This window comes from Phenylobacterium sp., from assembly GCF_044358365.1.
Classification (GTDB): domain Bacteria; phylum Pseudomonadota; class Alphaproteobacteria; order Caulobacterales; family Caulobacteraceae; genus Phenylobacterium.
Map to the genome: position 1 here is coordinate 1 of NZ_JBIKNZ010000020.1, position 51490 is coordinate 51490.

Annotated in this window: 55 protein-coding genes, 1 tRNA gene and 3 pseudogenes; 31 read left to right on the forward strand and 28 right to left on the reverse strand. The window is 63.9% G+C overall.

All coding sequences use genetic code 11. The features are described 5' to 3' along the window. Together ACIQ3B_RS07685 and ACIQ3B_RS07690 are read left to right on the forward strand one after the other, a co-directional pair. Window positions 1-750 (forward strand): zinc-binding dehydrogenase (locus ACIQ3B_RS07685; protein ID WP_397401248.1); only part of this gene is annotated, 750 nt, incomplete at its 5' end. Further along, window positions 747-2183 (forward strand): alpha/beta fold hydrolase, encoded by a 1437-nt coding sequence (locus ACIQ3B_RS07690; protein ID WP_397401250.1) that lies wholly within the window; start codon window positions 747-749, stop codon window positions 2181-2183. The genes ACIQ3B_RS07685 and ACIQ3B_RS07690, both read left to right, overlap by 4 nt. A gap of 3 nt (window positions 2184-2186) precedes the next feature. Here ACIQ3B_RS07690 and ACIQ3B_RS07695 read toward each other — a convergent pair whose 3' ends face one another. Beyond that, window positions 2187-3443 carry an MFS transporter gene (locus ACIQ3B_RS07695; RefSeq protein WP_397401252.1) on the reverse strand — a complete coding sequence of 419 codons (1257 nt, stop codon included), beginning with the start codon at window positions 3441-3443 and terminating at the stop codon, window positions 2187-2189. A 70-nt stretch (window positions 3444-3513) separates the two neighbouring features. Here ACIQ3B_RS07695 and ACIQ3B_RS07700 point away from each other — a divergent pair, with 70 nt between their 5' ends. The 12 genes from ACIQ3B_RS07700 (at window position 3514) to phnN (ending at window position 12905) form a co-directional block, all read left to right on the forward strand. Next, window positions 3514-3897: a YciI family protein gene (locus tag ACIQ3B_RS07700; RefSeq protein WP_397401254.1), complete on the forward strand. Its 384-nt coding sequence runs from the start codon at window positions 3514-3516 to the stop codon at window positions 3895-3897. After that, the gene (locus ACIQ3B_RS07705; protein WP_397401256.1) at window positions 3897-4352 is read left to right on the forward strand and encodes a hypothetical protein; all 456 of its coding nucleotides are present in this window, start codon (window positions 3897-3899) and stop codon (window positions 4350-4352) included. The genes ACIQ3B_RS07700 and ACIQ3B_RS07705 overlap by 1 nt, the downstream gene beginning before the upstream one ends. Before the next feature lie 123 nt (window positions 4353-4475). Further along, complete coding sequence (locus ACIQ3B_RS07710) at window positions 4476-5198, forward strand: hypothetical protein (RefSeq protein ID WP_397401258.1); 723 nt, start codon at window positions 4476-4478, stop codon at window positions 5196-5198. A gap of 95 nt (window positions 5199-5293) precedes the next feature. After that, the gene (locus ACIQ3B_RS07715) at window positions 5294-6199 is read left to right on the forward strand and encodes a DUF1611 domain-containing protein (protein WP_397401260.1); all 906 of its coding nucleotides are present in this window, start codon (window positions 5294-5296) and stop codon (window positions 6197-6199) included. Next, window positions 6193-7134, forward strand: a complete 942-nt coding sequence (locus ACIQ3B_RS07720) for a dipeptide epimerase (RefSeq protein ID WP_397401262.1) — start codon at window positions 6193-6195, stop codon at window positions 7132-7134. Before ACIQ3B_RS07715 ends, ACIQ3B_RS07720 begins: the two co-directional genes overlap by 7 nt. A gap of 143 nt (window positions 7135-7277) precedes the next feature. Further along, window positions 7278-8231 carry a phosphate/phosphite/phosphonate ABC transporter substrate-binding protein gene (gene phnD, locus ACIQ3B_RS07725; RefSeq protein WP_397401264.1) on the forward strand — a complete coding sequence of 318 codons (954 nt, stop codon included), beginning with the start codon at window positions 7278-7280 and terminating at the stop codon, window positions 8229-8231. Continuing rightward, complete coding sequence (locus tag ACIQ3B_RS07730) at window positions 8228-9079, forward strand: PhnD/SsuA/transferrin family substrate-binding protein (RefSeq protein WP_397401265.1); 852 nt, start codon at window positions 8228-8230, stop codon at window positions 9077-9079. Before phnD ends, ACIQ3B_RS07730 begins: the two co-directional genes overlap by 4 nt. After that, the gene (gene phnE, locus ACIQ3B_RS07735) at window positions 9076-9966 is read left to right on the forward strand and encodes a phosphonate ABC transporter, permease protein PhnE (protein WP_397401267.1); all 891 of its coding nucleotides are present in this window, start codon (window positions 9076-9078) and stop codon (window positions 9964-9966) included. Before ACIQ3B_RS07730 ends, phnE (ACIQ3B_RS07735) begins: the two co-directional genes overlap by 4 nt. After that, entirely contained in the window at window positions 9963-10784 is an 822-nt protein-coding gene (gene phnE, locus ACIQ3B_RS07740; RefSeq protein WP_397401269.1) for a phosphonate ABC transporter, permease protein PhnE, read from the forward strand. The genes phnE (ACIQ3B_RS07735) and phnE (ACIQ3B_RS07740) overlap by 4 nt, the downstream gene beginning before the upstream one ends. A gap of 114 nt (window positions 10785-10898) precedes the next feature. After that, the gene (phnC, locus tag ACIQ3B_RS07745) at window positions 10899-11675 is read left to right on the forward strand and encodes a phosphonate ABC transporter ATP-binding protein (protein ID WP_397401271.1); all 777 of its coding nucleotides are present in this window, start codon (window positions 10899-10901) and stop codon (window positions 11673-11675) included. After that, complete coding sequence (locus ACIQ3B_RS07750) at window positions 11675-12364, forward strand: hypothetical protein (protein ID WP_397401273.1); 690 nt, start codon at window positions 11675-11677, stop codon at window positions 12362-12364. The genes phnC and ACIQ3B_RS07750 overlap by 1 nt, the downstream gene beginning before the upstream one ends. Before the next feature lie 7 nt (window positions 12365-12371). After that, the gene (phnN, locus tag ACIQ3B_RS07755) at window positions 12372-12905 is read left to right on the forward strand and encodes a phosphonate metabolism protein/1,5-bisphosphokinase (PRPP-forming) PhnN (protein WP_397401275.1); all 534 of its coding nucleotides are present in this window, start codon (window positions 12372-12374) and stop codon (window positions 12903-12905) included. Here the strand turns inward: phnN and ACIQ3B_RS07760 are convergent. The 8 genes from ACIQ3B_RS07760 to phnG are packed head-to-tail and all read right to left on the reverse strand — an operon-like array spanning window position 12902 to window position 19376. Next, window positions 12902-13606: a DUF1045 domain-containing protein gene (locus ACIQ3B_RS07760; RefSeq protein ID WP_397401277.1), complete on the reverse strand. Its 705-nt coding sequence runs from the start codon at window positions 13604-13606 to the stop codon at window positions 12902-12904. The genes phnN and ACIQ3B_RS07760 overlap by 4 nt on opposite strands. Further along, window positions 13603-14742 (reverse strand): alpha-D-ribose 1-methylphosphonate 5-triphosphate diphosphatase, encoded by a 1140-nt coding sequence (locus ACIQ3B_RS07765; protein ID WP_397401279.1) that lies wholly within the window; start codon window positions 14740-14742, stop codon window positions 13603-13605. Before ACIQ3B_RS07765 ends, ACIQ3B_RS07760 begins: the two co-directional genes overlap by 4 nt. Window positions 14743-14746: 4 nt before the next feature. Continuing rightward, window positions 14747-15451 carry a phosphonate C-P lyase system protein PhnL gene (phnL, locus tag ACIQ3B_RS07770; RefSeq protein WP_397401281.1) on the reverse strand — a complete coding sequence of 235 codons (705 nt, stop codon included), beginning with the start codon at window positions 15449-15451 and terminating at the stop codon, window positions 14747-14749. Window positions 15452-15457: 6 nt separating this feature from the next. Beyond that, window positions 15458-16279: a phosphonate C-P lyase system protein PhnK gene (gene phnK, locus ACIQ3B_RS07775; protein WP_397401283.1), complete on the reverse strand. Its 822-nt coding sequence runs from the start codon at window positions 16277-16279 to the stop codon at window positions 15458-15460. 2 nt (window positions 16280-16281) lie between these two features. Next, window positions 16282-17190, reverse strand: a complete 909-nt coding sequence (locus ACIQ3B_RS07780) for an alpha-D-ribose 1-methylphosphonate 5-phosphate C-P-lyase PhnJ (protein ID WP_397401285.1) — start codon at window positions 17188-17190, stop codon at window positions 16282-16284. Next, window positions 17187-18293 carry a carbon-phosphorus lyase complex subunit PhnI gene (locus tag ACIQ3B_RS07785; RefSeq protein ID WP_397401287.1) on the reverse strand — a complete coding sequence of 369 codons (1107 nt, stop codon included), beginning with the start codon at window positions 18291-18293 and terminating at the stop codon, window positions 17187-17189. Before ACIQ3B_RS07785 ends, ACIQ3B_RS07780 begins: the two co-directional genes overlap by 4 nt. A 10-nt stretch (window positions 18294-18303) precedes the next feature. Then, a complete protein-coding gene (phnH, locus tag ACIQ3B_RS07790) occupies window positions 18304-18906 on the reverse strand; it encodes a phosphonate C-P lyase system protein PhnH (RefSeq protein ID WP_397401288.1) in 603 nt (200 codons plus the stop codon). Continuing rightward, window positions 18906-19376 carry a phosphonate C-P lyase system protein PhnG gene (gene phnG / locus ACIQ3B_RS07795; protein WP_397401290.1) on the reverse strand — a complete coding sequence of 157 codons (471 nt, stop codon included), beginning with the start codon at window positions 19374-19376 and terminating at the stop codon, window positions 18906-18908. The genes phnH and phnG overlap by 1 nt, the downstream gene beginning before the upstream one ends. Window positions 19377-19543: 167 nt before the next feature. Between phnG and phnF the strand changes: the two genes are divergently transcribed. The 3 genes from phnF to ACIQ3B_RS07810 are packed head-to-tail and all read left to right on the forward strand — an operon-like array spanning window position 19544 to window position 22175. Beyond that, window positions 19544-20251 carry a phosphonate metabolism transcriptional regulator PhnF gene (gene phnF / locus ACIQ3B_RS07800; RefSeq protein WP_397401292.1) on the forward strand — a complete coding sequence of 236 codons (708 nt, stop codon included), beginning with the start codon at window positions 19544-19546 and terminating at the stop codon, window positions 20249-20251. 26 nt (window positions 20252-20277) lie between these two features. Continuing rightward, on the forward strand, window positions 20278-21411 hold the full coding sequence (locus ACIQ3B_RS07805) for an alpha-D-ribose 1-methylphosphonate 5-triphosphate diphosphatase (RefSeq protein ID WP_397401294.1): 1134 nt from the start codon (window positions 20278-20280) through the stop codon (window positions 21409-21411). Window positions 21412-21425: 14 nt separating this feature from the next. Next, complete coding sequence (locus tag ACIQ3B_RS07810; RefSeq protein WP_397401296.1) at window positions 21426-22175, forward strand: endonuclease/exonuclease/phosphatase family protein; 750 nt, start codon at window positions 21426-21428, stop codon at window positions 22173-22175. On the opposite strand, the gene ACIQ3B_RS07815 is transcribed toward ACIQ3B_RS07810, so the two are convergent. The 4 genes from ACIQ3B_RS07815 to ACIQ3B_RS07830 all read right to left on the reverse strand — a co-directional run bounded on the left by ACIQ3B_RS07815 (window position 22169) and on the right by ACIQ3B_RS07830 (window position 27853). Next, window positions 22169-23227 carry a tyrosine-protein phosphatase gene (locus ACIQ3B_RS07815; protein WP_397401298.1) on the reverse strand — a complete coding sequence of 353 codons (1059 nt, stop codon included), beginning with the start codon at window positions 23225-23227 and terminating at the stop codon, window positions 22169-22171. The genes ACIQ3B_RS07810 and ACIQ3B_RS07815 overlap by 7 nt on opposite strands. 42 nt (window positions 23228-23269) lie before the next feature. Then, the gene (locus ACIQ3B_RS07820) at window positions 23270-25552 is read right to left on the reverse strand and encodes a TonB-dependent receptor (RefSeq protein WP_397401300.1); all 2283 of its coding nucleotides are present in this window, start codon (window positions 25550-25552) and stop codon (window positions 23270-23272) included. Between the two features lie 215 nt (window positions 25553-25767). After that, entirely contained in the window at window positions 25768-27258 is a 1491-nt protein-coding gene (locus ACIQ3B_RS07825; protein WP_397401302.1) for a flavin-containing monooxygenase, read from the reverse strand. 28 nt (window positions 27259-27286) lie between these two features. After that, complete coding sequence (locus ACIQ3B_RS07830; RefSeq protein ID WP_397401304.1) at window positions 27287-27853, reverse strand: ATP-binding protein; 567 nt, start codon at window positions 27851-27853, stop codon at window positions 27287-27289. 403 nt (window positions 27854-28256) lie between these two features. Here ACIQ3B_RS07830 and ACIQ3B_RS07835 point away from each other — a divergent pair, with 403 nt between their 5' ends. The 7 genes and pseudogenes from ACIQ3B_RS07835 to ACIQ3B_RS07865 all read left to right on the forward strand — a co-directional run bounded on the left by ACIQ3B_RS07835 (window position 28257) and on the right by ACIQ3B_RS07865 (window position 34250). Then, complete coding sequence (locus ACIQ3B_RS07835) at window positions 28257-29885, forward strand: ABC-F family ATP-binding cassette domain-containing protein (RefSeq protein WP_397401306.1); 1629 nt, start codon at window positions 28257-28259, stop codon at window positions 29883-29885. A gap of 320 nt (window positions 29886-30205) precedes the next feature. Continuing rightward, the gene (locus tag ACIQ3B_RS07840) at window positions 30206-30724 is read left to right on the forward strand and encodes a response regulator (protein WP_397401308.1); all 519 of its coding nucleotides are present in this window, start codon (window positions 30206-30208) and stop codon (window positions 30722-30724) included. Between the two features lie 64 nt (window positions 30725-30788). Further along, window positions 30789-31376, forward strand: a pseudogene (locus tag ACIQ3B_RS07845) (integrase core domain-containing protein). A 288-nt stretch (window positions 31377-31664) separates the two neighbouring features. Beyond that, window positions 31665-32276 (forward strand): TetR/AcrR family transcriptional regulator, encoded by a 612-nt coding sequence (locus ACIQ3B_RS07850; protein ID WP_397401310.1) that lies wholly within the window; start codon window positions 31665-31667, stop codon window positions 32274-32276. A 213-nt stretch (window positions 32277-32489) separates the two neighbouring features. Then, window positions 32490-32906, forward strand: a complete 417-nt coding sequence (locus tag ACIQ3B_RS07855) for a BLUF domain-containing protein (RefSeq protein ID WP_397401312.1) — start codon at window positions 32490-32492, stop codon at window positions 32904-32906. 252 nt (window positions 32907-33158) lie between these two features. After that, window positions 33159-33503, forward strand: coding sequence for an AAA family ATPase (locus ACIQ3B_RS07860; protein WP_397401314.1), 345 nt, complete (start codon window positions 33159-33161; stop codon window positions 33501-33503). A gap of 48 nt (window positions 33504-33551) precedes the next feature. After that, window positions 33552-34250 (forward strand): annotated as a pseudogene (locus ACIQ3B_RS07865) (IS6 family transposase). Window positions 34251-34436: 186 nt separating this feature from the next. Here the strand turns inward: ACIQ3B_RS07865 and ACIQ3B_RS07870 are convergent. Both ACIQ3B_RS07870 and ACIQ3B_RS07875 read right to left on the reverse strand, forming a co-directional pair. Continuing rightward, complete coding sequence (locus ACIQ3B_RS07870; protein WP_397401316.1) at window positions 34437-34757, reverse strand: HigA family addiction module antitoxin; 321 nt, start codon at window positions 34755-34757, stop codon at window positions 34437-34439. A 35-nt stretch (window positions 34758-34792) separates the two neighbouring features. Next, window positions 34793-35074 carry a type II toxin-antitoxin system RelE/ParE family toxin gene (locus tag ACIQ3B_RS07875; RefSeq protein ID WP_397401318.1) on the reverse strand — a complete coding sequence of 94 codons (282 nt, stop codon included), beginning with the start codon at window positions 35072-35074 and terminating at the stop codon, window positions 34793-34795. A 274-nt stretch (window positions 35075-35348) separates the two neighbouring features. On the opposite strand from ACIQ3B_RS07875, the gene ACIQ3B_RS07880 reads away from it, so the two are divergent. The 3 genes and pseudogenes from ACIQ3B_RS07880 to ACIQ3B_RS07890 all read left to right on the forward strand — a co-directional run bounded on the left by ACIQ3B_RS07880 (window position 35349) and on the right by ACIQ3B_RS07890 (window position 38081). After that, window positions 35349-36626, forward strand: a complete 1278-nt coding sequence (locus ACIQ3B_RS07880; RefSeq protein WP_397401319.1) for a hypothetical protein — start codon at window positions 35349-35351, stop codon at window positions 36624-36626. Further along, window positions 36595-37260 carry a hypothetical protein gene (locus ACIQ3B_RS07885; protein ID WP_397401321.1) on the forward strand — a complete coding sequence of 222 codons (666 nt, stop codon included), beginning with the start codon at window positions 36595-36597 and terminating at the stop codon, window positions 37258-37260. The genes ACIQ3B_RS07880 and ACIQ3B_RS07885 overlap by 32 nt, the downstream gene beginning before the upstream one ends. A gap of 123 nt (window positions 37261-37383) precedes the next feature. Further along, window positions 37384-38081 (forward strand): annotated as a pseudogene (locus ACIQ3B_RS07890) (IS6 family transposase). A gap of 690 nt (window positions 38082-38771) precedes the next feature. Here ACIQ3B_RS07890 and ACIQ3B_RS07895 read toward each other — a convergent pair. The 9 genes from ACIQ3B_RS07895 to ACIQ3B_RS07935 form a co-directional block, all read right to left on the reverse strand. Further along, entirely contained in the window at window positions 38772-39707 is a 936-nt protein-coding gene (locus ACIQ3B_RS07895) for an SRPBCC family protein (protein WP_397401322.1), read from the reverse strand. A 41-nt stretch (window positions 39708-39748) separates the two neighbouring features. Further along, window positions 39749-40150, reverse strand: a complete 402-nt coding sequence (locus ACIQ3B_RS07900; RefSeq protein WP_397401324.1) for a thiol-disulfide oxidoreductase DCC family protein — start codon at window positions 40148-40150, stop codon at window positions 39749-39751. Next, entirely contained in the window at window positions 40143-40676 is a 534-nt protein-coding gene (locus ACIQ3B_RS07905; protein WP_397401326.1) for a DUF4166 domain-containing protein, read from the reverse strand. The genes ACIQ3B_RS07900 and ACIQ3B_RS07905 overlap by 8 nt, the downstream gene beginning before the upstream one ends. Further along, complete coding sequence (locus tag ACIQ3B_RS07910; protein WP_397401328.1) at window positions 40673-41146, reverse strand: DUF2269 family protein; 474 nt, start codon at window positions 41144-41146, stop codon at window positions 40673-40675. The genes ACIQ3B_RS07905 and ACIQ3B_RS07910 overlap by 4 nt, the downstream gene beginning before the upstream one ends. Continuing rightward, entirely contained in the window at window positions 41139-42359 is a 1221-nt protein-coding gene (locus ACIQ3B_RS07915) for an SDR family oxidoreductase (protein WP_397401330.1), read from the reverse strand. The genes ACIQ3B_RS07910 and ACIQ3B_RS07915 overlap by 8 nt, the downstream gene beginning before the upstream one ends. A gap of 10 nt (window positions 42360-42369) precedes the next feature. Beyond that, window positions 42370-42696: a hypothetical protein gene (locus tag ACIQ3B_RS07920; protein WP_184248514.1), complete on the reverse strand. Its 327-nt coding sequence runs from the start codon at window positions 42694-42696 to the stop codon at window positions 42370-42372. A 613-nt stretch (window positions 42697-43309) separates the two neighbouring features. Then, window positions 43310-43399: transfer RNA gene (locus ACIQ3B_RS07925), tRNA-Ser, on the reverse strand. A 48-nt stretch (window positions 43400-43447) separates the two neighbouring features. Beyond that, window positions 43448-44413 (reverse strand): hypothetical protein, encoded by a 966-nt coding sequence (locus ACIQ3B_RS07930; protein WP_397401332.1) that lies wholly within the window; start codon window positions 44411-44413, stop codon window positions 43448-43450. After that, a complete protein-coding gene (locus tag ACIQ3B_RS07935) occupies window positions 44380-45306 on the reverse strand; it encodes a tetratricopeptide repeat protein (RefSeq protein ID WP_397401334.1) in 927 nt (308 codons plus the stop codon). Before ACIQ3B_RS07935 ends, ACIQ3B_RS07930 begins: the two co-directional genes overlap by 34 nt. A gap of 131 nt (window positions 45307-45437) precedes the next feature. Between ACIQ3B_RS07935 and msrA the strand changes: the two genes are divergently transcribed. Further along, window positions 45438-46088 carry a peptide-methionine (S)-S-oxide reductase MsrA gene (gene msrA, locus ACIQ3B_RS07940; protein ID WP_397401336.1) on the forward strand — a complete coding sequence of 217 codons (651 nt, stop codon included), beginning with the start codon at window positions 45438-45440 and terminating at the stop codon, window positions 46086-46088. After that, window positions 46085-46420, forward strand: coding sequence for an MmcQ/YjbR family DNA-binding protein (locus ACIQ3B_RS07945; RefSeq protein ID WP_397401338.1), 336 nt, complete (start codon window positions 46085-46087; stop codon window positions 46418-46420). The genes msrA and ACIQ3B_RS07945 overlap by 4 nt, the downstream gene beginning before the upstream one ends. Window positions 46421-46432: 12 nt before the next feature. Here ACIQ3B_RS07945 and ACIQ3B_RS07950 read toward each other — a convergent pair whose 3' ends face one another. The 3 genes from ACIQ3B_RS07950 to ACIQ3B_RS07960 all read right to left on the reverse strand — a co-directional run bounded on the left by ACIQ3B_RS07950 (window position 46433) and on the right by ACIQ3B_RS07960 (window position 48422). Then, the gene (locus ACIQ3B_RS07950) at window positions 46433-47767 is read right to left on the reverse strand and encodes an MFS transporter (protein WP_397401340.1); all 1335 of its coding nucleotides are present in this window, start codon (window positions 47765-47767) and stop codon (window positions 46433-46435) included. Between the two features lie 87 nt (window positions 47768-47854). Further along, window positions 47855-48250 carry a DUF983 domain-containing protein gene (locus ACIQ3B_RS07955; protein ID WP_397401342.1) on the reverse strand — a complete coding sequence of 132 codons (396 nt, stop codon included), beginning with the start codon at window positions 48248-48250 and terminating at the stop codon, window positions 47855-47857. A gap of 46 nt (window positions 48251-48296) precedes the next feature. Next, window positions 48297-48422 carry an entericidin A/B family lipoprotein gene (locus tag ACIQ3B_RS07960; RefSeq protein ID WP_397401344.1) on the reverse strand — a complete coding sequence of 42 codons (126 nt, stop codon included), beginning with the start codon at window positions 48420-48422 and terminating at the stop codon, window positions 48297-48299. Window positions 48423-48595: 173 nt separating this feature from the next. Between ACIQ3B_RS07960 and ACIQ3B_RS07965 the strand changes: the two genes are divergently transcribed. Next, complete coding sequence (locus ACIQ3B_RS07965) at window positions 48596-48796, forward strand: hypothetical protein (RefSeq protein WP_397401346.1); 201 nt, start codon at window positions 48596-48598, stop codon at window positions 48794-48796. 13 nt (window positions 48797-48809) lie between these two features. On the opposite strand, the gene lepA is transcribed toward ACIQ3B_RS07965, so the two are convergent. Continuing rightward, the gene (lepA, locus tag ACIQ3B_RS07970; RefSeq protein WP_397401348.1) at window positions 48810-50615 is read right to left on the reverse strand and encodes a translation elongation factor 4; all 1806 of its coding nucleotides are present in this window, start codon (window positions 50613-50615) and stop codon (window positions 48810-48812) included. Window positions 50616-50753: 138 nt separating this feature from the next. On the opposite strand from lepA, the gene ACIQ3B_RS07975 reads away from it, so the two are divergent. After that, entirely contained in the window at window positions 50754-51368 is a 615-nt protein-coding gene (locus ACIQ3B_RS07975) for a DUF1134 domain-containing protein (protein ID WP_397401350.1), read from the forward strand. The last annotated feature ends 122 nt before the right edge of the window (window positions 51369-51490 follow it).

Consider the following 51490-nt stretch of genomic DNA (forward strand, 5'->3'; position numbering starts at 1 on the left):
TTTGCGGTCGGCGACCGGGTGGTGGGCGAGATGGGCTGGACCGAGATGGGTGTCATGGCCGCCCCAGAGACCCGCCGGGTCTCGCGGGATCTGCCGGCGGCGGCGCATCTGGGGGTGCTGGGCATGCCGGGTCTGACGGCCTGGGCGGGCGTGACGCAGCTGGCGAAGGTGGGGGCCGGAGACATCTTCAGCGTCGACGCGGCGGCTGGGCCGGTGGGCGGCACAGCTGGACAGATCGCCCGCAACCTCGGCGCGCGCACTGTGGGCCTGGCCGGTGGTGCAGAAAAATGCGCGCTGCTGACCGACGTCTACGGCTTCGATGCGGCGATCGACTACCGCCGGGCGGACTGGACCGAAGCCTTTGCAACGGCGACGGCGCCGGGGCCCACAGCACACTTCGAGAATGTCGGGCTGTCGATCCTTATGCCGGCGATGCAGCGGCTACAGACCTATGGCCGGGTGGTGCTGTGCGGGATGGCCGAGCACTACCACGCCGATGCGCCCCCGGCGCAGATGCCTGTGGGTATGGTCATCGGCAAGCGCGCAGCCATGCTGGGCCTGGTGGTCTATGACTTCTATCCGCGCTGGTCGGAGTGGGTGGAGTTGGCGCGGCCCTGGATTGCCGAGGGCAAGCTGGTGTCGGTGGATGACGTCAGCGAGGGCGTGGCGAGCGCGCCGGAGCAGTTCGCCCGGCTGATGCGCGGCGAAAATCGCGGCAAGGCGCTGGTACGGATGTCGGAAGCAGGATGAGCGGGTCTCGCCATTTCGCGGTCGTCGAAGGGCGAGAAGTTCTCTATCGCCGTTTCGGCGAGGGCCCGGCGGTGTTCGTGCTGCATGGATCGCCCCAGGCGTCCCGGGCGGTGATCGCCGTGGCCGAGGCCTGCGCCGCGCGGGGCCTGTGCGCCATCGCGCCGGATACGCCTGGCGCCGGGATGTCCGATCCCTTGCCGGGTGAGCGCCCGACGAGCGCCGACTATGGGCGACATCTTCGCGGGCTCGCCGATGTGCTGGGCCTGAAGCGTGTGGGCCTCTACGGGTTCCACACCGGCGCGGCGACGGCGTGCGCGTTCGCAGGCCTCTTTCCCGACCGCACGGCGGCGGTGGCGCTGGAGGGCCTGCCGGCCTGGACCGAGGACGAGCGCGCCGACTTCACCGCCAACTATCTACCCAGCTTTCAACCGTCCTGGGACGGGTCGCACATGGCCTGGCTGTGGGCGCGGATGGAGGAGCAGGTGCTGTTCTTCCCCTGGAGTTCGCCAACGCCCGGCGCGCGGATGCGCTATCCGGTAACGCCGAAGGAGGGCGTCCACGCCAACTGCATGGACCTGCTGGACGCCGGCGACGCCTATCGGGCGGTCTATCAGGCGGCGTTCGATTTTCGACTGGCGGACTGGCTGCCGCGGCTGGTAGCGCCGGCGTTGATCGCCACGACAGAGTTCGATGTGCTGCGTGCGCATCTGGATCGGCCTGAGATGGAGGGTCTGGGACGGGCGTTCGCGGGACTGCCCGAGATCCAGGCCGCCTGTGCCGACCATCTGGCGGCGCATCCTGGCGCGGCGGCATCCCCGGCGCCGGTTCTGACGGATCGAGGTTTCGTGGCCGTGGGCGCCGAGGCGCTGGCCTGGCGGGCTTCAGGGGCCCCCGGTCAGCCGGTGCTTCGGCTGCACGCAGCGGGCGACCTGTCGACGCCGCCGACCCCGGACGAGGGGCCGGTGATCACACTTGACCTGCCGGGACATGGGCTCTCCGCCGAAGGCTGGAAGGCGCCGCCGACTGGGCTGGAGGGCTGGACGGACGCTGTCGCCGCTGCCCTCGACGGGCTGGGCCTCCGTGAGCTGACGGCGGAAGGGGAGGGAATTGGTGGACGGATCGCGCTCGCACTCCATCGCCGCAATCGCGTGATGGCGGCGCGGGCGACAGGCCCGGGGGGCGGACCGCCACCGGAAGCAGACTTCGGTTCCGTGTCGCTGACGCCGGAGTGGGACGGCGCCCACCTGGTGCGCGCCTGTCGTATCGCCCGCTGGGAGCGGCTTTACGCCCCCTGGCATGATCGCACGCCGGCGCGGGCCAGGGCGCCGTTCGACACTCTGGATCCAGTGAGCATTCACGCGCGGGCCGTCAGCCTGCTGAAGGCGCATGACCGTTGGCTGGCGGCGGCGCGGATAGAGGCCCAGACGGACTGAACGTCAATCTGCGGGCGTCGCGTTGAACACCCGGTATCGGCCCAGAAGAAGCAACAAGGCCGCCCCTAGCACCAGCAGGCCTGCCGACAGCATCAGCGGGCTGTCGTAGTTGCCGTTGGCGTCGAAGGCCCGGCCAAACACGACGGGCCCGATCCCGGCGCCGAGCGCGAAGAAGCCGTACAGGCTGCCGTAAATTGCGCCATAGCTCTTCAGGCCGAAGTAGCGCGCGACCAGGAAGGCCATCAGGTCGTACTCCACGCCTGCGGCGAAGCCGATCAGGAAGATCGAACCGGCCGCCGTGGCGTAGGTGAGGTCGCCGTGGGCGAACATCCAGCAAGCCAGGGCGGGCGCCGCCAGCATTACAAACGCGATTCCCGGGGCCCAGAACCGGTCTATCAGCCAGCCGCCGACCACGCGGCCGACGATCACCGACAGGCCGATCAGCGACACCAGGCTCACCACCTCGGATCCGGAAAAGCCGGCGGTCTTGACGATGTTTTCCATGTTGGGGATCGGTCCGCCGACGGCAAAACTGATCGGCACAAAGGCGACGGCCAGCACCCAGAAGCGCCAGGTCTTCAGCGTCTCTGGAAAGGTCAGGCCGGGCGTTGCTGCGGCGCGTAGAGCGGCGTTATCGCGGCGTTCGACGGCGGTCTGGCGACGGTCGCCGACGTCATGAAAGGCGAACCAGGCCACCGGCAGGGCCAGTACAAGCGGCAGGGCGCCGACCGCGATATAGGCGGCGCGCCAGCCGTAGGCGTCGATCATGAAGGCGGTGAAAGGCTTCACCAGAAATCCGAAGACACCGGTGCCCAGCAGCGACAGACCGAGCGCGAAGCCCTTTCGCGTCTCGAACCGGTTGTTCACCGCCCGGGTCCAGGTGATCGGCAGGGTGCCGGCGCCGAGCACGGCCATGATCGCCCAGTTGGCGTAGAAGAAGCGGATATCGCCCGGGTTGGCGGCGAACGCCATGAAGCTGAAGGCAAAGAGGATCAACGAGATCAGGGCGATGGGGCGCACGCCCACGCGGTCGGCGAGAAACCCCACTGCCGGGCTTGCCAGCAACACCGCGAAGGTCATGATCGGCAGACCGGCCATGATATCGCCGAACGCCCAGCCGAACTCGCGGGCCAGCTCCGGCGCCAGCATGCCGATGGTGTAGAAGGGCACGGGAGACAGACCCAGCCCGATGCCGAGCATCGAGGCGAGCACGACCGGCCAGCCGGTCCTGAACTCCGAATAGCCCTTGCCCTCTGCCACGTCGCTGCCCCTTAATGGTATAGAATTAGATCATTTGCGCTCGCTTCTGCGGCGCTGGCAAGAGGCGCCCATGACCGTTGATGACGAACCCCCTACGGTCGAACGCCATGACAGTCCGCTCTACCTGATCATCTGCCGCGATGGTCCCGGAGCACGGTTGGCGCGGGCGGAGAAACTGGATGGGCACCTGCGTCATGTGGAGGTGAACTGGCGGCGCTATGTGCTGGCTGGACCGCTGCGACAGCCGGGGTCACAGCCGCTGATCGGGTCGTACTTCCTGGTGCGCGCCACCGACGCGGACGATGCCAGGGCGCTGATGTCGGGCGACCCTTATGTCTCCAGCGGGATGTACGCGACGATGGAGGTGCTGGAGGCTACGGCGTCCATTGGCCTCTATCTTGGCGGCAAGATCTGGGAGAGCGCCGACGCTATCCGCGACAAGGCTGCGGGCTGATGGGCAACCGGGCCGCGCTGGCGGCGGTGTTCCCGTCCATCCTGCGTCATGAGGGGCGCTGGACCGGGACTTATACGCACCTGGATGAGAACGCTGCTCAGATCGACCGGCACGGCAGCGAGGTGGTCTTTGCGTTTCCGGACACGGGGCCGTTCGCCTACATCCAGCAGAACCGGTTCGTCTGGCCCGATGGCCGGGAGGTTTCAGCAAAGCTGGAAGGCGAACTGCGCGGCGACCGGCTCTGGTGGGACGCCGCCACGTTCTGCGGCTGGGCCTGGGAGACGAAAGAGGGGCTGATCCTGCTGGATCTCGAACGCAAGGATGAGCCGGGCGCGCGGTTCTACGAGATCATCGTGACCGCGCCGGATGGTAGAAGCCGGGCGCGAACCTGGCACTGGATCCGGGACGGTCGCCTCTTCAAGCGCACGCTCTGCGATGAGGTGAAGCGAGACTGACCTGACTGGACGTGGCGGCTCACGGGGACGGGAGCGGTCAGCGATCCGGCAGCGTCCCCAGTCCTGACTTGCGAGAGCGGCCACTTTGCGATTTGTTCGGACAAATTTCTGAAAGGCCAGGGCGTGCTGCACAGATCCATTCGCGGGACCATTGTCTACACCTCGAAGAAGCCGGAGATGCTGAACCAGCGTCGCGGCTTCGAGGACTTCCGCTTCACCCACCATACCGACGGCAAGACCACCCTGCGCGCCCACTGCTGCATCGAGGAGCCGGACCCGGCGGTGATGCGCGACATCGTCTATTCGCTGGACGAACACGGTAAGCCCATGGACTGCCATGTCCGGCTGACGGTGGGCGACCGGTTCATGGGTTCGGGCTGGTTCCGGTTCGGTCCGGGTTTCGTGGAATGTGAGTCCTACGGCCCCTCCATCGGCCGCCTGTCGCAGCGGGTGGAACTTGACGGGCCGATCGACGGGATGGGCACGCACCCGGTCGTGGCCGACGGATATCTGCTGGCCAAACTGGGCCTGGAAGCCACGCCCGGCCAGGCACGCACGGTCCGGGTCAAGGTACCGTCGCCAGACCATCGCGGCGCCAGCCCGCCGATGATCGCCGAGGTCAACATCGGGGTGGTGTTCCTCAAGCGCGAAACCATCACGGTGGCGGCGGGCACATTCGCCGCCCGGCATTTCCAGTTCGTCGACGACGGAGCCAGTGGCATGGCGGGAACCCATCCGCCCTATGACGTATGGATCACCGACGACGCCGACGGCGTCATGCTGCAGGGCGGGGTCGGCGGCTATATGCAGACCTGGTACGAGCTTACGCAGCTTGAGCGGGGGTAGGGAGCCGGCCGGGGTCACGACTTGCTGTTGACCGGTGTTCCGGTCTTCTGGCTCCTGCGGCGTAACGTCGCGTTCGTCCCTGGCCCGAGGCTTCCGTGAGTTTCGCACTGCCCTATCTGATCTTCCTGGGCGACGCCCAGACCGACCTTGACGCCAAGACCGCCTTCGCCGCGGGCGCGCGCTCTCTGCTGATCGGGGTGGCGCCCGTGGGCGGCCATATCAATCCGAAGTGGATCCCGGCGCTGGTGCAGGCCCTGGAGGCGGGGCTCGATATCGTCAGCGGCATGCACACCCGTCTGGAGTCGGTACCGGAGATCGCCGAGGCTGCACGCCGGACCGGTCGCACCCTGCACAACGTGCGGCATGGTGAAACCGCGTTCCCGGTGGGGACCGGCCAGAAACGCCCGGGCAAGCGCCTGCTGGCCGTCGGCGCCGACTGCGCCCTGGGCAAGAAGTATACGACACTGGCGCTCGCCCGCGCCTTCCAGGCGGCTGGCCACAAGGCCACTTTCCGCGCCACCGGCCAGACGGGGATCATGATCAGCGGCGCCGGGGTGGCGATCGACGCCGTGGTGGCCGACTTCCTGGCGGGCGCGGCCGAGACCCTGTCGCCGGCCAATGACCCCGACCATTGGGACATCATCGAGGGGCAGGGCTCCCTGGTGCATCCGGGCTACGCCGGCGTTTCGCTGGGCCTGCTGCACGGCTCGCAGCCCGACGCCCTGGTGCTGTGCCATGACCCCTTCCGGACCGAGATCGACGAATATCCGGGGTTCATGATCCCGCCGCTGTCCACGGTGATCAACCTCAACGTCCAGATGGCGCGACGCACCAACCCGGCGGCGAAGTGCGTGGCGATCGCGCTGAACACCTCGTCCGTCAGCCGCGAGGAAGGCGCCGCGATCCTGCGCGATTGCGAACAGGCAGAGGGGCTTCCCTGCTTTGACCCGATGCGGTCTGATCTGGGGCCGATTGTCGCGGGCATTGTCGCGGCATGCTGAGGCTGGAGCTCTCGCGGGTCAGCTGGCCCATGCGTACGCCCTTCAGGATTTCGCGCATCACCGAGACGCAGACTGATTGCGTGCATGTGGTCCTCACCGACGCGCAGGGACATCGGGGCTGCGGCGAGGCCATCGGGGTGGACTATGCCGGCGAGACCCAGGCCACACTGATCGCCCAGCTCGAGGCTGTTCGCGACCAGATCGAGGCGGGGGTTTCCCGCGCGCAGGCGCAGTTGCTGCTGCCCTCCGGCGGCGCCCGAAACGCGCTGGACTGTGCGCTATGGGACCTGCAGGCCAAGCAGTCCGGCGTCCCGGCCTGGCGGGCCGCTGGCCTCGGCAGCTGCCGGCCGGTCGAGACGGCCTACACCTGCGGGATGATGGACGAGGCGGCGCTGCGACAGATGGCGCGGGACCGCAGTCTGGACCCTGTGCGGATCGTCCATGAGGAGCTGCCCCAATCGCGGCTGATTGTCGACCCGAACGAGGCCTGGGGCGAGGCGGAGCTACGCCGGTTCGCCGGTTCATTTCAGGCGCTGAATGTCGCCCTGCTGGAGCAGCCGGTGGCCGCCGGTGAGGATGACATCCTGCGCGGCCTGAACCTGCCTGTCCCGGTCGCGGCGGACGAGGCGTTTGATGACCGGGCGAACCTCGCGGCGCTGGCCGGAAAACACCAGGTGCTCAACATCAAGCTCGACAAGACCGGCGGGCTGACCGAGGCGCTCGCCTGCGCCCGCTCGGGTCTGGCTCAGGGATATCGGCTGATGATCGGCTGCATGGCCGGCAGCTCACTGTCCATGGCGCCGGCGGTGCTGGTGGCGCAGCTCTGTGACTTCGTCGACCTGGACGGCCCGCTGTTGCAGGCTGGCGATGTGGCGAACCCGATAGGGTACCTCGAGGGTCGGATCGGCGCGCCGACCCCGGTCCTCTGGGGATGAGCCTGCAAACCACCAGCCGCAATGCGCCAAGTTGGCTCTCCGAAGTCAGATCGTCATCTGAATGTCACGCCTGCGACATGGCCGGCAGTCAACGGTGAAGATCGACAAGGCTTCTGGCAGAAGAGGCTTGAGGCGACATACCCATGGGTCGATCACTCCTGATAGCTATGACCGGCGTCGCGGTGCTGGCTGTCGCCGCCTGTGGCAAACCCGCGCAGCCGGATGCCGGCGGTTGGCGCAGCGGTATCAAGGAAGTCCGCATGGCGGTCAGCGGCACCAATGACGACCCCATGCTGGTCAAGCGTCGCAGCGTCTATCGGGAGCATCTGACCGCCGCGCTCGGCCTTCCGGTCAAACTCTACGAATCCTCGGACTACAACGGGGTTATCCAGGCGCTCTCGTCGGGTCAGGTCGATCTTGCCCAGATCGCCGGTGGCGGCTACGCTAATGTCGACGCCCAGGTCGGCAGCCTGGTCGCCCCGATCCTGACACCGCGTCAGGCCGAGGGGGAGACAGGTTACTATTCCGCACTGGTCGTCCGGGCCGACAGCCCCATCAAGTCGCTGGCCGACATGAAAGGCAAGTCTCTCGGGTACGTGGATTTCAACTCTACGTCTGGCTACCTGGTGCCGAGGTCGAAGTTCCGCGAACAGGGTCTGGATCCGGACACCTACTTCGGCAAGACCTCCTTCGCAGGCGGGCACACACAGGCTGTAATGGCCCTGTCCAACGGCCAGTTCGACGCCGCGGTGCTTCAGGCCACCGGCGGGGATCCAGAGCACGGTTTCACGCGTGGCGCCCTTCACTCCATGGCCCGTCGGGGTTTCATCAACCTCAAGGACTTCAGGATCATCTGGACAGCGGGGCCGATCCCCAGCGACGCGGTCGTAGTCCGGACTGACCGGCCGCAGCCGATGATCGATCTGGCGCGTGGGGCCCTGGCTTCGCTCCCTTACGACGATCCGGAACTGTGGACCGATATCGGCCAGTTGGACGGCTCGACCTACACCTCGGTCAACCGGGATCACTACAAGGACATCATCGCCTTGAGAGCCGCAGACATCACCCAGCGTCGCAGTGCGGGCGGTCGGCCTTGAAGCGGCTCCGGGTCGCCCTTCTGGCCCTGGCGTGCCTGGCCGCCACAGGGGCCGGTGCGCCGTCGTCGACGCTCCGGGTCGCAGCCCTGACCGGGGCGTCCGGCGCCTGTGCGGCGCCTGCTGCGTCGCTCCCGGCGGGAGAACGCGCCTATTACGACCATCTCGCAAAGCGCCTCGATGTCACGGTTCTGCGGTGTCCGTTGACTGATGCGACGGCTGCGGCCAAGGCGCTTGCGGCGAATGAGATCGATCTTGCCGTGCTGGACCCCGCCGCTTTCGCACCGGTCCAGGCCACGACGCGGGCGATCCTGACGGTTCGATCCCAGGGCGGATTGAACAGGATCCCGGTGGTGCTGGGGGTAAAGGCGACAAGTCCGTTCAAGACGCTGGCAGACCTTCGCGGGAAATCCCTGGCGTTTGGCGGCAGCACGCCGGCTGCGATGAGCCTGCCGAAGCTGGCGCTGTCCCAGCGCGACGCCCCGTCTGCGTTCTGGGGCCGCGAGCTGGTCGCCGTGGACGGGGATGCGGCGGTTTCGGACCTGCGGGCAAACAAGGCTGACGCCATGGTGCTTCATGCTGCGGCCTGGCAACGACTTTGTTTTCAGAAGTCGCCCAAGGAGGCGGCGCCCTGCGCTGATCTTCGCATCATTACAAAGATCCGGCCCCAGGCCGACCGCGCCATTGTCGTGCGGCGAGATATCGCCGACGAGACCCGGTATCGCCTGATCGGCCTCCACATGCCCATGCATCTGGAGAATGCGGCAGCCTTCGCATGGGCGACCTCCTGGTCGCCGAAAGCAGCGGAGTTTCAACCCGCCGAACCCCTCGCGCTGGTGGCGACGCGTTGAGCGAGACCTCGTCCGCAGTAACGGCGTTCGAAGCGCTACGCCGGCAAACGCTGCGTCGTCAGCGACTGCAGACCCTGGCCGGGCTCCTGATCTTCTCGGCGATTCTCCTGATCTCGTTCCAGCGCAGCCAGTTCTTCTCCTCGGATATCGGCGACGATCCGCTGGGGCGGATCGGCGAGTTTCTCAATCGGATGATACCGGACCTGAAGGGCGAGGCCCTGCTGGCGGATCGTCGCACCGAAGGGTCATTGGCCTGGTGGTACTATGACCTGCCGCGCTGGCTGCGGCTGGGTTGGCAGACAGTGGAAATGGCCATCGTCGCCACGATCCTGGGCGCCATCGGCGGATTGCTGGCCTCCTTCCTGTGCGCGAGAAACCTGATGCCGATCGCGGCCGTGCGGTTCACGGTCCGTCGCACGCTTGAGGCCATTCGAACGCTGCCCGATCTTGTGCTGGCCCTGATCCTGGTGGCGGCCTTCGGCGCCGGCCCGCTCGCCGGCGTCATTACGCTGGCTGTGTCGACCATGGGCAGTCTCGGCAAGCTGTTCTCCGAGATCAACGAGGAGGTCGATCCGCGTCAGCTCGAAGGCATGAGAGCTTCTGGCGCCGGCTATGCCGCAATGATCCGCTACGGCGTCGTGCCGCAGGTGCTTCCCAACTACACCTCCTACGCCCTGATCCGGCTGGAAGGGAATCTGGCCGGTGCGGCCGCCCTGGGCATTGTTGGCGCCGGGGGGATCGGCATCGAACTGCAGCGGGCCATCACCTACACGGAGTTCGACACCTATCTGGCGATACTGCTGCTGATCGTCGGGATGATCTTCCTGATCGACATCGCGTCGGAAGCCATCCGGCATCGCCTCATCGGATTGGGGGAAAGCCGGTGAACCCGGGTCAGCTTGCCCGCGCGCGCCAGGTCGCACCCGATGCCTTGCAGCCCAACTGGCGTCGACGCTTGATCAACTGGGCTCTTGCGGTCGCCGCCGCCGCAGCGTTCGTGGCGATGTGTGTCGACCTGCAACTGGCGCCGGCGTCGGTGCTCTCGGGCTTTGGAAAACTCGCAGTTTTCCTTGCGAACTCGATGCCGCCCTCGGACGGCGGCGATCTGCCGCGAATTCTGACGGCCCTGGCCGAGACCTTCGCCATGGCGCTCGCGGGAACGGTGATCGCGACGCTTGTCGCCCTGCCGCTGGGTGTCATCGGCGCCAAGACTGTGGTGGGCCAGCCGGTGTTGCACTTCGTGTTTCGCCGGTCGCTCGACTGGTTTCGCGGCGTGCCGTCTCTGGTGTGGGCGCTGATCCTGGTTTCGGCCTTCGGACTGGGTCCGTTCGGCGGGGTGATTGCCCTGGCGCTGGCGGACATTCCCAGCCTGGCTAAGCTGTTTTCCGAGGCGATCGAGAATGCTGACGAAAAACCACTGGACGGGGTTCGCGCGGCCGGCGTTTCACCGCTGATGGCCCTGCGCTATGGGCTGGCGCCCCAGGTTGTTCCGGTGATGGCCAGTCAGGTGCTGTTCTTCCTGGAGAGCAACTTCCGCAACGCCGCCGTGCTCGGGATCGTGGGCGCAGGCGGCATCGGCTTCGAGCTTGAAGAGCGCATCCGCATCTTCGCCTTCGATCAGGTGGTTTTCATCATCGGCCTGTACATGATCTGTGTCGCTGCTCTGGACATGGTGTCGCAATCGCTGCGGCAGCGGCTGGCCTGAAGCAAGCCCGGTGCGACAAATCGGGCCAGGGTGCTGATCGTCGTCACGGGGGCGTCACGCTGAAGTCATGCGGCGGGACTACGGTTGGGGACGGACGAGAACCCCGGAGTCCCAATGCTTGAGCTGCATGGCGTCACCAAGAGATTCGGCGATACCCTCGCCGTCGACAATGTGAGTTTCAGCTGCCAGCGAGGCGAGCTGGTCGGGATCATCGGGCGCTCGGGCGCGGGGAAATCCACCCTGCTCAGGATGGTCAACCGGCTCACGGATCCGACGGATGGACACATCAGCTGGGACGGGCGCGACGTCAGCCGCCTGAACGGCGCGGCGCTCCGGCAATGGCGCCGGCGCTGCGCCATGATCTTCCAGCAATTCAATCTCTGCCCTCGCCTGGACGTGATCACCAATGTGCTGGTGGGGGTGGTGGCAGAACGTCCCCTGGCGAGTTCGCTGATGAAGTTCTTTCCGGCCGCTGACCGCGCGCGCGCCATCCTGGAACTGGACGCGCTGGACATGGCGCACGCGGCCTTGCAGCGGGCCGGGACGCTCTCGGGCGGTCAGCAGCAGCGTGTCGCCATTGCGCGCGCCATGCTGCAGGAACCGGAACTGGTTCTGGCAGACGAGCCGGTCGCCTCACTGGACCCCGTCAACGCCGAGGTGGTGATGGATGCGCTCCAGAAGATCTGCCGCGAGCGCAATGTTCCGGTGATCGTCAATCTCCACAGTCTGGAGATTGCACGGCGCTACTGCACCCGCATTGTGGCGATGTCCAAGGGCGCGATTGTGTTTGACGGACCGCCTGCTGGCTTGACCCAGACCGTGCTGGACCGGGTCTACGCTGGACGTATGACGCCCGAGACGGCGCCCTTCAGCATCGTTGAAGCTGCCTGATGGTCCTGCGCCTGGCGGATCGCCCCCTCGAACCCGGTGATCTCTACTTTGATCGCTATCTCCATGCCGGGCCTGAAGAAATCCGGGACGCAGCGTTCCCATCGGTGCACGCGGACGCTCAGGTCCACGACTCGGTCATGGGCCCCTGGACCCGCGTTGGCGCCCGCACCAGCCTGTCGGAAGTGGTGATCGGCGCCTACAGCTATATCGTAAACGACTCCTCGGCTGCCTACACCGAGATCGGCAAGTTCTGTTCGATCGCGCGGGACGTCCGGATCAATCCGGGCAACCATCCCACATGGCGGGCGGCGCAGCATCACTTCAGCTATCGCGCCCGGTCGTATGGTCTGGGTCCAACGGACGATGATGAGTTCTTCGAGTGGCGACGTTCCCATGCGGTGACCCTCGGTCACGACGTGTGGCTTGGTCACGGGGTGACGGTGCTGCCGGGCGTGTCCATCGGAACCGGATCGGTTGTCGGCGCGGGCGCGGTCGTCTCCAAGGATGTTCCCCCCTTCACCATCGTGGCCGGCGTACCGTCCAAGCCGATCCGGGAACGCTTCCCCAAAGCCGTCCAGGATGGTCTGCTGGCGATCAGTTGGTGGGACTGGAGCCATGACCGGCTGTCCGACGCCCTTGAGGACTTCAGAACCCTTGATGCTGACGCCTTCGTCGAAAAGCACAGCTGAGAGCGGCTTGCTGGTCCTGGTGGTGGGACCATCTGGGGTCGGCAAGGACACCCTGCTGGATGGCGCCCGGTCCGCGCTGGCCGACGATGATCGCTTTGTGTTCGTCCGCCGCGAGATCACCCGCCCGGCAGGAGCCGGCGGCGAGGATCATATCGCGCTCGATGACGCCAGTTTCTCGGAACGCGAGAGGTCAGGACACTACGCCCTCAGCTGGCGCGCCAACGGGCTGGCCTATGGCGTTTCCGCCGGTATTGCGGATGACCTGGCGCTCGGCCGAACAATAGTCGTGAACGGTTCCCGCGCCGTTGTCAGCGAAGCCCGGTCGCGCTTCACCGGTATTCGAGTGATCCTTGTCGATGCGGACCGCGATCTTCTGGCCCAGAGACTGGCAGAGCGCGGTCGCGAGACGGCGGCAGAGATTGCGGCGCGGCTTGAGCGCGCGCCTGATATCGACCTGTCGGGCGGAGACCTCGTGGTGGTCAGGAACGACGGAACCCCGGCGGAAGGGATTGCCCTCCTGGTCGCGGCGTTGCGAGGCTAGAACGAGGCCGTTCCCTCGCCGAAATCGAACCGGCCGAGGACGGTGAAAGGCGACGCGCGATCCGGTTGCCGGAAGATGGCCAGGTTATCGAACAGCGTGGGCCCGGTCTCTGCAACGAAGTGGTTCTGCAGGGCGGACAGCACCTTCATCCGGACCTGATCATCACGGATACGACCCGTGAGAGTCATGTGAAACCGGAAGTCCTCGTACACGTAGGGATATCCCCACTTGAGCATGTGCGCGTCCTGCTCGGGGCTCAGGCCAGCCTTCCGGCGACGCGCCAGATCGAAGTCCGTCATAGGCGCCCGGAAGGGATCCAGCGTGCAGACACAAAGGCTGTGCAGCGCATGCATTTCCGGTGACGGCCCCGGGATCTGGAACGCGAGAAAGGGGCCGAGTGGGGCAGGAGCAATGGGCGCTGTAAATGGCGCGATCCGGCCAGAAAGGCGGCTGGTCTCGGCCAGCAGATCATCTTCGGTGCAACCCGGCGCGAGCTCGAATGGCGCCTTCAGGGTGGCGTGGAAACCGTAGCCTCTGGGGTCAGCGGTCATTGCATCCAGATCGAGCCCCTCAAGCGCTGGCAGCATCGGTCTTTCGAGCGCCTGGCCGTCCTCCGCGTCGCGGCCGAGCCAGGCGGAGGCCTTCGACCACAGCGAGGTCGTGGGCCTGGGTGCGAAATAGATGCCGTAACGCGCCGTCATGCCACCCGAATGCCCTGCCGCCAGACTTCCGCCGGCACCGGCCAGCCGGCGGTGCGCCGGGCGACCCGCAACAGGTCTGCGCGCTGACCCGCAGCGATTTGGCCGCGGTCGTTCAGGCCCAGGCTACGCGCCGGCGTGGCAGCGACCGTAGCCAGCGCCCGCTCGGGCGCCCAGGCAAAATCGTCGATCAGCATGAAGGCGGAACGCAGCATCGAGAGCGGCACATAGTCAGAGGCCAGAATGTCGAGCACGCCATGCTGGGCGCATTCGCGCGCGGAGAGGTTGCCGGAATGGGAGCTGCCGCGCACGAAATTCGGGCCGCCCATGCAGATCGCCATACCATAGCTCCTGGACCGCAGCGCAGCGCTCAGAGTGACCGGGAACTCGGCGATCACGCAGCCGTCCTGATGGGCTTCGTCCACATGAGCGTCGGTCGCGTCATCGTGCGCACAGATCGGCACGCCATATTCGCGTGCAAAGGCCACGACGCTGCGGCGGTTGGCGTAGGCCAACTCGGGGGCACGGCCTTCGTGGCGTTCAGCCGTGATATCGGCGATTTCCGTCTCGCTGTGGCCAGCAGTCACAAGCCGACTGACGAGTCTGGCGACGTCGCTCGTTTGCCGCTGACCGGGGGTATGGTCCATCACCGACAGAAGTTTGAGCCGCGCATTGTCGGCATGGGGCTCCAGAAGGGACAGCAACTCAGGATTGGTCACCTCACAGCGCAGGTGAAGCAGATGTTCGGCGCGCAGCGCGCCATCCGCCTGGGCGCGATCCATGCCGGCGATCATCGGTCCAAGGGCTTCCTTGCGATCAAGGCCCTCCTTGCGTCCATGCAGACTCAGGGAATCCAGCACCGTGGTGATCCCGGCCGAGGCGCACTGTCCATCATGGGCCAGCGCGGCGCCATAGGCGTCCCAGAGCGCGCCCGGGCGCGGCTGATAGTGCTTTTCCAGATTGTCGGTGTGGATATCCACCAGACCAGGAACCAGCCAGTCGGCGCCCCAGTCGAGCGCCGACGTCGATGGCGCATTGCGCGCCTCGACGGCGAGAATGTTCTCGCCCTGCAGCACGACCTCACCGCGGATCAGGCCGGTTGGAGAGACGATGTTTTCCGAGTAGATGCGCCGTTCCATGGCCCTAAGCCGCCGCCTTGAATTCGGACACACCAAACAGCCGGGTGGCGACAGCGTCGCGCACGTCGCTGTCGTGGAAAATGCCGATCATCGCCGCGCCCCGGTCCAGGGCCTCGCGGATCAGGGTGACCACGATGGCGCGGTTCTCGGCGTCCAGCGATGCGGTCGGCTCATCCAGCAGCATGACCGGATAATTGCGGATGAAGCTGCGGGCGATGTTCACCCGCTGCTGCTCCCCGCCGGAGAAGGTGGCCGGGGGCAGGTCCCAGTGGGCGCGGGGCAGGCGCAGCGCTGACAACAGGGCCTCGGCGCGTTGCTGCGCCTCCACAGCATCGACGCCGTTTTCCAGCAGGGGCTCCATGGTCAGCTGAAGCGTCGAGATCCGGGGGATCACCCGCAGGAACTGACTGACATAACCCAGGGTGCGTCGCCGTACGTCCAGCACCTGGTGGGGCAGGGCGCGGGTGATGTCGACATAGGCGCCGTCATGCAGCACCCGGACCGAGCCCCGGGTGGGCAGATAGTTGCCAAAAATGGATCGCATCAGCGTCGACTTGCCGACGCCGGACTCACCGGCCAGCACCACGCATTCTCCGGGCGAGACCTCGAGGTCCAGCCGCTCGAACACGGGAATGGTCGCCGACTCGGCGTTGTGAAGCGTGAAGGTCTTGGCGAGATCCTCCACCACGATCAGGGGCTGGGCGCTCATGGTGACCTAGATCTGCAGGACGGAGGAAACGAGGAGTTGGCTGTAGGGGTGTTGGGGGTCGTCCAGGACCTGGTCCGTCAGACCTGTTTCCACCACATAGCCGCTCTTCATGACGATCAACCGGTCGGCCATCAGGCGGGCGACGGCCATGTCATGGGTGACGATAATCACAGCCAGGCCAAGGTCCCTGACCAGCTCGCGAAGCAGGTCCAGCAACCGCGCCTGCACGGAAACGTCCAGTCCGCCGGTGGGCTCGTCCATGAACACAAGGCGCGGCCCGTGGATCAGGTTTCGAGCCACCTGGATGCGCTGCTGCATGCCGCCGGAGAAGTTGCGCGGCTTGTCGTCGATCCGGCTGGTGTCCAGCTCCACCCGGTCCAGCCATTCCAGCGTAGCCTGGCGCATCTTGCCATAGTGGCGGTTGCCGAGGTTCATCAGCGGCTCGGCGACATTGGCGCCGCCGGACACTCGCATCCGCAGGCCGTCGCGCGGGTTCTGGTGCACAAAACCCCAGTCCTCTCGCTGCATCCGCCGGCGGTCAGGTTCGTTGAGGCCATAGATGTCGGTGAGGCCGAACCGCGAGGCGTCAAACTCGACAACCCCCGACGTCGGCGGGAGGCGACCGGAGATGACGTTCAGCAGCGTGGTCTTGCCAGAGCCGCTCTCGCCGACAATCCCGAGCACTTCGCCGGCCCGAAGTTCAAACGAAACGTCGCGGCAGCCGACCACGTGGCCATACCATTTTGACAGGTTGCTCACCCGCAGTAGCGGTGCTTCCTGACCCATCCCGGCGGCGGTCTGGGCCGGTGAGCGTTCAATCGTGGCCATCGTCATACGGGCGCCTTGTCGAGTGTCGCCAGCTGGTGGCCAGCCATTGATCCGGCATGTCCGGCAGCCCGACGATCCGAGCAGAAGTTACTGTCCGAGCAGACGAACATCCGCTCACCGGAATCATCGAGAACCACCTCGTCGAGATAGCTCTCGGTGGCGCCACACAGCGCGCAGTCTTCTTCCCAGGTCTGGGTCTCGAAGGGGTAGTCGTCGAAATCCAGGCTGCGGACCCGCGTATAGGGCGGCACGGCGTAGATGCGTTTCTCCCGCCCGGCGCCAAACAGCAGGATGGCCGGATTGTCGTCCAGCTTGGGATTGTCAAACTTCGGGATCGGCGAGGGGCTCATCAGGTAGCGCTCGTCGATCATGGTGGGATAGCCCACTGTCGAGGCGATCCGCCCATAGGTGGCGACGCTCTCGTAGAGCGAGACGTACTGAAGCCCGTACTCTTCATAGGCATGCATGGCCCGCGTCTCGGTCTCACGCGCCTCGAGCCCGCGCAGTGGCTCCGGCTGGGGGACCTGGAAGACCAGAACCTGGCCCTCGGTCAGGCCCTGTTCCGGGATCCTGTGCCGAGTCTGGATGATCGTCGCGGCGGCCGTGTCCTCGGTGGTGGCGACGTCGGCGACCTGGGCAAAGAACCTGCGGATGGAGACCGCGTTGGTGGTGTCGTCGGCGCCCTGGTCGATGCACTTGTAGACATCGTCGGGACCGATGATGGCGGCGGTCAGCTGGATGCCGCCCGTTCCCCAGCCGTAGGGCACCGGCATCTCGCGGGATCCGAACGGCGCCTGGTAGCCAGGTATGGCCAGAGCCTTGAGGATCGCGCGGCGGATCATCCGCTTGGTCTGCTCATCCAGGTAGGCGTAGTTGTAGTAGCGTTCAGGTTCGTTGGTGCGGGCGGTCATTCTGCCGCTTCCTTCATTGCGGCCTGCCGATCGGCGTGTTCCCTGCGCAGGCGGCGGATCAGCTGGAGATCGGCCTGGAAGTCCACATAGTGGGGCAGTTTCAAGTGCTGGACGAAGCCTGACGCCTCGACATTGTCGGAGTGGTAGAGCACGAACTCCTCGTCCTGCACCGGCGCCGAGGCCTCGCCCTGCGCCGCGTCGCGGAGCGCCCGGTCGACGATGGCCATGGACATCGCCTTGCGCTCGCAGTGGCCGAACGTCAGGCCGTAACCCCGCGTGAACTGTGGCGCTGTCTCGATCCCGCCAGCGCCCGTGGAAATCATCTGGCACTCTGTGAGCGTCAGTTCACCGATCTCGATGGCGAAGCCCAGCTCATCGGGCACGAACTCCACCGCGACCTCTCCCAGCCGGATCTCGGCGCAGAGCGGGTGGGTGGAGCCCCAGCCACGCTGCGACGAATAGGCCAGCGAGAGCAGGAAACCTTCATCACCGCGGGCAAGGGCCTGCAGGCGCTGATCCCGTCCCGCCGGGAAGGCCATCGGCTCCCGTGTCAGGTCGAAGGGCTCGGCTGCCGCCCCGGTTTGCGTGTCGGGCTCAAGCAGGTCCTCGTGAGCGAAAACCGAAGCGATTGTCGCCATGGGATAGGCCTGGGGCTCCTCAGCCTCCAGCGCGCCTTCCAGCGGGGTCTCGCCATTGGCGGCCAGGGTGAAATCCAGCAGGCGGTGGGTGTAGTCGAACGTCGGGCCAAGCACCTGACCGCCGGGAATGTCCTTGAACGCCGCCGAGATCCGCCGGCGCACAGCCATCTGGCCCGTCTCCAGCGGCAACGACGCACCGAACCTCGGCAATGTCGTGCGATAGGCCCGGGTCAGGAAGATCGCTTCCGGCAGATCGCCGCGCGCCTGCTTGACCGCGAGCGCCGCGAGATCACGATCATAGCAGGAGCCCTCGCTCATCACCCGATCAATGGAGAGGGAAAGCTGCTCGCGGATCTGATCGACCTCGATCTCGGGAATCGTCGGGTCGCCCCGACGGTCCTCGGCCAGCCAGCGGTGGGCGTTGGTTATCGCCCGCTCTCCGCCCTTTACAGCGACATAGGCCATCTCTGTCTCCTCAGACGATGCGGGTGGAACGGGGAAGGGCCGTCAGGCGATCCCCGGCGACGAAAATCAGATCGACGCCGAACTGGAACCGGGCGTGGTTCTCCTGAACCTCGCCCCAGAAACCCGGGCGCAGACCATCAAGAGCCAGGGTGGCTTCCGACTTGATCCCGGGGCCGGTCAGGGTGACGCGCTGTCCGCCTTCGAGCGAGGGCAGCTGGATCACCAGCGTGGTTGACCGGTCAGGATACTTGGCGTCGCCGGCATTGAAGTCCGCCAGGAGGGGCGCGGCGTGTAGATCCGCCACCAGAGCAAACGCGGCTTGCCGGGGCTCAGCCACGCGGGGCGCGCCACAGTGGAACTGCAGCCAGCCTTCGACGGCTTCGGTGTGCAGCCCCGGATCCAGCCAGATTGGGGTTTCGAAATCGAAGAGGGTGAGCGCGACAGCGCCCGCTGCCCTGTGCATGCCATGAGGCGGCTCAGGCGCCTGGGACAGATCATAGATCGTGCCGGGGCGCGCCATGGCGTCCATGAGTTTCCGGAAGACCTGCTGGCTCTCACGGGTCGGGTCCGAGAACCCGGCGGCCACGCGGGCCAGATCAAAGGCGATAGACATCAGGCGGGCCCTCGCGTGCGGACCATGGTGAAGAAATCGACCTTGGTGGCGGCTGCCTTGCGCGCCGCCGCATCGCGACGCGACTGCTGGGCCCCGGCCAGTCGGGCGACGACGGCGCCTTCCACCAAGGGCCGCAGGGCGGGCGACTGCATCATCGCGTCCACCGCAGCGGCGATCTCTGCGTGGCGACGATTTCGCCCCGACACATACCCGACCCCGGTTTCGCCCGTGTCCAGCCGGACGGCCGCGCGGGTGACGGTCATTTCACCCAGGTTGAAGGCGTCACCTGAACCGCCCATCCGCCCCCGCACCAGAACCATGCCGATTTCCGGGGCCCTGAGCGTGCCGTAGCCCGGCGGTTCGGCGATGGCCTCCCACGCGGCGAACACGTCTTTCGGGGCTGCCTTTGCCAGGACAGACAGCCAGGCTCGACGTTCAGGGCTGGGCCCGGCGGGGTGGCTGACCGTCATCATCGAACTCCGACAACTAACCATGTTGTTGTATTCATTGAGCTCGATTATTACGTTGTCCTAGAAAATGTCGCAATAACGGGTTGATGAACATTATCTGACAGTAGAAAAACTTGTCTAGATGACCGTCGCAGAACTGTTAAAGATTGTTGGTAAGAGCTTTTCCCATGGTTCTTTGGCGGGAAATCTCATGGTCTCTGGAGCGTCGCATCCAGGCGCGCGAGATCACGCCAGGCGACAAGCTGCCGACGGAGTTCGAGCTATCCCGGGAATTCATGGTCAACCGGCACACAGTGCGGCGCGCCCTGTCTGATCTCCAGGAAAAGGGCATCGTTGAGTCCACCCAGGGCCGTGGAAGCTACGTCAAACGTCCCTCATCGCTGATGCGCCTGCAGCGTCGGCCACGGTTTACCGAGGCGGTACAGCAGGACGGCCGCACGCCGCGCACCGAGATCATCAAGCTTCTGGTGCGGCCATCGGACGCCAAGGTCGCAGCTCAGCTGGGTCTGCGCGTTGGAGAGCCGGTCATTTACCTGGAGCGATGCCGGTTCGTGGACGATGAGCCGACGGGGCTCAGTCAGCATCACTTCAGTCAAGCGCGCCTGCCGGCCTTCATCGAGACCTACAAGACCCACGGCACAATCACCCAGACGCTGATTGCGTCGGGCATTCCCGACTATACCCGCCGCCGGACGGCCATATCGGCACGGCTGCCGACTGTTGACGAGGCCGCGCGGCTTCAGGTGCCGAGGCATGTCCCTTTGCTGGTTCATTGCTACCTGAACATCGACGGTCTTGGTCGTCCGCTGGAGTACGGAATCTCGCGCTCCACAACCGAAGTCGAGATCGAGTTTCCCGATCCCGTGCGGGACTGATCTGCAATCAGAACGAAGGATCTGTCGTGGAGTTGGCGTTCAGGAATGCGCGGGTAGTGACCGGCGACGACTGTTTTGTCGGATCGGTGCTGGTTCGCGACGGCAAGGTAGTCTCCGTCGATTCCGGGCTCAGTTGCGCGGGCGAGGACATGGAAGGCGATGTCCTCATGCCCGGCGTGATCGATCTTCATACGGACAATCTTGAAAAGCACTTCTTCCCCCGCCCCAATATCGGCTGGGATCCTGTTTCCGCCGCCGTCACCCACGATGGCTGCTGTCTCTCGGTAGGTGTGACGACCGTTTTCGACAGCCTCAGCATCGGGTCATTCAACTCCGCGGCCTCGCGCAATCACGGCAATCTCACCCGCCTGGCTGACGGGTTGGCGCAAGCCGAGGCGAGCGGTCTGTTGAAGGGGGACCACAAGGTCCACTGGCGGTGTGAAACGCCGGCCGACGACCTGCCTCAAGAGCTCGAGGGCTTTGCGAAGCATCCGATGACGGCGCTGTTCTCGCTCATGGATCACACACCCGGTCAGCGACAGTACCGGAACCTCGAGAAATATCTGGCCGCTTGGCGTGCCGACGGCATGACTGAAAGCGCGGTTGATCAACGCATGGCCGAGATCCGTGACCGGCAGGCGCGCAACGCCGATCGCCATCGCCGGCTGGTATCCGAGGTCGCAGCCGCCTACGGCGCGCCATTGGCCAGCCATGACGATGAGGACGTCGCCCACATTGATGCTGCGGCCGATCTTGGCGCCACGGTCGCGGAGTTCCCGGTTACGCTGGAGGCGGCGCGACAGGCGCGCGAGCGCGGGATGGTCATTGTGATGGGTGGCCCAAATCTCATTCGCGGGGGGTCCTACTCCGGGAACGTGCCAGCCTCGGAACTGGCGCGCGAAGGCCTGCTGGACGCCTTCGCCTCCGACTACGTTCCGCGCAGTCTGATCGAGTGCGCCTTCGCCCTGACCCGCCCTGAGTTCGACTGGAGCCTGCCGCGCGCAGTGGCCACGGTCACTTCTGGCCCGGCCCGCGCGGCCCGGCTTTCAGATCGTGGCGTGATCGCAGCCGGTCGGCGGGCGGACCTGTTGCGGGTGCGAACACGCGGCGACCTTCCGGTGGTTCAGGAGGTCTGGGTCGAGGGCCTTCGTCGCGCCTGACGGGGGCCCGGCCCTTGCGTATCGTCACCCTCAACACCTGGAAGAATGAAGGCGAATATCCCCGCCGCCTGGTCCAAATGGCCGAAGGGCTTGACGCTTTGCGCGCTGACGTCGTCTGCCTTCAGGAATGCTTTGCCGGGGGCGGCGTGAGTACGGTGGATAGGTTGGCGTCGGTCCTGGGGATGTTCCCGCACAAGGCCCCGTCCCGGCGAAAGCTGCGCCGGCACGGCCCGCTTCGCGTGATGAGTACGTCTGGCCTGGCCATCCTGACCCGCGACCCTTCGGCGCGAGCCAACCTGTGCGCACTGGTCAGCGACCCCAGGGATGGGCAGCGCATCGCCCAGCGGGTCGATCTGGTCGCGTCGGGTCATCCCCTGCGGATTCTGAACCTGCATCTCACGCATCTGGGCGGGGCCAAGGCCGAGGGCGTCCGCGCCGCCCAGCTCACAGCCGCGCTGATATGGGCCACGGCTGACCATGAAGGCGGACTTGTGCTGGCGGGTGACCTGAACGCCACTGCGGCGGACAGTGCGCTTGCGGCGCTCGAACTTCCCGCCACGCCTGCGACCCTTCACGGCCCTCGAGCGGGTACGTCGCCGTCGTCAGGGCTGGCGATCGACCATTGCGTTCTGCTGCAGCAAGGCGGCTGGCGCTCCACCGGAACAGGCCGCGCGCTGGACCAGCCTGATCAGGACGGCTGGTTCCCCAGCGACCACGCCGCCGTTGTACTGGATCTTCTCGCCGGCGACGCGGGGTCCTACTGAAGGTAGATCGCGCGCAACCGGGCCAGCTCAACCGGGCCGATGCCGACTTCCCTGGCCAGATATTTGTCGACGGAGCCCCACTTCGTCTCGACCTCATCAAGCGCCACCTCGAGGAAGGCGCGACGGTTGGTGTCGAACAGCGGGCTGGGCGCGGCGGCGGCCGGGTCTTTCTGGTCGTTGGCGAAGAAAGCCGCAACCGGATTGGCGGCCTGGGCCGCAGCGTCGAAGCGCGGCATTTCGTACTCTGGCCGCCGATAGGTCGTCGACAGGTGATAGTCCTTGAGGATCTCGTCGCGGGATACGCCCAGCGCGCTCAACACCATCGCCGTGGCGAAGCCGGTACGATCCTGTCCCGCCGAACAATTGTAGACAACCGCGCCCTGGTTCGCGAGCAGCCTGGCGAAAACGATCTTCAGGTGCGGCGCCAGCATCGCCGGGAAGTTGCGGTACGAACTGCCCATTGTCGACGTGGTCGTCGGGGTCAGGGAAGATATCCTCGTCATCGAATAGCCGACGGCCGAGTAGTTCACGCCCTCGACGCGCGTCGGCGCCAGCGACCGCTCCTCCGTTGACCTCAGATCGACCATCTCGCTGACCAGACCCTGTACGCGGCGGATATCGGCATTGGTCAGCATCGGGGTGCCGCCGGACCGATAGATCTTGCCCCAACGCACATGCTTGCCGCCCGCAGCCTGATAGCCACCGACATCCCGGAAGTTTGAGCCCTGCTCCAGTGGCACCAGACGTTCTGCGACGTGAACCGTTTCGCCGCTCAGCGTGTTGCGCAGGGTGAAATAGGGGCGTCCGCCAGCCGCCACATCCGCCTCGTGGCGGCCATCGCGATCTGCCGCAGACACCTTGGTGGCCTGAGCGAGCGAAGCGTCCGGGCGATCCGAAACATAGACATCAACCGGGTCTTTGCCGGTCCAGGCGATAACCACCTTGCCCGGTGAGGTCCGCTCGACGTGCGACGCCGTGATCGCCTCCGCAAGCGCGACCGGGCTGGTCGCGAGCAGGGCGGTGAAAACGGCTATTCCTGCGATCCTGCGCATCTTCAATATCCTCGAAAGAGCCATGAGCGTTGCAACGTAAGGTCAGTAGCGGATGGTCAGATCCAGACCGTAGGTTCTGGGCTCGTTGTAGATGCCCGACGTCCATCGCGTGGCAGTGTTGAAGCTCTTAAAGAACAGGTGAGATTCATTGAGAATATTTCGCGACCAGAGCGAAAACTCGAGCGTGGGACCGTTGCTGATCTGAAGGTTCGTGATCGCCAAACGGGCATTTACGATGAATGAGTCATCTGTCTGCGGTGATGTAACGACTGAGTTTCCAGAGTTGTATCCATCGGAAATATTGGCATCGACGTGCGCCAGGATCTCGAAGTTATCCATCGGGATAACGTAGTTCCCCGAGAAGCTGTATGAATTGCGCGGCGTGTAGACGATGTTGAGCGGTGTCACCACGTTGTTGAACGGGTTCACAGTCGCTGGAAGTTCGGCCTTGGTATAGGCATAGCTGGCCGTCAAGGTCAGGCCAGCGATTGGATTGACGGTCAGGTCTGCTTCATAACCCTGGATCTTGGCGGTACCTGGCGCATTGACCGTCTCGTTGACGGTCCGTGTGCCGCTGGCGATGATGGCGTTGCGATTGAAGTCGACCTGAATGTCCGTGTAGTTCGTCCGATAGGCCGCCAGGTTTAAGCGCGCGCGGCGATCCCAGAACTCTGACTTCACGCCGAGTTCGAACTGTTCCACTTCCTCAGGGCCAAATGACCGGAAGGTCAGGGACCGGGAATTGGCGCCGCCCGCCCGATAGGCGGTGCCCCACTTTCCATAGAGGTGGATGGTCTCGGTTGCGTCGAACGCTATGGAGACCGCCGGATCCAACCGGTTGGACGAGAAGTCGAAAGTCGAGCCGTCCGGCGCGCCGTTCACCTTGAGCAGGGTGCCGTTCTTGTCGTCCATGGTGTAGCGGGCGCCGACGGTCAGGTGCAGCCGGTCATCCAGAACAGGCGGGGTCCAGGTGGTTTGCCCGAAGAACGCCAGAGACTCAGCCACTGCATAGCTCTCGCGGTCCGGGAACCGGGTCGCGGCGCCGGCGTCAAAGTTTGGCAAGCGGGTGAACCCGGAGCCGGTAGCGTTCCACTGAAGCGTGTTGGGCGCCCAGGCGTTGTCGCCCCCGGTCTCGCGGAAGAAGTACGCGCCGACGACGTAGACCAGTTGCGGAAGCTTGCCGGCGAGCTGCACTTCCTGGCTGAACTGGTGCTGGTAGGAAGCGGCAAGGCTGTAGCGCGCAAACTGGCCATTGGGCGCGAACGGCACCGCGTGGGCTGTGCCGTTGTCGAACTGGGTCTGCTTCAGCTTGCGGTAGGACGTGATCGACTTGATCTCGGCGTCGGCCCAGGGCTCCCAGGTCAGGGCCAGGCTATGGCCCCAGATGTTGCCCTCGCTGACCTGCAGTGGGACGCCGACGTCCGAGACCTTGGCGCGGTCGGACTGGACCAGGGCCAGGGGCGCAAGTCGCGCGCCGCCCTCGCCGATGTTTACGAGTTGCACATAGTAGGGCGTGTTGCCGTCATAGGAGACGTCGAACTGGTAGTCCGCCGTGAATGTGTCTGACGGCGCCCACAGAGCGCGGGCGTGAAAGCCCCGGCGATCATAGCTGTTGTAGTCGAGTTCGCCATTGGCAGGGTTGTCGACGGTGCCGTCGCGCTTCGTCGCCAGGAAGTCGAGCTTCACGCTGACGTTGGCGACTTCCGGCAGGTCGAGGTGCGTTTCGGTCGAATAGCCTTCAAAGTTCCTGGCCCCGATGGTCTGGCGCAGCTGGAACTCGCCTGAGGGCTTCTTTGTGACGATGTTCAGCGCGCCGCCGGTGGAGTTGCGCCCGAACAGGGTACCCTGCGGACCTTTCAGCACCTCGATCCGTTCAATGTCGAAGAGCGCGGCGCCAAGCCCCTGCGGGCGTCCCAGATAGACGCCATCAATATAGACGCCCGTAGCGGTGTCCCGCGCGGGCTGATTGGCGTCGGAGGAGGGAAAGATACCCCGAATACCGATGGTGAAGGCGGAGTTGCGGGTGAAGAACGGGGCGATGCGCAAAGACGGGATGGAGCCATCGCCAAGGTCCGCCAGGCTCTTGACCCGCCGGTTCTCGAGGTCCTCGCTGCTGTTCACCGTAATCGCGATGGGTGTCCGCTGGAGATTGGTCTCGCGCTTCTGGGCGGTGACGACCACTTCGGTCAGTCCGGTTGCGGTGTCGGCATCGGCATCGTCCGCCGGAGCCGCCCAGGCCTGCGATGCGCCGGCGGCGGCGAGCATCAGGACGGAAAGTGCTGCGCTGTTCAGCGTGGCGCGGCGGAAACCAGATCTTGAATTCATGTTGAAGCCCCCAAGGTTCAGGAGGGGCGTCTAGAAGCTCATGGAGACGCTTGCGCCACGGTGGCGCGAACCATTGATGATGGCGTTGCAACTTGTCGAAATCTTAGCCCGATGGGCGCTGTGACGCGGGTCAGGAATGATAGTCGAACGACAACACGACGTCCGTTCGGCGCCGCAGCGACATGCATTCCGGCTCAATGGTGACCGCGGGCTTGCTACGAACCGTAGAGGAATTCCGGGCCGTCGAGATCGATCTTCGGCAGGGCCGTGCGCTCGGCCCAGTAGTCCTGGGTATGGCGCCATTCCGGCTTGTCGCCAGCCTTTGGCATGCGCGACATGCCGCGCATCAGATAGCCGGGGTTGAAGTCGTCGGGATCCACCCAGGGCAGACGCGGCATGTCCTGATCCTCGGGGCGCAGGGCCACCTCGACCTTGCGCACGCTGCGGTCATCCATGTGTTTGAGCAGGCGGCAGACGAAGTCCGAGACCAGATCGACCCTGAGCGTCCAGCTCGCCCGGAAATAGCCGAACACCCAGATCAGATTGGGCACGCCGGTGAACATCATGCCGCGATAGGTGACCGAGTCCGCCAGATCGACCGCCCGGCCGTCTACCATGATCGGAATGTCGCCCAGAACGCTCAGATCGAAACCGGTGGCGGTGACGATGATGTCGGCCTCGAGCGTCTCGCCGGACTTCAGGCGCACGCCGGTAGCGGTGAAGGTCTCGATCTCGCCGTCGGCGACGCTGGCCTTGCCCGACATTACGGAGCGGAACAGGTCGCCGTCGGGAACGAAGGCGATGCGCTGTCGCCAGGGGCGATAGCGCGGGGTGAAGTGGCGTTCGGTGAGCTCGGGGCCGACGAAGGCGCTGACTCCCGCCAGCAGTTCGGCCTTGACCGTGTCGGGCTCTTCCCGCGACCGCAGGGTGAACGCAGCCTGATCCTGAAGCAGCTTTCGCCGCACGATCTCGTGGGTCCAGGCGGGATCGACATCAAGGGCGTTGAGTTGATCGGCCAGCTCGTTGGCGTTGCGGCCGGGAATGAAATAGGTCGGCGAGCGCTGCAACAGGGTCACATGCGCGCAGTCGTCGGCGATGGCTGGGAGCAGGGTTGCGGCCGTGGCCCCTGAGCCAATCAGCAGGACGCGCTTGCCGTGGTAGTCCAGATCGTCGGGCCAGCTCTGGGGGTGGACGATGCGGCCCTTGAACCCGGCCATGCCCGGCCATTCGGGCGTATAGCCTTGGTCGTGGCGGTAGTAGCCCTGGCCCATCCAGAGGAAGTTGCAGGCGAAGGTCGCCTCGACGCCGTCGTTGCGGCGCGCGCGGACCGTCCATAGGGCCGCAGCCGTGTCCCAGGCGGCCTCGACGATGCGGTGGCCGTAGCGGATGTGGCGCGCCAGATCGTTCTCGTCGATCACCTCTTCCATGTAGTCCAGGATTGCGGAGGCAGCGGCGATGGGCGGCCCGATCCAGGGCTTGAAGCGATAGCCGAAGGTGTAGAGGTCGCTGTCAGAGCGGATGCCCGGATAGCGATGAGTGCGCCAGGTGCCGCCACACCCGTCCAGCGCATCCAGAACGACATAGGACTTGTCCGGACACTGGTCGCGCAGGTGATAGGCGGCGCCGATCCCGGAGATGCCCGCGCCCACGATCAGGACGTCGAAGTGTTCGAGCGCAGGCGTCGCGCCGGGAACCGCTCTGTCCATCTTGTCCGCTCCTCTTCAAGCCGCATGACTAAGCTTCTTTGGCGCCCGGTGTGAAGGTCAACACCACCATCGCGCCACCGAAGTGGGCGGCGCCCAGGCGTGCGAAGCCGTTCAATCGCTCGGCGACGGCGGCGATCAGACCGCGTCCGCGCATGGGGTCAGGGGACAGGTCGATCATCCCCATGCCGTTATCGCGAACGCTCAGGCGCACCCGCGCCTCGCTGCGCTCTATCTTGACCCAGATCTTCAAGGCGCGCCCCGGCGGGCTGGCGTAACGGCGCGCGTTCTCCACCGCCTCTAGGGCCACAGTGCCTACAAGCGCCAGCTCATCGGCCGAAAGGCGGATGGTGGAATCGCCACCCACCTCGGTGTCTGGGGCCGCCGCCGGGGCGAGGAGAGCCGCCAGGAAAGTTACAGCGCCGGCCTCGACGCCCGCCACGCCCTGAGCATCCAGCCGATCCGCGACCCTGCGGTCCAGGTCCCCGGCGTTAAGGCCGCGCCACTGTGCCGCCTCGCGCGCCACCGAAGCGATGGCCAGGATCACCGGGTCGTTCGATGCAGATGGGCCCGCGAGGTCGGAGGTCGAGACTTTCACATCCAGCTCCTGATTGCCGAAACAGCGGCGGCAGATTGAGAAGCCAGTCGGACGTATCCATCAGGTGCGCGCCTTGATAAGTCGCAAAGCCAAGGGTCAGAACCAGTAGCCGGGCCAGGGCCTAAGGCCTGGACATCACCTCCGGATGAAGGCCAGGCGCCCGATCGGTCGCGGCGGCGGCGAGATCGCCCGATCAGCGATCGTCGACCGCAATGGGCGCCAACAGTCCAGCTCGGGGCTTTACCCGGTCCAGTGCCTCTTTTCAGAGGTCCGCCAAAACGCCGTTGATGAGTGTAGAGACCCTCTGGAAAAGCGGGTTGTGATCCATCCGCAACGTTCGGGAGCCCACAGGCCATGGACCGAGGCTGGCGTTCTTATCATCCCCGGGCTAGCAGACCGCCCCATGATCCGCCTCGACAACATCTCCAAGCAGAACGGCCACCAGATCCTGTTCATCGAAGCCTCGATGGGTGTCCAGAAGGGCGAAAAGGTCGGGCTGGTCGGCCCGAACGGCGCCGGCAAGACGACGCTCTTCCGCATGATCACCGGACAGGAGCAGCCCGATGACGGACTGGTCGTGATCGATCCGGGAATGACGATCGGCTACTTCAGCCAGGACGTCGGCGAGATGTCGGGCCAGAGCGCGGTCGCCGCGGTGATGGATGGCGTCGGGCCCGTCAGCGCGCTGGCGACCGAAATGGCCAGGCTCGAGGCGGCCATGGTCGATCCGGACCAGGCCGACCAGCTGGACGCCATCATGGAACGCTATGGTGAGGTGATGGAGCGTTTCCAGGCGCTGGACGGCTATGCTCTGGACGCGCGGGCGCGCGAGGTGCTGGCCGGCCTGAGTTTCAGCCAGGAGCGCATGGACGGCGATGTTGGCCTCTTGTCAGGCGGCTGGAAGATGCGCGTGGCGCTGGCCCGCATCCTGCTGATGCGGCCTGACGGCATGTTGCTGGACGAGCCCAGCAACCACCTGGACCTGGAGAGCCTGATCTGGCTGGAGGCCTTCCTCAAGAATTACGACGGCGCGCTTTTGATGACGTCGCATGACCGCGCCTTCATGAACCGCATTATCGGCAAGGTGGTGGAGATCGACGGCGGCGACCTCATCACCTACTCCGGCGATCTCGACTTCTACGACCAGCAGCGCGCGCTCGGCGAACAGCAGCGCCAGGCGCAGTACGAGCGCCAGCAGGCGATGCTGGCCAAGGAAATCAAGTTCATCGAGAAGTTCAAGGCGCGCGCCAGCCACGCCGCCCAGGTCCAGAGCCGGGTCAAGAAGCTGGACAAGATCGAACGCGTCGAGGCGCCGCGCCGCCGCCAGTCGGTCCAGTTCGAGTTCCGGAGCCCGCCGCGGTCGGGCGACGACGTGATCAATCTGCGCAATGTCCACAAGGGCTATGGCGACCAGACGATCTATGAAGGCCTGGATTTACTGGTGCGGCGCAGGGAACGCTGGTGCGTCCTTGGCGCCAACGGCGCCGGCAAGTCGACGCTGCTGAAGCTCGTAGCCGGCGCCACCGCGCCCGACCAGGGCACGGTCGGCATCGGCGCCAGTGTCAGGATGGGCTACTTCGCCCAGCACTCCATGGATCTGCTGGACGGCGAGGAGACGATCTTCGAGTCCCTGGACAGTTCGTTCCCGCAGGCGGGCCAGGGTGCGCTACGCACCCTGGCGGGATGCTTCGGCTTCTCCGGTGATGACGTTGAAAAGCCCTGCCGCGTTCTGTCCGGCGGCGAGAAGGCGCGTCTGGTGATGGCCAAGATGCTGTTCGATCCGCCGAACCTTCTGGTCCTCGATGAGCCCACCAACCACCTCGACATGGTGACGAAGGAGATGCTGGTCGCCGCCCTGGCGGACTTCGAGGGCACTATGCTGTTTGTTTCGCACGACCGTCACTTCCTGGCGGCCCTGTCGAACCGCGTGCTGGAGCTGACGCCCGAGGGTGTCCACCAGTACGGCGGCGGCTACTCGGAGTATGTCGCCCGGACAGGCCAGGAAGCGCCAGGGCTGCACCCGGGCGGGTAGCGGTCGCCTTCCAGATACTGGCGGGGGTAGTGTCAGTCGAAGGGGGGGCTCCAGATAACTCTGCCAGGCCAAGGCGGCTGAGCGACGGGCCCGATAAGGAGGCTCCGGGAGAGTCGCCTTGGCGGGAGTGAACCGCCCCGAGTTTCCCGGAGGCTCTGAACTGTGAGAAGGAAGAGCCATTATGGGAAGACAATCGAGGAGGTATCCGGCGGAGGTTCGGGAGCGAGCGCTGCGAGGAATACGCAATGGGCGTGGGCCGAATGCAGATACCCCGGTGATTGCGTTCACGGTGGGGGAAGGCGGGGGAGACCTCCAGGCGTTTGCTGATTTTGACGGATTTGCGAAAAAGCCCGCTCAGGCTACTTCGCTTCTTGACGTTATATGCGCGGCCCCCTCTGGTGCGGCTCGGTCCGTCGAAGAGGTGGCAAGCTTTGGAAATTGAGACCCAACCGGGACACAGGGTTCTGATCGTAGACGATGACCCGGACATCAGGGAGATCCTGGTCCGAAACCTGGAGCAGATGGGCTGTGTCACCTGCGAGGCGGCGGATGGTCTTGAGGCGCTCGACCAACTCCAGGCGTTTCAGCCGGATGTGATGGTGCTGGATGTGAACATGCCATTTCTGGACGGCTTCGGCGTACTGGACCGGATGCGCGAATTGAGCGTGGGGCAAGACGTCCGCACGCTGATGCTGACGGCCCTTAACGAAAGGGATGATGTGCAGCGATCAATCGCAAAAGGCGCCCGTGACTATCTGGCAAAACCATTCAGCGCCAAGCAATTCGCCCTGAGAATTGCCCGTCTGCTGATCAGGTCCAGATCGCAGCTCGACCGTTAACCTCTAGATGTTTGGTCCCGGGCTTTGATTGTGCAATTTTTTCCGTCGAATGGAAGTAAGCACTATGGGCCAGATACTCCACGGAAGCGCCCGCACGACTGCGGCAGTCCGTCGAGCGATACAGCATAGTCAAGAGAGCCTGAGGGTGCTGGCCGGGCGGCACGGGATCAACCAGAAGACGGTTGCGAAGTGGAAAGGCCGGACTTTGGCGTCCGCGTTCCTGGAAAGCGTGATCGAGGCGATCTCCTACAAGATACATACCGTCCTGACGGACAACGCCATCCAGTTCACCTTACGGCTGCGCTACGCCGACGGCCCGACCGCGCGCTACATAACGCATATGTTCGACATGCGCTGTCGTGAGAACGGCATCGAGCACCGGCTTACGAAAGTGAAGCATCCCTGAACCAACGGCCAAGTCGAACGGATGAACCGGACCATCAAGGAGGTCACCGTCAAGCTCTACCACGACAACAGCAACAAGTAGCTCGAGGCTCACCTCACCGTGTTCATCGACGCCTACAACTATGGTCGGCGCCTGAAGACCCTGAAGAGCGTCACTCCCTAGAAGTTCATCTGCAAAATATGGACAAAAGAGCCCGAACGATTCAGGTTCAACCCAATCCATCAAAGCCCGGGGCCAAACACCTAGTGCATGACAGCTTCAAGCGGATGCATATATTCTGACGCCCGGGTATGGACGCGGGCCCAGACATCCGGGACCGGTATCGGCCCCGTTGGCCGCTCTGGCGACGAGGTCTTTCATTGCGTAGTGAGAGGTCGCCGCCGCTTGCAAAGTCAATTTATTGTAAACCAATTTTTTGAATAAAGAGCTTCGAATGATTTATTCGCACCAGTTGCCCAGTTCTTGGTGGGCGTTTTCCATGCAAACTGGTGCGCCTTGATGAGTCCCGAGGCTCCTGTAGGAGAGGGTGGCGGAATGCGAACTACAAAGCAACTGCGATCAACTGTAACCCGCACCCGCTTGATCGTGGCGGCCATAGATTTACTGGCGCGCGAAGGATATGCGGCGACAACCATGGCCAGGGTGGCCGAGTTGGCCGATGTGAGCGCGGGCCCCCGCCAGTACTATTTCCCAACGCCGCTGGTTCTGTTCGAGGCGGTCGTGGATCACATACAGGAATTTCAGGAGGCGCATTCCGGCCAGCTCGAAACCATCACGGACGTACGTGAACATCTGATCCAACGCTTCAAGAGTCCGTTCAAAGTGACCGGCTCACCCTCGCATATGGCGATCATCGAACTGCGGATGGCTTGTCGTGGAGACCCCGAGTTGAGGCGGGCTATTCTCTCCAAGATTCGAGAATTCGAGGAACGCGCCAACGCTCGTTTTCTGTCTTTCTTCGAAGCTACCAAGCTGACCAAAAATGAACTTCTGGCGATCAGGGGGATCCTTGTGGCAGCATCGTCCGGCCTGGCGACATCAGGAATTGAACAAACCGATCCAGACGCGAAGAAGCTGGTCGAGGATTTTCTGCCAATTATTCTTGCTGATTATATTGAAAAAAAATCAATATATACAGCGAAATAGTTCATTTTATACTTTTCAAATTGCTCGTGAAAATTGGAAAAAGGAAAATATACTAAGAATAATCGTTCGATACATCCGAATACTGAATAATTGTTGAGTATAATCGGGATTGTTTCGATGCCAAATGGTCAACGCTCGCAGCTTTCGATAATTGGCTCGGATAGATCAGGGTTGTATCTATTGATCTATGTGAGTCGCGCGTAGCCTGCGATATTGAGCAGTTTACCGGCAGAGATCGAGGCCATTCTCGCGACTTCGGTTCCAAACAATGCCAAGCTCGACATCAGCGGCGACCTGGTGGCGCATGGTGGCTGGTTCCTCCGGGTGCTGGAGGGGGCCGAGTATCAACTTTATGAACTCTTCAAGGAAATTTGCCTCGATCCGCGGCACATTGACGTCGAGGTGATGGGTGAGGGGCCTGTCAGAGCCCGCGAGTCCGGCGACTGGAGCATGTGTGCTGCGGAACTGTCGAAAGCTGACGTAAAAATTGTCGGGAAGCTGGATCTCAAGCCTGATTTTGACCCTTCAAAATGCTCCGTGAAGCTGCTTCTGAGCCTTTTGGAGACGATAGTTGGCGTCCAGAAGGTAACGGGCCAATTCGCAACCCGAGCGTCATCTTCGCGAGCTTGATTCTCCTGCTGGCCGACCGAACAGGACGAGGCTGATTGGATTTGGGCGCCTGCCCCGGCGCCGCGCGAACCCTGCGCGTAGCCCCGGCGGTTCTGCGGCTCGGAAGACCTGGCCCGACAATTCCCAACACCACACAGTCGACTCTGCTGCAAGTATTATAGTTGTCCAAAAATAAATTATCGCAATTGTCGGCAAAGAGGTGGACGCATTAACCATTTTGGCGGGCCAGCCCCCGCCAAGGGGTGGTGAACTGTGCGAACGATCGCGTTGATCTCCCGTAAAGGCGGCTCCGGCAAAACGACGCTTGCGGTACATCTGGCGCTTTCGGCCCATCTTGGCTGTCGCCGTTTGCTGGTTGCGGACGCCGATACCCAGCTTTCGGCCGACGAGGTGCTGAAACCACGCTGCGGCGAGGGTCCGGCCGAGGTCCAGACAACGGGTCGCGATCTCTGCGCCGTTCAGAGGCAGGCCGTGCGCGACCACGTCGACCTGATGGTGATCGACACCGCCGCTGGACTTGAGGAAAGCCTAAGCCACGCCATCGTCCTTGCCGACCTGTCATTGCTTGTGGTGCGCCCAAGGGTGCTGTCAGTCTAACGGCAAGATGTCTCGAGAATTGGCCCTGCGGCTAGTATGGAGCTGCCGATGCAGCCGATCTCATTCAAACGCCACCGGTTCCCAGCTGACGTGATCCGCCATGCCGTCTGGCTCTAATACCGCTTTACGCTGGGCTTCCGAGACGTCGAGGAACTGCTGGTCCAGCGGGGCATCGAAGTCAGCTATGAGACGATCCGCTGCCGAACGCTGCAGTTCGGTCCAATGATCTCGGCGAACCTGCGCCGGCGCCGGTGTTTGCCAACCGGCCGGTGGCATTTGGATGAGATGTACGTCCGGATCGGCGGACAAAAGATCTGGCTGTTGCGGGCCGTGGACGACGAGGGCGAAGTCCTGGATGTCCGGGTCCAGAAACGGCGCAACAAACATTCCACCCTGAAGCTGCTGAGGAAGTTGCTCAACAGCCAGGGTGTCCACCCCGAAACCATCACCACGGACAAGTTGGCGTCCTATGGCGCCGCAGTCCGCGAGCTCGGGCTCAAGTCCGTCCATCGGCCTGGTGGAATGCGGGAGAATAATCGGGCCGAGAACTCACACCTGGTGATCCGACGACTAGAACGGAAGCAGCAGAAGTTCAAATCCCAAGGCTCAGCCCAAAGGTTCCTCGCCACCCACGCCTCGATTTACAATACCTTCAATCTCCAGCCCCATCTGATCCGCCGACCTACCCTGCGCCAGTTCCGGACCGAGGCTCATCGGGCGTGGGACGCTGCGACCACCACTGCGTGATCATTCGGTCGGGGAGGGGCCTCTGTGGTTCGGCGAAGTTAACCTGTCAGTTCCTCGCGGCAAATAGCGCCGATTTATCCAAGTCTTGTCTCGGAGTGGGGAATTGAGAGACCCGTTCCGGGTCTGATTGGCGGTGCTGTCAGTCCAATGAGAACTCGTCTCCGGTTCGCCCGCCTGATCACCGCATCAAGCCGCCGCTAGCGGCTTGATCGCCGCAAGCTCCTCCCTGGCGCTGATGGCGGCTTTGGAGAGATCGTGAGCGACCTGCAGGTTGATCCAGAACTCCGGTGTGGTGTCGAATACCCGCGCCAGCCGCAGCGCCGTATCGGCAGTGATCGCCTGCTTCTCCCGAACCAGCCGTTCGATCCGCGCGCGGTCGCGCAGCCCCATGGCCCGTGCAAGACTTCCCGCCGTCAGCTTGTAGCTCGGTAGGTAGTCCTCGCGTAGGTACTCACCCGGATGCGGGGCCGGACTTGCGAAGCCGGCGTAGTCATATGCGGTGGCCATCGGTCTTACGCCTTCCGTCCAGATTGTTGATCTCATCAGTGATAGTCTACGAACTCCACCTCGGCTGGCCCCTCAGCCGTCCAGACGAAGCAGATACGAAACTGGTCGTTCACGCTGAGCGAATACTGACCCTCGCGGTCGCCGGTCAGGGCATGCAGCCGATTTCCAGGCGGCGATCGCAGATCCTCCAGCCGCGCTGCAGCGTGGAGGTAGCCAAGCCGCCGGCGTGTCGTCTTGGCCAGATCGGCTGGAAAACCTTTGGGGACCCGGCCTTCGAAGACCTCCCGGGCCGCTGGCGACTTCCAGCTCGTGATCATGGAGCTTTGTAGCGTATCACGCTACGGTTGGCTACAGAAATGTAGCGAGATACGCTACAATGTTCACAAGTTTCAGAATTTTCAAATGAAACCCGCCTCGTGACTTTCACGACCGCGTGGGGTGGAGGCAATCAGGCGGTGACTGACCTTCAATTCAAATGTTCTTTATTTGTTCTTGAACTGCTGCTCGCGTTGTGGGAAGCTTGGCATTGATGGGGTGTCGGCGTTTGCGGCGTACCGAGACCCATTTTCGGGAATGGCAAAGGGGGTTGAGATGGCTGGCTACAGGCCTGCGCGCGGTGGCGTGCTTGAAACCATGGACGAGTTCGTGAAGCGACGGCAGCGTGAGGTCGCGAACTTTGGTCGGGAGGCCGAGGCCGCAACGCACAGAGCTTACGGCGATGCCATCCGAACAGGGCGCGATCTCGTTGTGCGCACTCAGTCCGAAGTCAATCGTCTCGGGTCTGAGCTGCTTTCGTCAAAGCCGTCGAAGAACTCCGCGGGCACTCAGAAGCGTCCCGGTTCGACCGCCATTCGGCCCGCCAGCCCGTCGCGGCAAGCGTCGCAGCCCGCCGCGAAGTCCTTGGTTCAGCAGGGTATCGATCAGACGCTGGCCGCGGCCAGAGGCGCGCAGGATGTATTCACGCTGGGGCTGGGTGATCGCGCCTACGCCGGTGGACGGGCTCTCATCGACGCGGCCCAGGGCGCAGATGTCGGCGATGCTTGGCGGAGCCGCTGGGCCACGGAGCAGGCTCGTGATCAGTATGATGAGAAGAACTACCGGACCGCACGTACGGTCGGCGAAATTGGTGGCACAGGCTTAGGGCTCGTCGCCCTCGGGCCTGTCGATGCTATGCTCGCTGGAGGCGTCCGCATCGCCCAGGCCGCGCCGATGATTGCAAGAGAGGCTGCTGTGCTCGGCGGCGTTGGCGCAGGCGGGGGTGTTGTGAGCCAGGCTTTGATTGACCTTCAGAACCGACGCCCCGGCTCCGTCGGCGACTATGTTGGCTCGGCGGCAGGTGGCACGGTCGCGGCGCTTGCTTCCGCTCGAGGACGGCCCGGACAAGCCGGAGCGATCGGTGGCGCAACGACCTCAATCGTCCAGGATGCGCTGAACGGGCGACCTGTAGACTGGAGACGGGCCAGCCAGGCCGCGCTCGCCGGCGGATATGTGGCTGCGCCGTTTGGATACGCGGGACGCAAATACAGCAATAGCCTTCCGATCACGGCGAAGGGCAAGTTGGGCGAGTCGATGGGGCGTGTCCGAACGCTTGCAAATGGCGAGAGGCCGCAGCCGGGGGGCCGGCACGTCGAGGTGAATGGAGGGCCTCGCTACACGGTTCTGGACCAGGACACGGCGATCGGTTTGATGAGCGAGCAGAAGTTTGGACCGAGGGCTCGGTTGAGCCGGAACCAGTTGGCAGCCTACCACCAATTCGGAGATCGCTATCGCGTGGATCACTTCCTGCCGCGGGACATCGGAGTCGCTGCAGCCTTTCCATTTGGGCAGATTGGTTATCATGAAGTCCTGGCTGAAGATCCTTATCGATAGGGCGGCGTGGATCGCGCGCCTACCGTACGTCAAACTGAAAGCTCTGGACGCCCGGATCGTGAGGACGCTGGAGGCCTGGGATCCCTGGCCACGTTTGCCGAGACGGAAGCCGAAGAAGCATCGCAAGCATGGGCCAGGGTGGATTTCGCCGAAGGCTATGATGGCTGCGATCGCCAGCGAACTGGTCCCTGCGGCTCTCGCGTCGGGCTGGGTGCGGCGGGAGCGCCAGCCCGGCCGAAAGGGCGAGCGCCGGCTCGGGGAATTCGAGTTTGAGCGGGTCTCGGCGGACCGAGTCGAAAGTCTAGGCTTCGACTACCAGTACGGCGACCAGCCGGACGTGTGGATCAGGTTTAGTCTGCGGCTACTAGATAAAGACGGAGTCGGTCCGACCTTCTGGACAGGCAACTGCGCAAACTACTCCGACTACAGGAAGCCGCTCTGGAGGCAATGGATCGACTGGCTCCATCGAGCCCCTGCGCCACTCGATCCGCTGGCATTCGCGTTGGAAAGGGGGCTCGACCGGTTCGAGATCGTCGAGGAGTTCTTCCGAACTGGCGCTCTCCATCGCGATTTCAACATCTATTCTCCACAGGTTCGTTGGCGCCGAGACGGTACTGCCAAGGTTCTCGCGTAGCGATCTCATATCGGTCCTGTGCGAGATCCGAGCCGGCTCACGGCAAACTCCACCAAGGGTGCTGTCAGTCTAACGGCAAGATGTCTCCAGATATGGCGCTGTGGCCAGGATGGAGAGCTGCCGGTGAAGCCGATCTCGTTCAAACGCCACCGGTTCCCTGCGGATGTGATCCGCTATGCGGTCTGGCTCTACTACCGGTTCACGCTCAGCTATCGAGACGTCGAGGAATTGCTGGCCCAGCGAGGGATCGAGGTCAGCTACGAGACGATACGCTGCTGGACGCTGAAGTTCGGGCCTCAGATCGCGGCGAACCTACGCCGGCGCCGGTGTCCGCCGACGGGCCGGTGGCATCTGGATGAGATGTACGTCCGGATCGGCGGACAGAAGATGTGGCTTTGGCGCGCGGTGGACGACGAGGGCGAAGTCCTGGATGTGCTGGTCCAGAAACGGCGCAACAAACACGCCGCCCTGAAGCTCCTCGGGAAACTGCTCAAGACACAGGGCATCCACCCCGAAACGATCACGACGGACAAGCTGGCGTCCTATAGCGCCGCAGTCCGGGACCTCGGCCTCAAAGGCGTCCACCGGCCAGGCGGTATGCGGGAGAACAATCGGGCCGAGAACTCCCACCTGGCGATCCGACGACGAGAACGGAAGCAGCAGAAATTCAAATCCCAGGGCTCAGCCCAGAGGTTCCTGGCCACCCACGCCCCGATCTACAACACCTTCAATCTCCAACCCCACCTGGTCGCCGACCGACCCTTCGCCTGATCCGGGCTGAGGCTCATCGGGCCTGGGCGGCTGCGACCGCCGCGGCATGATCTTGGCTCCGGGCAGGTGCTGCTGCGGCTAGGACGACTTAAGCTGACAGTCCCTTCCGAGCGGCGGCTCATCAGGCCTGGGTCGAAGCGACGGCATCCGCCTGATTGAGGCGGGGAAGGGCTTTTGCCGGCCACGGGAAGTTAACCTGCCAATCCCAGACTGAGATGAGTTCCCTAGTTGGGTGGCGGGCCACGCCTGATAGTGATGATCACTACGAGTTCGCTATCGCCCTATGATCTGCTCCGGCCTTCTGCAGATCGGCAATTTCGGTCCATCCCTCAAGCAACTGTTAGTTCCGGAGCATTCTGCCAATGCTGAACAACAGCAAGTGGGACAAACTCGCCATTCACGCGTCCCCCGTCCAACGGCAGGTTCATCGCCAAAACTCGACATTCAGCGAACGCTCCACCGGGCAGGAATTACCAACGAAATTGGGTCGGTTACTGGAAGGCAGCTCTTGGCTGGGCAAGGGGCAAAAGAGAAGGTCAGCTTTGGGGCAGCCTTGAAGGACGCTGCAAAGGTTGCAAATGGGTGGGCTGGTTGCAAAACAAGGAGCTTGGGAAAGCGGACACTGGGTCCCGTCGCTATGGTCATGTGGCGCAACCAAACAGCGACGGTTCGAAGGGCCCAAAGACTTCCTGTTGAAACCGGTCATATGTTGATCGATACAACGTACGAAAGCCGAAGGATTAAAGCCTAGCCTTTGCCGCTTCGGCACGCTGCTTGATGATTGTCAGAATGTTGCTTTCGATATCGCCCAGCAGGATCTCGCCCCACATTTGCGCATAAAGATTGACATGCGTCTTGGCGATGTAATTGGTCCGTAGTGTGAGCTTGGTTGTGCCGTCATTCAACGGTGTCAGCGTGTATTCGCCAGTGTCAATCTTGAGGAACTGCCCGTCGGGCGAGATATGTCTGTCGGTGTAATCCTGAAGTGAGCTGTTGCTAAAGACAAAGGCCCAACCAAGCCGTTGGCCCGGTTGCCATTGGGTGATCCTTTCCTCGAAATTGATGTGATCGCCCCAGTAGGCTTTGCGCACAACGCCCACACCATGCCCGCTGATAGTGGTAGCGCGTGGGCGCGGTATACCGACAATGCTCTGCGCGAAATTCCATTGACCTTCATCCGGGCTGATATGTGCATTGGCCACCGCGTAGGGCCAGATTTGAGCCGGGGTGGCGTGGATCACGATGGAGCGCGTTAGCGTCACCTGCTTTTCGGGGATCGGAATCTGACTTTCCAGGCTGCCGCACATCAGCGGTAGGAAAAGCAAAGAGGCGTGGAACTTTGCGGGATCGGTCCGCCCCTTCCGCACGCGCCGCAGGATGAAGGCACCGGCATAGCCAGAGCACAGCCAGATCGGGGCGAGCATGATGATGCAAATGACCCCTTCGTGCAGAAACACTACCGAGCCCATAACCACGAGCCCGCCGAAAATTGGCGGCACAGACCAATAGAAAGACGACGGTTTGTCGCCCGCCGGATCTCCCACATAGCAAATAAGCGCGCAGAGATAGGCGGGTAGAACCGCGAGAAACCAAAGGCTGGCAAAGGCCACGTTGTTGGCCTTGCTGGCACTGATCAAGATGTAGGCGCTGAGCGCGATGACCAGGGCAAGGGTCATGCCACCAATCACACGTCCGCGGAGCAGATTAGACCCGTTCATCACAAGACCCTTTCCGCGTATTCGGCGGCAGGAACCCAGCAGGTCTCACGCTTGCCAAACAGCCGGTAGCGATTGCGCGCGATCCAGTGGTAAACAGGATCGCGTAGGACTCTCGGCGTGAGCAGACCTAGGCCCGCAATGCGCCAAGGCCAGCCAAGCCCCGTGTAGATCGCGATCACGGCCTCACTGTCACGTAGTACCCGGTCTCCGTCGATCAGCAGGATCGTATCCGGATTTGCCGGATCTATCCCGTGCTGCCGAAAGAGCGCCGCACCGACCTCCCCTTGCATCGAAGCCAAGCGATAGCGGGCTAGCCGATCATGCTTCAGGATAAACTGTGCATTGGCAGAGCACAGCACGCATTGGGCGTCGAACAGAATGATGGGGCCTTGGTCAATCATGAAGCTCCTCCATCAAGCCGATGTAACGGATGGCAAAACCCAGAAAGGGCAGAAAAATAGGCACGTCAAAACGATAGCGCCCATCCACTTCACTTTCGGCGGCGGGAAACTGCGGGCTGATCCATGACGGAAACGGCAGCCCAAAAAACCGGAAGGCCACCAAATCGAGATGTAGCCTTCCGTCTTTCACGCACACCCGAAACCGGTTGGTGGCAGGCCCCATCTTCTCCACAATCAGGCCGTCGCGCGCGACAAGCCGGCTATGGTAGGTTCGGCCCGCAAAGTCGCGACGCCAGACTTCGGCCTCCCCATGTCGCTCGAACACCACGGTTACAGGGATATCGTTTCCAGCCTTTGGCAAGCCCATCATCCAGCACAGAGCGCGGGCGATCGGATTGCGGCTAGCCACAACTTGCGCCTTTCCAACCCACCTCTGGCAGTCATTGGAATCGTGGGCACGACGCAGTACTGACGGCAGGTCTTCGATGGCGTCTCCCAGCAGACGGCGGAATAGCGGTTCGGTCACAATGCAAGCTCCGGTTTGGCAACCATTAGCCAGAAAATGATGATGACTCCGATAAAGGCCGGCCATCCAAGTGCGAACCACCAGCGCGCGAGGCGGTTATAGTGTATGGGCAGTTTTGTGCCGTCAGGGGTAGCCTCGGCGATGCGGCGCATCCGGATCTGGATCGCCACCACCGGCAGCCAGCAGGCTCCCACAAGGACGTAGAGCACAATGGCAGCCAGCAGCCATGGCGTTGTCAGTGGGTAACCGGCCAGGTTCGCCAACCAAACTCCCGTTACTGGCTGCACGATTACTGCGGGTGTGGTGAACAGCCAATCAGCGAGCTCCACGTTGCGATTGACCACCCGACGAGCTGCCAGCACGCCCGAGCGATTGGCCATCCAGCCATGGAACGCGGTGCCAAGCCCTGTGCCGAACAACAGGGTGGAGCTAAGGATATGGACCGTCTTGAGGAGCAGATAATCATGCATTGGGTTTCTCCATCGCATGGACGGCCAAAGACAGGCCGAGAACCGCGAGATTTTTGACCAAGGCCCCAAAGGGATCGGCCAAGAGTTCTGGCGCAATGGCGAAGAGGATCAGGCTGTAGACGCTCATCAGCACCACACCTGCCAATGCGGCCCCGCGCCAGTGCAGGAGCAGCGCCAGGCCTATCGCGATATCAGCCAGCGATCCGGCCCAGACGGTGCCCACTGCCCCAGTGCCTGCCAGCCCAAGGCGAGCGAGCAATTGGATGTTCTGGGTCATGGGGGTGAGCAACAGAGGTACCAACCCGCCAGCCAGCCACACTGCCGCGAGCAAGCCCCGCAAAGCGGGCGCAAGTGGTAACAGGCGGGCCGCCAGCGTATCGCTCTGGGTTGCTGGGTGACGGGCCAAAGCTTGCGCGACAGGCTGCGGCGTAAAACCAAGTGTGGCTACCAAAGGATCGACCGGCGCGTAATTGCCCGCCTCCAACATGGTCAAGCTCTCGAGGGTCATCGGCCCAATACCGAGTCTGGCGACCGCGCGAAGTATCCAGCGCGGAACCTGCAGGCTGCGCGTCGGGCCAAGCCCGTGCCAACGTCGTAAAATCCTCGTCAGGTCCACGATCCGCATCTTTTCGGGCCCGACTGCATCCACCACTACAGCCATGGGCAAGGGGCGCTGCAGCAAGCGCCAAACCGCTTCCACAAGATCGTCGATGGCGATGGGAGCGACCGGGCCGCCGCCTATATCCGGCAACACCGGCAAGACTGCCAGAGCGCTGAACAGCGTCGTGCTGCCCCCGCCGCGCCCTACCACCAGCGAGGGGCGCACAATCGCCCAGCCCAATCCCAATGTGGTCAGATGTTCGTCTGCAGCGCGCTTGCTGGAATGGTAAGCGGAAGTGCCATCCTTAGCGCCCAAGGCGGAGATCTGAATCACGCGATCCACTCCGGCCTGCGCGGCGCCATCGAACAAGGCCATCGCACCGCGCGAGTGCAAACCGTCGTAATCGGCCCCTGCAGCCAGCACGCCTGCGCAGTTTACCACAGCGTCATAGCCCTGCAGGCGCTCGGCCCATATGGCGGCGTCCTCACGGGTCAGATCGCAGGCGATATCATGTCCGTGCCTCCCGGCGATCTTTACGACGCAGTCTTCAGCGCGCAGTCGACCGGCCAGATGTCCGCCGATAAACCCGCCGCCCACGATCATCACACGCATAGCGGCCTCCTCAGTTAATGTTGGGCTGCGGCACGCGGCGCCAAACGGCCAGTCCCATGCCGGCCATCGCCATCAGGATACCCGCCAGGGTAGCCGCCACTGTGCCCTGGATCAGTACGGTGGGATCCGTGGCAATCCGCGCCATCGAGACGAATAGCAGCGGCAGCGCGATCATCATCACCATCGACCACACCGTCCAGAACGACGACCGCTCTTCAGTTCCGCACAGTTCAGACAACAGGATTGAAAGCGGGCGGCGCAACACAAAGGCGGCCAGCCCCGCTAGCGCCAGCGTCACAGCATAGGTGAGCAGCAGGGCGGCGATCGGGATCAACATGGCTTGGCTCCTTTCACGAGGGCGGTCGAGATGACCGTGTCGTGCCACGTGCTTCGCAATTGGCATGCCAATTGCGAAGATTGCTGGAAAACCAAGGTTCCGGGCTGCGAACGGGCCACCTGAATGTTAACGACGTGAACAGAAACGCATGATATGCTGTCAACGATGGATACAGCTCTTGGCATAATGGCGTATATCGGCGCGCTGGGCCTTACTGCGCTGGCGAGTTCTTTGCTGGCAGGCTTTGTCGCGGCAAAAGCGCGGGGCCTCCCGGGCGCGTGGACCCTGGTTGTATTCCTGTGTGGGGTTGCACTGTGGAGTTTAGCCATGGCCGCGCCCGCAATGCTGGGCGCAAAGGCGGCTCCCTTCACGCTGACGGTGATCGCTCTGTCACCGTTGCCCGCGGCGGCGTTCGTGCATCTAGTCTTTGCCTTTGCGCTGTGCGGAGCGCTGCGTCCGGTGGCATGGGCCAGCTATAGTGTGGCCTGCGTTGCTGCGCTTGCGGGTCTTTTGCTGGGCGTAGGGCGTATCATGCCTTGGCATGGCTTTGCCGGAGCCTTTGCGCCCTCGTCGGTGGGCTGGGGCGTGTTAGCTGTTGCGGCGGCACTGTCGGTGGCGGTGCGAGTGGGATTCGAACCCACGTTAGAGTTTCCCCTAAACACGCTTTCCAAGCGTGCGCCTTCAACCACTCGGCCACCGCACCGTCTGCCGCGCGGGGGAGTGGGTCCCCGGCGGAAGGCGCGCAATATAGTCAGGAAGCCCTCGGGGGCAAGCGACGGTTTGCGGCCCTGGCAAGTTGTTCGGGATTGAAGAGAGACGCCGGTTCCCGGCGCGCGAGTCTGACCTCCAGCGTCGTCATGCTATCGCTGTTGCCAGCAAGTTGAGCCGCAGCGTCGGGTCGGCGTTCCCGGATGCCGGACTGCACAGCGGCGAGGTCTGCGTCTGCGCGGCGGAGGCGGACCCGGTCATCCGGAAAGGCGCCATAGCGTTCGTCGATCAGGCCGAGCTGCGTGCGGGCGGCGGCGATCATCAGGTTGGCGGTGGCTCGGTCACCTTCGGCCAGCGCGGCGCCTGCGGCGGCGACGGCGAGGCGAGCATCGGCCATCGTGGCGGCCAGGGTTACAGGCGTGCTCGGGTGATGCGGGCAAGCGGCGGGATCCAGGGCGCTGATGTAGGCGACGAGGCCTTCCAGCACAGCCGCTGGCGGCTCCGGGCCATCAAACTCCTCGACGATCAGGCCCCGGATAAAGCCGGGCAGGTCTTCTGGCGCGACCTTCAGGGCGCTACGCGGGCCGGAAAGATCCGGAATTGGGCGGGGGTCGTGGACGCCGTTGCCGCGATGGCTTGAGAACAGTGAGAGGGTCACGTCGGCCGTGCCGGGCGGGCCTGAGGCGCCCGGGAACTGGAAGTCCGGATTGCCCCGGCCAGCGCGGTGGCAACTTTCGCAGGTGACACCGGCCCGAGCCGCCTGTCCGCCCAACAGGAGCGGCGTGCGAAAGGCGGCGCGGCCGATCTTGACCGCCTGCGCGGCGCGCGGCGTCTGGGGCGGGCGCAGACACTCTGTGGGGGTCTCGCTCAGGGCGTTGCGCAGGTTCGCCTCAGGGGACATCCAGCGCATGGCCCGCAGCGGCGTGCCGGGATCGGCCGCCATCGCCGCCCACGCACCCACCACCAGGAGGAGCGTCAGCGCCCCGGTTCGCCGCCGGCGTCGATCCAACGGCGCAGCTCCTCAGCCTCGGCGCAGGCAAAGGCGCAGACGCGGTCCAGTTTGGCCAGCATCAGCCGCGCGCCTTCCCGGTCACCGCGTTCCACCTTCAGTTCGCCATAGTATTCGGTCGCCCCCCGGTGGTCCGGCGCGATGGCCAGCGCCTGACGATAGTAGGACTCCGCCCTGTCGAACTGACCCAGCTTGCGCCAGGTGTAGCCTTGGTACGTCAGCACATCGGGATGTGGCCCGAAGGCCAGTCGCGCTTTGTCTAGAGACGCAAGAGCCTCTTCATACCGTCGCTCGTTGATCAGGCTCACAGCCGCCATATAAGCGCTGTCGCCGCGATCGCTGGCGAAGATCAGGGTGTCGTAGGTCTTTGATGCGCTGGGGCCCGGTGCGGCGCCTGCCATCGCCCGTTCGACTTCGGCGGTCATGGCCTTCAGCATGGCCGGATCACAGCCTGCGCCACACGATCCGGATTTGGCCTTCAGCCAGTCCAGTTCCGCCTGTGCCCTGGGGTCCTTGAGATTGGCCAGCGAGAGGGCCAGGCCGCCCCGGCTGGGCAGATCGTCGGGCGACAGCTTGACGGCCCGCTCATAGGCCCTGCGCGCGCCCTTCCAGTTTTCGGCTCCCGCCTGGGCTATGCCCAGCAGGCGCCAGCCGTCGAGGTTCTTTGGGGCCGCCGTCGTGACGTTGCCCGCAGCCCGGGCGGCAGTCTTGTAGTCCCTCGCCTGCAACGCATTGACGGCCTTGGCGTATTCCTCCGCGGGATCATATCGCGGAGTGGACGCGGATGGCATCTCCCCGCCTCCACTTCCGCCGCCGCTGCCTGCGGCCAGGGCGCTGGCGGTCGACAGGCCGGCTATTACGCCGGCGATCAGCAGGGTCTTGTAGAGCGACATGGCATACTTTCTTGCGTGACACAGGCAGCTTTTCACCCTGGCAACTGCGCTGGATAGGCTACAGTCTGTGGGGTGCAATACTTCGTTCGGTCTCCCATCTAAGGTGTGACCTGACGGTTCGGAGGCGCAAGATGTTTTTCAAGAAACCCATGGATCTTCCGACAGCGGCCACGGCCTTGCCGGGGCGGCCCAATCCCATCCCCACGGCGCAGCGCCACTTTGTGAACGGTGAGGCGCTGAAGGGCCCCTACGCGGAGGGCTTGGAGACCGCCTATTTCGCCATGGGCTGCTTCTGGGGGGTCGAACGTATCTTCTGGCAGGTTCCGGGCGTTGTGGTGACTGCAGTTGGCTATCAGCAGGGCATCACGCCGAACCCCACCTATGAGGAAACATGCTCCGGGCGGACCGGCCACACCGAGTCGGTGATGGTGATTTTTGATCCCAAGGTGGTGACTTTCGCCAATCTGCTGAAGGTCTTCTGGGAGGGGCACGACCCGACGCAGGGCATGCGTCAGGGTAATGACATCGGAACCCAGTATCGCTCGGGTGTCTATGTCACATCTGACGCCCAGCTATCGGCGACCGAAGCTTCCCGGGCCACCTATCAGGTCGAACTCGGCAAGCAGGGTTACGGCCAGATCACCAGCGAGATCGCCCAGGCCGGCCCCTTCTATTTCGCCGAGGATTATCATCAGCAGTACCTGGCCAAGAACCCGAACGGCTACTGCGGCATCGGCGGCACGGGCGTCAGCTGCCCGATCGGCGTCGGCGTCACGGCGTGACCCGCCAGGAGGTCGCCGTCGCCGCGCTCGCGCTGCCGGCGGTGACCGCCGTCGTGCAATGGGGCGACTCCGATGTCTACAAGGTGGGGGGCAAGGTGTTCGCGGTCTGCGGTTTGAAGGGAGGCCTCTCCTTCAAGGTCAGCCCCATCGGGTTCTTGGTGCTCACCGAGGATGGCCCCGGCAAACAGGCGCCCTATTTCGCCAAGGGCCACTGGGTGAATGTCGATCTGGACGATGTGGACGCCGAGGATGTCGTCGCCTGGCTAGCAACCGCCCACAGCCTTATGGCGGGCAAGCTGACGAAGAAGGTGCGCGCCGAGCTGGGATTATAGCGCCGGGCCGCCTCAGTCTTCCAGGATCATACTGTGCTTGCGGGTGTCGGGCAGGAACAGGCTGGCTACCAGTGAGACCGCCAGTCCCAGCGCCACATAGATGAAGAAGCCACTCTCGACGCCGGCCTGCTTGAACGCCAGCGCGATGGGCTCGGCGGTGCCGCCGAAAACAGCCGTGGCGATGCCATAGGGCAGGGCGACGCCCAGAGCCCGGACGTTGGTGGGAAAGAGTTCGGCCTTCACCACCGCGCTCACCGAATTGTATCCCGATAGCAGGAACACCAGGGCCGAGATCAGTACGAACGCCACCCAGGCGTTGTCGGTGGCGGCAATCGCCGTAAGCGCCGGAAAAGTGGCTGCTGCTCCGCCGCCGAAGGCCACATAGAGCGTCACTTTGCGACCCAGGTGATCGCTGATCCAGCCAAACAGGGGCAGGGACAAGAGGTAGACCACCAGCGCCCCTGCCGTGATCGCCGTAGCGGTCGGCGCCGAGAATCCGGACGTGCCAGTCAGGAATTTCGGCATGTAGGTGGTGAAAGCATAGAAGGCCAGCGACCCACCTGCGGTCAGCAGGATGATCGTCGCTGTCTGTTTCGGAAAGTGGGTGAACAGCAGCATGGTGCCCGCCCGCGGGACACCGGCGGCCTTGGCGTTCTCGTAGGACTGGCTCTCATCCATCCGGCTTCGGATCCAGAACACAACCACCGCCAGAGCCGCGCCGATGAAGAACGGGATACGCCAGCCCCAGGCGTCAAGGTCGGCCTTGTCCATCGTCGTCTGCAACAACGCCAGCAGACCCAGCGCCATCAGCTGCCCCATCACCATGGTGACAAACTGGAAACTGGACCAGAAACCGCGCCGTTTGCGCCCCGCCATTTCCGACAGGTAAGTGGCGCTGGCGCCGTATTCGCCGCCGACGGAAAGGCCCTGCAGGATGCGTGCGAACACCAGTAGGATCGGCGCGGCGACCCCGATGGTCTCGTAACTGGGCAGCACTGCGATGATCAGGGAGCCGCCACACATCAGGGTGACCGCCGCCGTAAGCGCAGTCTTGCGCCCCGCGTGGTCGGCGTAGACGCCCATCAGCCAGGCGCCCAGCGGCCGGGCGAAGAAGCCCACGGCAAAGACCGCCATGGTCTTCAGCAAGCCTGCCAGATCGTCGCCGCCGGGGAAGAAGTGTTGCGAGAAATAGATGGCGAAGGCCGAATAGACGAACCAGTCGTACCACTCCACCAGATTGCCGGCGGAACCGCCCAGGATCGCCTTCGCGCGTTGCGTAGCGGTCAGGCCAGGACGAGCCAACCCCTCAGGCGCCTGGGTATCAACCCCGGTCTCGCTCGCCGTCATGTTTTTGTCCCCGTCTGCATACCGGCTGCGATGCTACGGGGTTCTGGAGGAAGAAGCCAAGGCCGGAGTTTCAGGCCGTGGCCGGGATCACTCAGCTGCGTCGGCGGTGTGCAGCGTTTCGTCGTGCGTGGTGACCTGCAGCGCGTACATCAAGCCGATCCAGCCGCCCTTCACCCGCGGCAACATCGCCAGAACCACGATGGTGAGTGTGCTCAGGATGATGGGAAGGGAAATCCGCGGATCACTCTCCCAGATGATCGGGAAGATCAGCAAGGGCGCGATGATCAGGTGGCCGATCAGCAGGATGGTCAGATAGGCTGGCCCGTCGTCCGCAGGATAAAGCGCCAGCTCATGGTCGCAGTTTTTGCAGTGCGGCTGAACCTTGAGATACCGTCCAAAAATCTGGCCCTTCCCGCAAGCCGGGCACTTGTGCGCAAGACCACGCGTGATCGAACGCATCAACGGGTAAATGATCTCAGCCATGGGGGTCACATACGCCTTCGCAGGTGAGATCGTAAGGCCATCCCGGCTATTTCTTTGCGGCCTTGGTCACAGCCTTGCCGGCAGACTGGGCGTCTCGACCGACACCGGCGACTGTGTTGCAGGCCGAAAGCAGCAGGGCGGCGGCGGCTGTGATCAGTATAGTCTTGCGCATGGGATTCCTCGTGAAACGGGTCAGCGTCGGCTCAATGATCCTGTTATCAAGCTTCTGGCGGCTTCGCAGCCCGGAATGGCTCCGTGTCATAGCGACGCAACAAAAATCGTAGAATGAATGTTGCAGTGCGAAAGACGAGGCGATCCCGCCTGGCCTATTCTGGAGCAGCGGTCATGTTGTCGGTTCCCATGCGCACCTTTCCCAGCCTGTTCGTCGGACAGCGAAGCGTGCTCACTGCCGACGAGGCCCCGGTCAATTCCGAAGGCAGCCACTACGTCTGCGGCGCGTGCCGGAACGATCTGATACGCGCGGACCGCGCATTCCTGCGCGACGTCGTCGTCAAGTGCCGCTGTGGGGAATTCAACCAACTCTAGTCGGCCCAGGCGCCTAGTCGGCATCCATTTTCAGCGCCGCGATGAAGGCTTCCTGCGGGATCTCGACCTTGCCGAACTGGCGCATGCGCTTCTTGCCGGCCTTTTGTTTCTCCAACAGCTTCTTCTTTCGGCTGGCGTCGCCGCCGTAGCACTTGGCGGTCACGTCTTTGCGGAGCGCACGTACGGTCTCCCGGGCGATGATCCTGCCGCCGATCGCTGCCTGGATCGGGATCTGGAACATGTGCGGGTTGATGAGGTCCTTCATCTTCTCGACCATGCCGCGGCCACGCGCCTCCGCGCGATCACGGTGGACCAGCATGGAGAGCGCATCGACCGGTTCGGAGTTGACCAGGATCGACATCTTCACGAGGTCGCCGACCTTGTAGTCCTCGATGGAGTAGTCGAACGAGGCGTAGCCCTTGGAGATGCTCTTGAGGCGATCGTAGAAGTCAAACACCACCTCGTTGAGCGGAAGGTCATAGACCACCAGCGCCCGCGAGCCGACGTAACTCAGCTCACGCTGTGACCCCCGCCGGTCCTGGCAGAGCTTGATCACCGAGCCCAGATATTCGTCCGGCGTCAGGATGGTGGCCTTGATCCATGGCTCGGCGATGGAGGCGATCTTCACCGGGTCAGGCAGGTCGGCGGGATTGTGCAGCTCAATGACCGAGCCATCGTTCATGCCGATCTTGTAGACGACGCTGGGCGCCGTCGCGATCAGGTCAAGGTCGAACTCGCGGCTAAGGCGCTCCTGAATGATCTCCAGGTGCAGCAACCCCAAGAACCCGCATCGGAAGCCGAAGCCCAGCGCCGCGCTGGTCTCCATCTCATAGGTGAACGAGGCGTCGTTCAAGCGCAGGCGGCCGATGGCGGCGCGCAGGTCCTCGAACTTGGCGGCGTCCACCGGGAACAGGCCGCAGAACACGACGGACTGCACTTCACGGAAGCCCGGCAGGGCCTCGGCGGCCGGACGTTTCTCCTCAGTAATGGTGTCGCCGACGGCGGCGTGGGCCACTTCCTTGATCTGGGCGGTGATGAAGCCGATCTCGCCGGGGCCGAGTTCCGCCAGGTCGGTGCGCTTGGGCCGGAACACCCCGATCCGGTCGATCAGGTGGGTGGAGCCCTGCTGCATCATCCGCACGCGCTGGCCGGCGCGCAAAACGCCGTCGATCACGCGCACCAGCACGATGACGCCCAGATAGGCGTCGTACCAGGCATCGACCAGCAGCGCCTTCAGCGGGGCCTCGCGGTCGCCCTTGGGCGGGGGCAGGCGCTTCACGACCGCCTCCAGCACCTCGTGGATGCCAACGCCGGTCTTGGCTGAGCACAGGACAGCGTCAGAGGCGTCCAGCCCGATCACATCCTCGATCTGCTGGCGGATTCGCTCCGGCTCGGCGGCGGGCAGGTCGATCTTGTTGAGGACCGGGACGATCTCGTGGTTGTTGTCGATGGCCTGATAGACGTTGGCCAGGGTCTGGGCTTCCACGCCCTGGCTGGAATCCACCACCAGGATCGAGCCCTCGCACGCCGCCAGAGACCGCGAGACCTCATAGGCGAAGTCGACGTGGCCGGGGGTATCCATCAGGTTGAGGATATAGGTCTCGCCATCGTCGGCCTTGTACTCAAGCCGGACGGTCTGGGCCTTGATGGTGATGCCGCGCTCGCGCTCGATCTCCATATTGTCGAGGACCTGCTCGGTCATCTCGCGCTGGGTCAAGGCGCCGGTCTCCTGGATCAGGCGGTCGGACAGCGTGGACTTGCCGTGGTCGATGTGCGCGACGATGGAGAAGTTGCGGATATGGGAAAGTGGGGTGCTCATTGCGCGCCGCGTTTAGCACATCTCGCGCCGCAACAAAGCCGCCCGACCGTCGTGGTTAATCGTGCGTTAAGGCGCAGCGCCGCATGCAGGCTCACGGGGCGGGTTTTGATTCATGATTTCGGAGGCCTCAGAGCGCCTATGGACCGTCGCAAACTGATCGTCACCGGGCTGGTCGCCCTTGGCGCGCCCAACCTGGTTCGTGCACAGCAAGCCTCGGACGGCGCCTTGCCGTCACCTGGGGTCCAGACCAACTATCCCGCCAGCAATCCCCCCACGTATGAGCAGGACGAGATCGTCAAGGGCGTCTCGGACTTCCTCGGCGTCACCGCCGAATCGGCAGGCGCCGCGGTCGAACGACTGTTCTCCAAGAACGGCAAGCCCACGGCCTACATCGCCGGCGAGGAGGGATCCGGCGCGTTCGTTCTGGGCGCCCGCTATGGCCGAGGTCTGCTCTACATGAAGGATCGGCCGCCCATGGAGGTGTTCTGGCAGGGCCCCTCCGCCGGCTGGGACTTCGGCGGCAACGCCAGCCGGGTGTTCACCCTATGCTACGATCTGCAGGCGCCCGAGACGATCTTCCAGCGATTCCCGGGCGTGGAAGGTTCCGCATATCTGGTGGGTGGTCTCGGCGTGAACTATCAGCGCGCCAACGGCGTCACCCTGGCTCCGATCCGCGCCGGCGTGGGCCTGCGACTGGGCGCAAACGTCGGCTACCTTGGCTATAGCCGCAAACGCCATGTCTGGCCGTTCTAGGTGTCTGGTCCCGGAGTGTGGGGGAATCAGCCAAGCTGATCCTTCATTCCGGGAGGACCTATGGGCCAGATACTCCATGGCAGCGCCACGACCACGTACGCCGTCCGAGCGGCGATACAGCG

Coding starts and splice junctions, on each gene's coding strand:
- ACIQ3B_RS07690 (WP_397401250.1), top strand. CDS start 747: ATGAGCGGGTCTCGCCATTTCGCGGTCGTCGAAGGGCGAGAAGTTCTC.
- ACIQ3B_RS07700 (WP_397401254.1), top strand. CDS start 3,514: ATGACCGTTGATGACGAACCCCCTACGGTCGAACGCCATGACAGTCCG.
- ACIQ3B_RS07705 (WP_397401256.1), top strand. CDS start 3,897: ATGGGCAACCGGGCCGCGCTGGCGGCGGTGTTCCCGTCCATCCTGCGT.
- ACIQ3B_RS07720 (WP_397401262.1), top strand. CDS start 6,193: ATGCTGAGGCTGGAGCTCTCGCGGGTCAGCTGGCCCATGCGTACGCCC.
- phnD (WP_397401264.1), top strand. CDS start 7,278: ATGGGTCGATCACTCCTGATAGCTATGACCGGCGTCGCGGTGCTGGCT.
- phnC (WP_397401271.1), top strand. CDS start 10,899: ATGCTTGAGCTGCATGGCGTCACCAAGAGATTCGGCGATACCCTCGCC.
- ACIQ3B_RS07750 (WP_397401273.1), top strand. CDS start 11,675: ATGGTCCTGCGCCTGGCGGATCGCCCCCTCGAACCCGGTGATCTCTAC.
- ACIQ3B_RS07760 (WP_397401277.1), bottom strand. CDS start 13,606: ATGACGGCGCGTTACGGCATCTATTTCGCACCCAGGCCCACGACCTCG.
- ACIQ3B_RS07765 (WP_397401279.1), bottom strand. CDS start 14,742: ATGGAACGGCGCATCTACTCGGAAAACATCGTCTCTCCAACCGGCCTG.
- phnL (WP_397401281.1), bottom strand. CDS start 15,451: ATGAGCGCCCAGCCCCTGATCGTGGTGGAGGATCTCGCCAAGACCTTC.
- phnK (WP_397401283.1), bottom strand. CDS start 16,279: ATGGCCACGATTGAACGCTCACCGGCCCAGACCGCCGCCGGGATGGGT.
- ACIQ3B_RS07780 (WP_397401285.1), bottom strand. CDS start 17,190: ATGACCGCCCGCACCAACGAACCTGAACGCTACTACAACTACGCCTAC.
- ACIQ3B_RS07785 (WP_397401287.1), bottom strand. CDS start 18,293: ATGGCCTATGTCGCTGTAAAGGGCGGAGAGCGGGCGATAACCAACGCC.
- phnH (WP_397401288.1), bottom strand. CDS start 18,906: ATGTCTATCGCCTTTGATCTGGCCCGCGTGGCCGCCGGGTTCTCGGAC.
- phnG (WP_397401290.1), bottom strand. CDS start 19,376: ATGACGGTCAGCCACCCCGCCGGGCCCAGCCCTGAACGTCGAGCCTGG.
- phnF (WP_397401292.1), top strand. CDS start 19,544: ATGGTTCTTTGGCGGGAAATCTCATGGTCTCTGGAGCGTCGCATCCAG.
- ACIQ3B_RS07815 (WP_397401298.1), bottom strand. CDS start 23,227: ATGCGCAGGATCGCAGGAATAGCCGTTTTCACCGCCCTGCTCGCGACC.
- ACIQ3B_RS07820 (WP_397401300.1), bottom strand. CDS start 25,552: ATGAATTCAAGATCTGGTTTCCGCCGCGCCACGCTGAACAGCGCAGCA.
- ACIQ3B_RS07825 (WP_397401302.1), bottom strand. CDS start 27,258: ATGGACAGAGCGGTTCCCGGCGCGACGCCTGCGCTCGAACACTTCGAC.
- ACIQ3B_RS07835 (WP_397401306.1), top strand. CDS start 28,257: ATGATCCGCCTCGACAACATCTCCAAGCAGAACGGCCACCAGATCCTG.
- ACIQ3B_RS07850 (WP_397401310.1), top strand. CDS start 31,665: ATGCGAACTACAAAGCAACTGCGATCAACTGTAACCCGCACCCGCTTG.
- ACIQ3B_RS07870 (WP_397401316.1), bottom strand. CDS start 34,757: ATGGCCACCGCATATGACTACGCCGGCTTCGCAAGTCCGGCCCCGCAT.
- ACIQ3B_RS07875 (WP_397401318.1), bottom strand. CDS start 35,074: ATGATCACGAGCTGGAAGTCGCCAGCGGCCCGGGAGGTCTTCGAAGGC.
- ACIQ3B_RS07880 (WP_397401319.1), top strand. CDS start 35,349: ATGGCTGGCTACAGGCCTGCGCGCGGTGGCGTGCTTGAAACCATGGAC.
- ACIQ3B_RS07885 (WP_397401321.1), top strand. CDS start 36,595: ATGAAGTCCTGGCTGAAGATCCTTATCGATAGGGCGGCGTGGATCGCG.
- ACIQ3B_RS07895 (WP_397401322.1), bottom strand. CDS start 39,707: ATGACCCTTGCCCTGGTCATCGCGCTCAGCGCCTACATCTTGATCAGT.
- ACIQ3B_RS07900 (WP_397401324.1), bottom strand. CDS start 40,150: ATGATTGACCAAGGCCCCATCATTCTGTTCGACGCCCAATGCGTGCTG.
- ACIQ3B_RS07910 (WP_397401328.1), bottom strand. CDS start 41,146: ATGCATGATTATCTGCTCCTCAAGACGGTCCATATCCTTAGCTCCACC.
- ACIQ3B_RS07915 (WP_397401330.1), bottom strand. CDS start 42,359: ATGCGTGTGATGATCGTGGGCGGCGGGTTTATCGGCGGACATCTGGCC.
- ACIQ3B_RS07920 (WP_184248514.1), bottom strand. CDS start 42,696: ATGTTGATCCCGATCGCCGCCCTGCTGCTCACCTATGCTGTGACGCTG.
- ACIQ3B_RS07935 (WP_397401334.1), bottom strand. CDS start 45,306: ATGTCGCTCTACAAGACCCTGCTGATCGCCGGCGTAATAGCCGGCCTG.
- msrA (WP_397401336.1), top strand. CDS start 45,438: ATGTTTTTCAAGAAACCCATGGATCTTCCGACAGCGGCCACGGCCTTG.
- ACIQ3B_RS07950 (WP_397401340.1), bottom strand. CDS start 47,767: ATGACGGCGAGCGAGACCGGGGTTGATACCCAGGCGCCTGAGGGGTTG.
- ACIQ3B_RS07955 (WP_397401342.1), bottom strand. CDS start 48,250: ATGGCTGAGATCATTTACCCGTTGATGCGTTCGATCACGCGTGGTCTT.
- ACIQ3B_RS07960 (WP_397401344.1), bottom strand. CDS start 48,422: ATGCGCAAGACTATACTGATCACAGCCGCCGCCGCCCTGCTGCTTTCG.
- ACIQ3B_RS07965 (WP_397401346.1), top strand. CDS start 48,596: ATGTTGTCGGTTCCCATGCGCACCTTTCCCAGCCTGTTCGTCGGACAG.
- lepA (WP_397401348.1), bottom strand. CDS start 50,615: ATGAGCACCCCACTTTCCCATATCCGCAACTTCTCCATCGTCGCGCAC.
- ACIQ3B_RS07975 (WP_397401350.1), top strand. CDS start 50,754: ATGGACCGTCGCAAACTGATCGTCACCGGGCTGGTCGCCCTTGGCGCG.